56 protein-coding genes and 1 tRNA gene (1 of these 57 cut by a window edge) are annotated in these 55,516 nt (G+C 69.0%); 30 read left to right on the top strand and 27 right to left on the bottom strand.

The window, feature by feature from the left end; genetic code table 11:
* Positions 1-466 carry the 3' portion of a response regulator gene (locus tag ABVF28_RS11295; RefSeq protein ID WP_371030563.1) on the top strand. 218 nt of this gene lie to the left of the window's left edge, so 466 of the gene's 684 nt are visible here — the last part of the coding sequence; its start codon lies beyond the left edge, outside the window; its stop codon occupies positions 464-466.
* Between the two features lie 83 nt (positions 467-549).
* On the opposite strand, the gene ABVF28_RS11290 is transcribed toward ABVF28_RS11295, so the two are convergent.
* On the bottom strand, positions 550-1,149 hold the full coding sequence (locus ABVF28_RS11290) for a DNA modification methylase (RefSeq protein WP_371030523.1): 600 nt from the start codon (positions 1,147-1,149) through the stop codon (positions 550-552).
* A 177-nt stretch (positions 1,150-1,326) separates the two neighbouring features.
* Between ABVF28_RS11290 and ABVF28_RS11285 the strand changes: the two genes are divergently transcribed.
* The 3 genes from ABVF28_RS11285 to rlmB all read left to right on the top strand — a co-directional run bounded on the left by ABVF28_RS11285 (position 1,327) and on the right by rlmB (position 4,343).
* Positions 1,327-1,809 carry a CarD family transcriptional regulator gene (locus ABVF28_RS11285; protein ID WP_068479837.1) on the top strand — a complete coding sequence of 161 codons (483 nt, stop codon included), beginning with the start codon at positions 1,327-1,329 and terminating at the stop codon, positions 1,807-1,809.
* A 117-nt stretch (positions 1,810-1,926) separates the two neighbouring features.
* Positions 1,927-3,351: a cysteine--tRNA ligase gene (gene cysS / locus ABVF28_RS11280; RefSeq protein ID WP_371030522.1), complete on the top strand. Its 1,425-nt coding sequence runs from the start codon at positions 1,927-1,929 to the stop codon at positions 3,349-3,351.
* A complete protein-coding gene (rlmB, locus tag ABVF28_RS11275) occupies positions 3,348-4,343 on the top strand; it encodes a 23S rRNA (guanosine(2251)-2'-O)-methyltransferase RlmB (protein ID WP_104312482.1) in 996 nt (331 codons plus the stop codon). Before cysS ends, rlmB begins: the two co-directional genes overlap by 4 nt.
* Positions 4,344-4,428: 85 nt before the next feature.
* Here the strand turns inward: rlmB and ABVF28_RS11270 are convergent, their stop codons facing one another.
* The 5 genes from ABVF28_RS11270 to msrB form a co-directional block, all read right to left on the bottom strand.
* A complete protein-coding gene (locus tag ABVF28_RS11270) occupies positions 4,429-5,847 on the bottom strand; it encodes a hypothetical protein (RefSeq protein WP_371030521.1) in 1,419 nt (472 codons plus the stop codon).
* Entirely contained in the window at positions 5,837-6,670 is an 834-nt protein-coding gene (locus ABVF28_RS11265) for a TIGR03943 family protein (protein WP_371030520.1), read from the bottom strand. The genes ABVF28_RS11270 and ABVF28_RS11265 overlap by 11 nt, the downstream gene beginning before the upstream one ends.
* Positions 6,663-7,718, bottom strand: a complete 1,056-nt coding sequence (locus ABVF28_RS11260; protein WP_104312479.1) for a permease — start codon at positions 7,716-7,718, stop codon at positions 6,663-6,665. The genes ABVF28_RS11265 and ABVF28_RS11260 overlap by 8 nt, the downstream gene beginning before the upstream one ends.
* A gap of 72 nt (positions 7,719-7,790) precedes the next feature.
* A tRNA-Thr gene (locus ABVF28_RS11255) sits at positions 7,791-7,866 on the bottom strand.
* A gap of 83 nt (positions 7,867-7,949) precedes the next feature.
* The gene (gene msrB, locus ABVF28_RS11250) at positions 7,950-8,366 is read right to left on the bottom strand and encodes a peptide-methionine (R)-S-oxide reductase MsrB (RefSeq protein ID WP_371030519.1); all 417 of its coding nucleotides are present in this window, start codon (positions 8,364-8,366) and stop codon (positions 7,950-7,952) included.
* A 106-nt stretch (positions 8,367-8,472) separates the two neighbouring features.
* Here msrB and ABVF28_RS11245 point away from each other — a divergent pair, with 106 nt between their 5' ends.
* The 4 genes from ABVF28_RS11245 to groL all read left to right on the top strand — a co-directional run bounded on the left by ABVF28_RS11245 (position 8,473) and on the right by groL (position 11,638).
* The gene (locus ABVF28_RS11245; RefSeq protein ID WP_104253823.1) at positions 8,473-8,766 is read left to right on the top strand and encodes a DUF3263 domain-containing protein; all 294 of its coding nucleotides are present in this window, start codon (positions 8,473-8,475) and stop codon (positions 8,764-8,766) included.
* A 4-nt stretch (positions 8,767-8,770) separates the two neighbouring features.
* On the top strand, positions 8,771-9,322 hold the full coding sequence (locus tag ABVF28_RS11240; protein ID WP_371030518.1) for a LytR C-terminal domain-containing protein: 552 nt from the start codon (positions 8,771-8,773) through the stop codon (positions 9,320-9,322).
* A gap of 261 nt (positions 9,323-9,583) precedes the next feature.
* Positions 9,584-9,799 carry a cold-shock protein gene (locus ABVF28_RS11235; RefSeq protein WP_068479823.1) on the top strand — a complete coding sequence of 72 codons (216 nt, stop codon included), beginning with the start codon at positions 9,584-9,586 and terminating at the stop codon, positions 9,797-9,799.
* Positions 9,800-10,018: 219 nt separating this feature from the next.
* Positions 10,019-11,638 carry a chaperonin GroEL gene (groL, locus tag ABVF28_RS11230; RefSeq protein ID WP_104253821.1) on the top strand — a complete coding sequence of 540 codons (1,620 nt, stop codon included), beginning with the start codon at positions 10,019-10,021 and terminating at the stop codon, positions 11,636-11,638.
* An 87-nt stretch (positions 11,639-11,725) separates the two neighbouring features.
* Here the strand turns inward: groL and ABVF28_RS11225 are convergent, their stop codons facing one another.
* From ABVF28_RS11225 to ABVF28_RS11215, 3 genes are all read right to left on the bottom strand, one after another.
* On the bottom strand, positions 11,726-12,016 hold the full coding sequence (locus ABVF28_RS11225; RefSeq protein ID WP_104312476.1) for a WXG100 family type VII secretion target: 291 nt from the start codon (positions 12,014-12,016) through the stop codon (positions 11,726-11,728).
* Positions 12,017-12,098: 82 nt separating this feature from the next.
* Entirely contained in the window at positions 12,099-13,832 is a 1,734-nt protein-coding gene (locus ABVF28_RS11220) for a cell wall metabolism sensor histidine kinase WalK (RefSeq protein ID WP_104312475.1), read from the bottom strand.
* Between the two features lie 38 nt (positions 13,833-13,870).
* Complete coding sequence (locus ABVF28_RS11215; protein ID WP_068479813.1) at positions 13,871-14,569, bottom strand: response regulator transcription factor; 699 nt, start codon at positions 14,567-14,569, stop codon at positions 13,871-13,873.
* A gap of 130 nt (positions 14,570-14,699) precedes the next feature.
* Here ABVF28_RS11215 and ABVF28_RS11210 point away from each other — a divergent pair, with 130 nt between their 5' ends.
* Entirely contained in the window at positions 14,700-15,515 is an 816-nt protein-coding gene (locus tag ABVF28_RS11210) for a methyltransferase domain-containing protein (RefSeq protein WP_371030517.1), read from the top strand.
* Positions 15,516-15,534: 19 nt separating this feature from the next.
* Here ABVF28_RS11210 and ABVF28_RS11205 read toward each other — a convergent pair whose 3' ends face one another.
* The 3 genes from ABVF28_RS11205 to ABVF28_RS11195 form a co-directional block, all read right to left on the bottom strand.
* Entirely contained in the window at positions 15,535-17,181 is a 1,647-nt protein-coding gene (locus ABVF28_RS11205) for a DNA repair helicase XPB (protein WP_371030516.1), read from the bottom strand.
* Between the two features lie 72 nt (positions 17,182-17,253).
* Positions 17,254-18,912, bottom strand: a complete 1,659-nt coding sequence (locus ABVF28_RS11200) for a helicase-associated domain-containing protein (protein ID WP_371030515.1) — start codon at positions 18,910-18,912, stop codon at positions 17,254-17,256.
* A 26-nt stretch (positions 18,913-18,938) separates the two neighbouring features.
* Positions 18,939-19,208 (bottom strand): hypothetical protein, encoded by a 270-nt coding sequence (locus ABVF28_RS11195; RefSeq protein ID WP_104253815.1) that lies wholly within the window; start codon positions 19,206-19,208, stop codon positions 18,939-18,941.
* Between the two features lie 142 nt (positions 19,209-19,350).
* Between ABVF28_RS11195 and ABVF28_RS11190 the strand changes: the two genes are divergently transcribed.
* Both ABVF28_RS11190 and ABVF28_RS11185 read left to right on the top strand, forming a co-directional pair.
* Positions 19,351-19,734 (top strand): cold-shock protein, encoded by a 384-nt coding sequence (locus ABVF28_RS11190; RefSeq protein WP_104253894.1) that lies wholly within the window; start codon positions 19,351-19,353, stop codon positions 19,732-19,734.
* On the top strand, positions 19,734-20,942 hold the full coding sequence (locus ABVF28_RS11185) for a DUF3027 domain-containing protein (RefSeq protein ID WP_371030514.1): 1,209 nt from the start codon (positions 19,734-19,736) through the stop codon (positions 20,940-20,942). The genes ABVF28_RS11190 and ABVF28_RS11185 overlap by 1 nt, the downstream gene beginning before the upstream one ends.
* Before the next feature lie 103 nt (positions 20,943-21,045).
* On the opposite strand, the gene serC is transcribed toward ABVF28_RS11185, so the two are convergent.
* Positions 21,046-22,161, bottom strand: a complete 1,116-nt coding sequence (gene serC, locus ABVF28_RS11180; RefSeq protein ID WP_179556327.1) for a phosphoserine transaminase — start codon at positions 22,159-22,161, stop codon at positions 21,046-21,048.
* Positions 22,162-22,237: 76 nt separating this feature from the next.
* On the opposite strand from serC, the gene ABVF28_RS11175 reads away from it, so the two are divergent.
* The 5 genes from ABVF28_RS11175 to ABVF28_RS11155 all read left to right on the top strand — a co-directional run bounded on the left by ABVF28_RS11175 (position 22,238) and on the right by ABVF28_RS11155 (position 27,752).
* On the top strand, positions 22,238-22,975 hold the full coding sequence (locus ABVF28_RS11175) for a metal-dependent transcriptional regulator (protein WP_179556328.1): 738 nt from the start codon (positions 22,238-22,240) through the stop codon (positions 22,973-22,975).
* A 276-nt stretch (positions 22,976-23,251) separates the two neighbouring features.
* The gene (locus ABVF28_RS11170) at positions 23,252-24,346 is read left to right on the top strand and encodes a C40 family peptidase (protein WP_211890087.1); all 1,095 of its coding nucleotides are present in this window, start codon (positions 23,252-23,254) and stop codon (positions 24,344-24,346) included.
* 181 nt (positions 24,347-24,527) lie between these two features.
* The gene (locus ABVF28_RS11165) at positions 24,528-25,703 is read left to right on the top strand and encodes an NlpC/P60 family protein (RefSeq protein WP_371030513.1); all 1,176 of its coding nucleotides are present in this window, start codon (positions 24,528-24,530) and stop codon (positions 25,701-25,703) included.
* Positions 25,704-25,896: 193 nt separating this feature from the next.
* Positions 25,897-26,922: a C40 family peptidase gene (locus ABVF28_RS11160; protein WP_371030512.1), complete on the top strand. Its 1,026-nt coding sequence runs from the start codon at positions 25,897-25,899 to the stop codon at positions 26,920-26,922.
* Between the two features lie 335 nt (positions 26,923-27,257).
* A complete protein-coding gene (locus tag ABVF28_RS11155) occupies positions 27,258-27,752 on the top strand; it encodes an HNH endonuclease (RefSeq protein WP_104253808.1) in 495 nt (164 codons plus the stop codon).
* Between the two features lie 11 nt (positions 27,753-27,763).
* Here the strand turns inward: ABVF28_RS11155 and ABVF28_RS11150 are convergent, their stop codons facing one another.
* Positions 27,764-28,216: an SRPBCC family protein gene (locus ABVF28_RS11150; protein ID WP_371030511.1), complete on the bottom strand. Its 453-nt coding sequence runs from the start codon at positions 28,214-28,216 to the stop codon at positions 27,764-27,766.
* A 33-nt stretch (positions 28,217-28,249) separates the two neighbouring features.
* On the opposite strand from ABVF28_RS11150, the gene ABVF28_RS11145 reads away from it, so the two are divergent.
* Entirely contained in the window at positions 28,250-30,043 is a 1,794-nt protein-coding gene (locus ABVF28_RS11145; RefSeq protein ID WP_371030510.1) for a helicase HerA-like domain-containing protein, read from the top strand.
* Positions 30,044-30,207: 164 nt separating this feature from the next.
* Here the strand turns inward: ABVF28_RS11145 and ABVF28_RS11140 are convergent, their stop codons facing one another.
* From ABVF28_RS11140 to aztB, 5 genes are all read right to left on the bottom strand, one after another.
* Positions 30,208-30,876, bottom strand: a complete 669-nt coding sequence (locus ABVF28_RS11140) for an AIM24 family protein (protein ID WP_104312463.1) — start codon at positions 30,874-30,876, stop codon at positions 30,208-30,210.
* A gap of 186 nt (positions 30,877-31,062) precedes the next feature.
* On the bottom strand, positions 31,063-32,250 hold the full coding sequence (gene aztD / locus ABVF28_RS11135) for a zinc metallochaperone AztD (RefSeq protein WP_371030509.1): 1,188 nt from the start codon (positions 32,248-32,250) through the stop codon (positions 31,063-31,065).
* 65 nt (positions 32,251-32,315) lie between these two features.
* The gene (aztC, locus tag ABVF28_RS11130; protein WP_179556335.1) at positions 32,316-33,257 is read right to left on the bottom strand and encodes a zinc ABC transporter substrate-binding protein AztC; all 942 of its coding nucleotides are present in this window, start codon (positions 33,255-33,257) and stop codon (positions 32,316-32,318) included.
* Between the two features lie 2 nt (positions 33,258-33,259).
* A complete protein-coding gene (locus ABVF28_RS11125) occupies positions 33,260-34,576 on the bottom strand; it encodes a hypothetical protein (protein ID WP_371030508.1) in 1,317 nt (438 codons plus the stop codon).
* On the bottom strand, positions 34,558-35,445 hold the full coding sequence (gene aztB / locus ABVF28_RS11120; protein WP_371030507.1) for a zinc ABC transporter permease AztB: 888 nt from the start codon (positions 35,443-35,445) through the stop codon (positions 34,558-34,560). The genes ABVF28_RS11125 and aztB overlap by 19 nt, the downstream gene beginning before the upstream one ends.
* Positions 35,446-35,499: 54 nt before the next feature.
* On the opposite strand from aztB, the gene ABVF28_RS11115 reads away from it, so the two are divergent.
* The 3 genes from ABVF28_RS11115 (at position 35,500) to ABVF28_RS11105 (ending at position 37,343) form a co-directional block, all read left to right on the top strand.
* On the top strand, positions 35,500-36,219 hold the full coding sequence (locus tag ABVF28_RS11115) for a metal ABC transporter ATP-binding protein (RefSeq protein ID WP_371030506.1): 720 nt from the start codon (positions 35,500-35,502) through the stop codon (positions 36,217-36,219).
* 78 nt (positions 36,220-36,297) lie between these two features.
* On the top strand, positions 36,298-36,882 hold the full coding sequence (locus ABVF28_RS11110) for an HdeD family acid-resistance protein (protein WP_371030505.1): 585 nt from the start codon (positions 36,298-36,300) through the stop codon (positions 36,880-36,882).
* Between the two features lie 5 nt (positions 36,883-36,887).
* On the top strand, positions 36,888-37,343 hold the full coding sequence (locus tag ABVF28_RS11105) for a hypothetical protein (protein WP_179556340.1): 456 nt from the start codon (positions 36,888-36,890) through the stop codon (positions 37,341-37,343).
* A 162-nt stretch (positions 37,344-37,505) separates the two neighbouring features.
* Here ABVF28_RS11105 and ABVF28_RS11100 read toward each other — a convergent pair whose 3' ends face one another.
* On the bottom strand, positions 37,506-38,222 hold the full coding sequence (locus ABVF28_RS11100) for a low temperature requirement protein A (protein ID WP_371030504.1): 717 nt from the start codon (positions 38,220-38,222) through the stop codon (positions 37,506-37,508).
* Complete coding sequence (locus tag ABVF28_RS11095) at positions 38,219-38,620, bottom strand: low temperature requirement protein A (RefSeq protein ID WP_371030503.1); 402 nt, start codon at positions 38,618-38,620, stop codon at positions 38,219-38,221. The genes ABVF28_RS11100 and ABVF28_RS11095 overlap by 4 nt, the downstream gene beginning before the upstream one ends.
* 159 nt (positions 38,621-38,779) lie before the next feature.
* Here ABVF28_RS11095 and ABVF28_RS11090 point away from each other — a divergent pair, with 159 nt between their 5' ends.
* The 6 genes from ABVF28_RS11090 (at position 38,780) to ABVF28_RS11065 (ending at position 45,602) form a co-directional block, all read left to right on the top strand.
* Complete coding sequence (locus ABVF28_RS11090) at positions 38,780-39,370, top strand: GNAT family N-acetyltransferase (RefSeq protein WP_371030502.1); 591 nt, start codon at positions 38,780-38,782, stop codon at positions 39,368-39,370.
* Positions 39,371-39,510: 140 nt separating this feature from the next.
* Entirely contained in the window at positions 39,511-40,650 is a 1,140-nt protein-coding gene (locus tag ABVF28_RS11085; protein WP_371030501.1) for a peroxidase-related enzyme, read from the top strand.
* A gap of 59 nt (positions 40,651-40,709) precedes the next feature.
* Positions 40,710-41,783, top strand: coding sequence for an ABC transporter substrate-binding protein (locus ABVF28_RS11080; protein WP_211890101.1), 1,074 nt, complete (start codon positions 40,710-40,712; stop codon positions 41,781-41,783).
* Positions 41,783-42,883, top strand: coding sequence for a FecCD family ABC transporter permease (locus ABVF28_RS11075; protein ID WP_371030500.1), 1,101 nt, complete (start codon positions 41,783-41,785; stop codon positions 42,881-42,883). The genes ABVF28_RS11080 and ABVF28_RS11075 overlap by 1 nt, the downstream gene beginning before the upstream one ends.
* The gene (locus ABVF28_RS11070; RefSeq protein ID WP_104253794.1) at positions 42,880-43,665 is read left to right on the top strand and encodes an ABC transporter ATP-binding protein; all 786 of its coding nucleotides are present in this window, start codon (positions 42,880-42,882) and stop codon (positions 43,663-43,665) included. Before ABVF28_RS11075 ends, ABVF28_RS11070 begins: the two co-directional genes overlap by 4 nt.
* Positions 43,665-45,602 (top strand): FAD/NAD(P)-binding protein, encoded by a 1,938-nt coding sequence (locus ABVF28_RS11065; RefSeq protein WP_371030499.1) that lies wholly within the window; start codon positions 43,665-43,667, stop codon positions 45,600-45,602. Before ABVF28_RS11070 ends, ABVF28_RS11065 begins: the two co-directional genes overlap by 1 nt.
* A gap of 21 nt (positions 45,603-45,623) precedes the next feature.
* Here ABVF28_RS11065 and ABVF28_RS11060 read toward each other — a convergent pair whose 3' ends face one another.
* Together ABVF28_RS11060 and ABVF28_RS11055 are read right to left on the bottom strand one after the other, a co-directional pair.
* A complete protein-coding gene (locus ABVF28_RS11060) occupies positions 45,624-46,856 on the bottom strand; it encodes an MFS transporter (protein WP_371030498.1) in 1,233 nt (410 codons plus the stop codon).
* Positions 46,849-47,292, bottom strand: coding sequence for an ArsR/SmtB family transcription factor (locus ABVF28_RS11055; RefSeq protein WP_371030497.1), 444 nt, complete (start codon positions 47,290-47,292; stop codon positions 46,849-46,851). The genes ABVF28_RS11060 and ABVF28_RS11055 overlap by 8 nt, the downstream gene beginning before the upstream one ends.
* A 118-nt stretch (positions 47,293-47,410) precedes the next feature.
* On the opposite strand from ABVF28_RS11055, the gene ABVF28_RS11050 reads away from it, so the two are divergent.
* The 3 genes from ABVF28_RS11050 to ABVF28_RS11040 all read left to right on the top strand — a co-directional run bounded on the left by ABVF28_RS11050 (position 47,411) and on the right by ABVF28_RS11040 (position 52,028).
* Entirely contained in the window at positions 47,411-48,736 is a 1,326-nt protein-coding gene (locus tag ABVF28_RS11050) for a GNAT family N-acetyltransferase (RefSeq protein WP_371030496.1), read from the top strand.
* 75 nt (positions 48,737-48,811) lie between these two features.
* The gene (locus ABVF28_RS11045; RefSeq protein ID WP_371030495.1) at positions 48,812-50,185 is read left to right on the top strand and encodes a hypothetical protein; all 1,374 of its coding nucleotides are present in this window, start codon (positions 48,812-48,814) and stop codon (positions 50,183-50,185) included.
* Between the two features lie 259 nt (positions 50,186-50,444).
* Positions 50,445-52,028, top strand: a complete 1,584-nt coding sequence (locus ABVF28_RS11040; RefSeq protein WP_371030494.1) for a choice-of-anchor G family protein — start codon at positions 50,445-50,447, stop codon at positions 52,026-52,028.
* 119 nt (positions 52,029-52,147) lie between these two features.
* Here the strand turns inward: ABVF28_RS11040 and ABVF28_RS11035 are convergent, their stop codons facing one another.
* A complete protein-coding gene (locus ABVF28_RS11035) occupies positions 52,148-52,291 on the bottom strand; it encodes a hypothetical protein (protein WP_167516459.1) in 144 nt (47 codons plus the stop codon).
* A 53-nt stretch (positions 52,292-52,344) separates the two neighbouring features.
* Positions 52,345-52,704, bottom strand: a complete 360-nt coding sequence (locus tag ABVF28_RS11030) for an MmcQ/YjbR family DNA-binding protein (RefSeq protein WP_371030493.1) — start codon at positions 52,702-52,704, stop codon at positions 52,345-52,347.
* Between the two features lie 111 nt (positions 52,705-52,815).
* Between ABVF28_RS11030 and ABVF28_RS11025 the strand changes: the two genes are divergently transcribed.
* On the top strand, positions 52,816-53,847 hold the full coding sequence (locus ABVF28_RS11025; RefSeq protein WP_371030492.1) for an NADPH:quinone reductase: 1,032 nt from the start codon (positions 52,816-52,818) through the stop codon (positions 53,845-53,847).
* A 36-nt stretch (positions 53,848-53,883) separates the two neighbouring features.
* Here ABVF28_RS11025 and ABVF28_RS11020 read toward each other — a convergent pair whose 3' ends face one another.
* Together ABVF28_RS11020 and ABVF28_RS11015 are read right to left on the bottom strand one after the other, a co-directional pair.
* Entirely contained in the window at positions 53,884-54,717 is an 834-nt protein-coding gene (locus ABVF28_RS11020) for an SDR family NAD(P)-dependent oxidoreductase (protein ID WP_371030491.1), read from the bottom strand.
* A gap of 60 nt (positions 54,718-54,777) precedes the next feature.
* A complete protein-coding gene (locus ABVF28_RS11015) occupies positions 54,778-55,320 on the bottom strand; it encodes a DinB family protein (protein WP_371030490.1) in 543 nt (180 codons plus the stop codon).
* Between the last annotated feature and the right edge of the window lie 196 nt (positions 55,321-55,516).

The raw sequence follows: 55,516 nt of genomic DNA, 5'->3' as shown, positions 1-55,516 counted from the left end.
GCCGATCATCATGCTCACGGCCAAGGACAGCGAGGTCGACATCGTCGTGGGGCTCGAGCTCGGCGCCGACGACTACGTCACGAAGCCGTACTCGACGCGGGAGCTGCTGGCGCGTGTGCGTGCCGTGCTCCGCCGCAACGAGCAGGAGGAGGAAGGCGAGGACGACAGCATCATCGAGGTCGGCGAGGTGCGCATGGACCTCGATCGTCACACGCTCGAGGTCTCCGGCAAGGTGACGCCGATGCCGCTCAAGGAGTACGAGCTCCTCGAGTACCTCATGCGCAACTCGGGACGCGTGCTCACCCGCGGCCAGCTCATCGACCGCGTCTGGGGGCCCGACTACTACGGCGACACGAAGACGCTCGACGTGCACATCAAGCGCATCCGCAGCCGCATCGAGGACAAGCCGTCGACACCGGTCAGGCTCGTCACCGTTCGTGGCCTGGGCTACCGCTACGAGGGCTGAGCTCGCTCCTGGCCCATGCCAGGTGAACGCAAGAAGGGCGCATCCGGGTGGATGCGCCCTTCTCGGCGGTCTGCGGGTGGCGACTAGGCCGTGCCGCCCTCTTCCGGCTCCTCGGTGGGGGCCGGGGTCGGGGCGATGCTCGGCGGTGCGGCCGGCGGCTCGGTCTGAGCGGGCCCAGGCACGAGCGTCGAGTACTCCGGAAGCGTGCCGTCGAGGACGGGAACGCTCACGGCCTGCACCGACTGCTCGCCGTCGAGTGTCGCGGTGAACGTCACCTCGTGGGTCGAGCCCGGGGCGAAGTCCATGCCTTCGAGGAGCACGCTGGCGCCCTCGCCGAAGCCGACCTGGGTCACGCCTGCGGCGGCGTCGACGGGGACGGTCACGACGACGTCCTGCTCGACACCGTTGATCAGTCCCTTGTAGGTGATGTCGAGCGAACCGGCGCTGCCTGTGTGGTTGACGACCGCGAAGATGAGGTTGGCACGGTCGGTCACGTCGGTGCCCGTCAGCGTGTCGGTGATGAGGATCGCGTTGCGAACCTCGAGCTCGCCGACGTTGGCGTTCGTGCCGTCACTCGCCGAGTACTGGGTCGTCGTGCGCTGGGGGGAGATGTAGTTGCAGCCGGCAAGCCCAACCGCGACTACGGCGGCAAGGGTGACGGACGCGACGGCGCGGATCTTCACGTCTGGAGCCTCCAGGTTCGGATCGTGCGGCTGTCGCCGCACGAATTCACAGGATGCAGCAAGCCTATCTGATCTAGCTGCAGCTCCCGGACGACGCGGCGGCGGACTCTACCACTTCCACCCTCGGATGGGCCCTTTTGACATGGTACTCTTAGGTGCCGAAAGGGGCTTGTATTTATGCAGTTTGAGGTCGGGGAGACAGTCGTCTATCCCCATCACGGCGCGGCCACCATCTCAGAGGTGAAGATCCGAGTCATCAAGGGTGAAGAGAAGACGTTCCTCAAGTTGAACGTTGCACAGGGAGACCTCGTCATCGAGGTCCCTGCTGACAACGTCGACCTGGTCGGAGTGCGCGATGTCATCGGACAGGACGGTCTCGACCGTGTGTTCGAGGTTCTGCGAGCCCCCATCACCGAGGAACCGACGAACTGGTCCCGCAGGTACAAGTCGAACCTTGAGAAGCTCGCCTCTGGCGACGTCATCAAGGTCTCCGAGGTCGTCCGCGACCTCTGGCGCCGCGACCAGGACCGGGGTCTCTCCGCTGGGGAGAAGCGGATGCTCGCGAAGGCCAGACAGATCCTCGTCTCGGAACTCGCTCTCGCGGAGAAGACCGACGAGGAGAAGGCCGGAGACGTGCTCGACAAGGTCCTCGCGTCCTAGTCGGCTGACATCGGCGGTCTCTCTCGGGACTGTCGTTCGGCGCACGTCACACGCTTCATCGTCGGGGCCGCAGGGACGTTCACTCGTCCGTGCGGCCCCGACGCGTATGCTGGTGCAGTGAATCAGCGCATCTACGACACGCAGACGCAAGCACTCGGCGACTTCACGCCGCTCGTGCCAGGCAAGGTCTCGCTGTACGTCTGCGGGCCGACGGTGCAGTCCGCGCCGCACGCTGGTCACCTGCGTTCTGCGCTGGTCTACGACCAGTTCCGTGCATGGTTCGAGGCGACCGGGTCGCGCGTGACGCTGGTTCGCAATGTCACGGACATCGACGACAAGACCCTCGCCGGCGCGACGGCGGACGAGCCGTGGTGGGCGCTCGCGTACCGAGTCGAACGCGAGTTCAACGCGGCGTACTCGGCTCTCGGCATCCGCCCGCCCACGTACGAGCCCCGCGCGACGGGCTCCATCCCGGAGATGCAGCAGCTGATCTCGCTGCTCATCGAGCGCGGCCACGCCTATGCAGCGGCCGACGAGAGCGGCGACGTGTGGTTCGACACCGGCAGCTGGCCGAGCTACGGCGAGCTCACCCACCAGCGTCCTGAGGACATGGCGGAGGGGGAGGCCCCCAGCCGAGGGAAGCGGAGCGCCGCCGATTTCGCCCTCTGGAAGGGACAGAAGCCGGGCGAGCCGGACTCGGCGGCCTGGTCTTCGCCGTGGGGTTCGGGGCGACCGGGCTGGCACATCGAATGCTCGGCCATGTCGACGAAGTACCTCGGGCCGACCTTCGACATCCATGGCGGCGGACGAGATCTCCGCTTCCCGCACCACGAGAACGAGCTGGCGCAGTCCCGCGCGGCGGGCCTCGAGTTCGCTCGCACATGGGTGCACAACGGGCTCGTTTCGGTTGCCGGGCAGAAGATGTCGAAGTCGATCGGCAACACCGTCTCGGCCGCCGATCTCCTCGCCGCCGCGCGTCCGATCGTCGTCCGCTACTTCCTCGGATCCGCCCACTACCGCTCGACGATCGAGATCGGTGAGAACTCGCTCGACGAGGCGGCGGCATCCTTCGCGCGCGTCGAGGCGTTCCTGGAGCGTGCCGAGCGGGCAGGTCTGCTCGCATCCGTCGTCGAGGACGCGCCGCCGAGCCTCGCCAACCTGCCCGAGGCGTTCGTCGCGGCGATGAACGACGACTTCGCAGTCCCTCAAGCCGTCGCCGCGCTGCACGAGGCCATCACCGCCGGCAACCAGGCATTCGACACCGGCGCCCCCGACGCGGCGGCGCGCGCCGGCCGTGAGGTCACCGCGATGCTCGACATCCTCGGCATCAACCCACGCGCTGAGCAGTGGAGCGGGGGAGTGGATGCGACGGGCGAGACGGCCCTCGCCGCCCTCGTCGATGCGCTGCTCGTCGAGCGCACGCAAGCCCGCGGTGCGAAGGACTTCGCCCGCGCAGATCAGATTCGAGACACGCTGGCAGCAGCCGGCGTGCAGATTGAAGACTCGCCGAACGGCAGCTTCTGGACGTTGGAGAAGGCATGAGCACGAACTCGCGCGGAAATCGCAGCAAGAAGGGCCCCACGAAGGGCACCGGCGGCAATGGCCGCAAGTCCCTCGAAGGTCGAGGCAACACGCCTCGTGCCGAGGACCGCTCCTGGCACGTCGCCGGCAAGCGCAAGGCGGCGAAGGAACGCCTCGAGGCTGCTCGTGGCGGCTCCAAGCCGCGTCCGGCGCAGCGTGAGGGCGGGGCGCCCCGCCGCGCCCGCACCGACGACAGCACGGAACTCGTCACCGGCCGCAACTCGGTCGTCGAGGCGCTCCGCGCCGGCATCCCGGCGACGACGCTCTACGTCGCCGCCCGGGGCGAGATGGACGAGCGCGTCAAGGAGATCTTCAAGATCGCCACCGAGCGCAAGATCCCGATCCTCGAGGTCATGCGCCCCGAGCTCGATCGCATGGCGGGCCGCGACGCGGTGCACCAGGGCGTCATCATCAAGGTGCCGGCCTACACGTACGCGGACCCCATGGAGGAGCTCGACCGCGCCATCCAGCGCCGTCGCAACCCGCTCTTCGTCGCGCTCGACGGCATCACCGACCCCCGCAACCTCGGTGCCATCGTGCGCTCGGTGGCCGCGTTCGGTGGCGACGGCATCATCGTGCCGCAACGTCGCTCGGTCGGTATGACCGCCTCGGCGTGGAAGACCTCGGCAGGTGCCGCTTCGCGTCTCCCCGTCTCCATGGCCTCGAACCTGACGGCCACCATCAAGGCGTACAAGAAGGCAGGCGTGTTCGTCATCGGCCTCGACGGCGACGGCGACGTGTCGCTGCCCTCGCTAGAGCTTGCGACCTCACCGCTGCTCATCGTCGTAGGCAGCGAGGGCAAGGGCCTCTCGCGCCTCGTCACCGAGCACTGCGACGCGATCGTCTCGATCCCGATCGACGGGGCCACCGAGTCACTCAACGCCGGAATCGCCACGAGCATCACGATGTACGAGGTCTCGAAGCTCCGCGCGGAGAAGCGCGCGGCCAAGTAACCAGGGCGTTCGACGCTGAAGGGCCTCACCCCCGCGGGTGAGGCCCTTCGTCATGCCAGCACAGATGGATGACCGCTGGTAGCCGTCAGCGGCACCACGAGGTCAGGAAGCCGGTGAGCCGACGCAGTTCCGCGCCGCTCGCGATGTCGATGACGGTGGTCGTCGACTGCTTCATGCCAGGGAGCACCGCGTAGCCGTCCGGTCCCTGCGCGCCGAGCCCCGTCTCGACGGCGAGGTACTGGCCGTTGGGGGAGACGCAGATGTCGCGCAGCCATTCGCCGCTCTCGCCCGGGTCGAACAGCGTCCGCTGCCCAGCCGTGTCGGCGAGCTCGACCGTGACGTCGGCGAGCCCGGCAGCCGCATCCGCAACGGCTGAGATCTGCGTCCCATCTGGACTGAGCACGCTCGTCTGCGTGAGGTACTGCGTCTCGCTGAGCGAGATCGGGGCGGGGGTCAGTGCTCCGGCGGTGCCCGAGCTGAGATCGAACAGCGTGTAGCCGCCGACACCGGACGTGACTGCGGTTGCCGTGCCCGGCACGAAGCCGTGGAAGTGCTGCGCCTGGCCGATCGGCTCGGCGGGTGTGCCCGCCAGGACGTTGACGAGGTAGAGCTGCTCGTCGAGGGTCTGCGCGATGAGGGCACCGGTTCGAGGGGCGAACGCCCACGCGGAGACCATGAGCGGGGTCCCGTCTGGTCCCGCGACCTGCTTCGGCCGGAACGAGGTGTCGCTCGTGTCGAAGACGAACAGCGACCGAACGAGCTCCGTCTGCCCGTCGGCGTGCATCCCGTCGATGACGAACCCGATGAGCCCACTCTCCGCATCCGCGGCGAGACTCGAGAAGTTGCCCGTCGCATCCACGTTCAGGGGTACGGCCGGCCCGGGCTCGGCGCGGGGTGCGACGCCCACGGTCCCGAGGCCCGCGGTGTCCTGCTCGACGACGGCGACGAACGCGTCGGTCAGCGCGTACTCCTGGATGCGGGGCGCGGTGAAGAGGATGCGCGGCTCTCCGCCGCCGGAGACGTTCGTCTCCACGACACGGTCCTCGAGGCTCCCGCCGGTGGAGATGGCGCCGCGGACCAGCGTCGACACCTCGAGCTGGGGTGTCGTGAACTGCGTCTCGAGCGTCGAAGCGACCCCCGTCGAGGAGCTGACCGCGTCTGCGACGGTGAGCGTGTAGTCCGTGTCGTAGGCGAGCAGCTGCTCGAAGGTGAGCGTGATGGTGCCGTTCTCCTGCGAGAGGCTGTAAGCGGCGGCCGGCTCGAGGACGACCTGTGCGGGGTTGATCTCCTGCAGCCGCTGGTTGGGTGTCAGTACGAGGCGCGTGCCCTGCTGCTCGACCGTGCCGATCGCGTTGACCGCCGTCGAGGCGACGCGCGGCCCCTGCAGGATGTTGCCGACGGCGAGACCCGCCGCGAGCAGGGCGAGCACGACGACCGCGAGGATGAACGTCTTCCGGAAGCCTCGTCCCGTGCGGGCGTCAGGCGAGCTGAGATCAGTAGACATATGGGTCGCTCGGCTGGTCGATGGCGGCGACGGTCGTGGGCATGAGCGCCACCCGTTCCGCGCTGGACGCGCTCGGGTTCGTGACGAACGCGCCGTCCACCTCGACCCAGGTGTCGACGGGGTAGTTCGCCTGCCAGCCGGGCTGGTGCACGGCGACGCCGACAGGCGCGGCGTCGATCGCGCAGCAGTTCACGACGAAGCGGGCGAGGATGAACGCATCCGGCGCGTCCGGATCGACGGTCACGAAGCCGACGAGCTTGGCGCGCTCGCCCAGGACCTGCTGCTCGCCGTCGCCCTGCCGGAGCATTGCCGCCCAGTCCTTGACCGTGAAGCTGCTGGTGTCGCGGCCGCGCAGCGTCTCGCCTTCGTCGATCGGAGAGTCCACGGTCTGCGCGTTGGCGTTCAGCGAGCGGTTCTCGACGGCCGCCGAGCTCAGGGTCACGGGCGGCGCGATGATGAGCGCGACGAACGCCGTCACGACGACGACCAGCGTGACCGTCGTCGAGGTGATGACAGCGATCCGCTGGCGGGCGCCGAGGCGCGGACGTCGATTGTTGCGCCGGGCGCTCGACGTGCCGAGCGCATCCGATTCATGCGAGTGGTCGTGGTCGTGCTCGTGGTCGTGCTCGTCACGGGAGGGCGTGGCCGCGATCGCGGCGATCGCCAGGATCCCGCCGATGACCGCCATGATCGAGGTGAAGACGAAGTAGCGCGGGTGGATGTACAGCGAGAGGCCGCCGGTCATCGAGAGCCATACCGTCGCGACGACGGTGATGAGGGTGAGGGCGACGCCGCGCCACCTGGAGAGCAGTCGTTCAAGCAATGAGGTTCACTCCGAGTCCGAGGGTGAAGGCCGACAGCGCGACGATGAGGGTGATGCGGGCGAGGACCGCGCTCGTGTAGGTCGTGCGCATGAGGGCGAGCATCTTGACGTCTATCATGGGGCCCATCACGAGGAAGGCGACGATGCCGCCAGGCATGAAGGTGCCGACGAACGAGAGCGCGAAGAAGGCGTCGACGTTCGCGCAGATCGAGATGACGAAGCCGAGGGTCATGAGCACGAGCACGGAGAGCACCGGATGCTCTCCGAGGGTGGTGAGCAGGTCGCGCGAGACGCCGACTTGGATGGCCCCGGCGATGGCCGATCCGACGAAGAGCGCGGGCAGCATCGTCGAGGTCTCCGCACCGAACATCGACGCGCTCGCGCGGAACCGCTCGCGCACGCTCGAGCCCGTCTCGTGGCCGTGTTTCGCCTCCAGCTCGCACGTCGCGGCGAAACTCGGTGTGAGCAGGTCCTGTGGCTTCGGGTGGCGGCTGAAGAGGAACCCGATGACGTTCGCGATGACGAAGCCCCCGATGATGCGGGCGGCGAGGATGCCGTGGTCCCAGCCGAACGCCTGGTACGTCGTGACGATCGTGATGGGGTTCAGGATGGGGGCCGCCAGCAGGAACGTGATCGACTCGGCGGGCGTGAAGCCGCGCAGCACGAGGCCGCGTGCGAGCGGAACGTTGCCGCACTCGCAGACGGGCAGCGCGATGCCGAACAGTGAGATGACGGCACGCCGAAGCCACGGCGTCTGCGGCAGGATGCGCATGAGGAAGCCCGGCGGAAGCCAGTGCTGCACGACGATCGAGAGCAGGATGCCGAGGATGATGAACGGCATCGACTCGATGACGACGCTCAGCGAGAGCGTGACGAAGTCGGTGATCGGCCCGAGTGCCGGCTGGTCGTCGAGCGACGCCGTGAGCGTGCGGATCGCGATGAGCGTGAGCACGAGGCCCGCCCCGATCGTCAGCCCGAGAACTCCGCGGTTGGCGGCCGTGCGCTGCTGCGGGAGCTTGGTGCGCTGCGCGGTCGTGTGCTCGTGCATCCAGCCGAGTATAGTTCGGGCCGCTTTCACGAAGTGGGGACGTGTCAGGGCTGTGCGCCGGAAGACGCATCGTGGAGCCGACTGCGAGGTTCGAACTCGCGACATCCGCTTTACAAGAGCGGTGCTCTACCAGCTGAGCTAAGTCGGCCTGCTGCAATCGCAGCGGCACCATCATAGTCATGCGGTGCACGTCCCCGCGCACCGCATGGCTGTTGATGGATGCCCGTGCGCTTACTCGGAGGAGGTCTCTTCCTCGGGTGTGAAGGAGAGCGACAGCGAGTTCATGCAGTAGCGGTCGCCCGTTGGCGTGCCGAAGCCGTCAGGGAAGACGTGCCCGAGGTGGGAGCCGCAGTTGGCGCAGCGCACCTCGGTGCGCACCATCCCGAGCGAGCGGTCCTCGAGCAGCTCGACCGCGTCCGGCCGCACGGACTCGTAGAAGCTCGGCCAGCCGCATCCGGAGTCGAACTTCGTTCCGGCCTTGAACAGCTCTGAGCCGCAGGCGCGGCAGGTGTAGAGGCCTGCGCGACCCTCCTCGAGGAGCTCTCCCGTGTAGGCCCGCTCCGTGCCTGCCTCGCGCAGCACGTGGTACTCCTGCGGCGTGAGCTCCGCGCGCCACTCGGAATCGGGCTTGTTGACGGCGTAGGACACCGTGCCTCCTGGAAAATCGACGAGACCGCTGGGAGCGGCCGGGGAGGATCGAGCATACGCGCGTTGCGTGAGTCCAGTCGGTGAACCCTGCTCGTACACTTCGTGCATGGCACGGGACGTGGAGCTCAGCGACCTCGAGCGCGCGCTGCTGGATTTCGAAGACGGGAATCCGCGGCAGAATGCGGCGAAGGCGGCAGCGATCAGGGATCGCTTCGGCTGGTCGACGACGCAGTACTACCGAAATCTCGCTACGCTCATCGAGACACCAGCTGCGCTTGTCCATCAGCCGATGCTCGTCGGCCGCCTGCGGCGTGCGCGCGAGCGGCGAGCGGACGAGCGCCAGTTGCGGCGCGAGCAGCGAATGTCCAGCGCCTCTCCCACCTCAGGACGGATTCGGTAGACACGTGAATTACCCCAAGGATCGCTTCGACGACATCCCACCAGGGCTTGACCGCCGCGGAGCGCATCGCGCGCCCCGCACGCGCCTCGCCAAGCTCGCCTCGTGGCTCTGGGGTCTGCTCGCCGTCGTCGTGATCGTCGCCGTTGCCGCCGTCGCGATGCAGGTCATCAACGGCGCCGTCTCCTTCAGCCCGACCGCGGAGACAGAGACGAGTGAGACTCCGACGGCGGAGGCGCCGGTCGAGGAGGCTCCGGCCGAGGTCGTGCCGCAGCTCGACCCGAACGTCTCAGTGCGCGTTCTCAACGGAACCGAGCTGGCGGGCGTCGCGGGCGGCACCACCACGGAGCTCGCAGCCGCGGGCTGGAACGTCACCGAGACGGCGGATGCTCCGACGTCCGACTACGAGACGACGACCGTCTCCTACAACGACGCCTCCCAGGAGGCTGCGGCGCTCGCCCTCGTCCAGTCGCTCGGTGGGGGAACCGCCGTCCTCGACCCGAACGTCGCCGCAGCAGGCACGATCGTGGTCGTCGTCGGCCTCGACCTCGCCGGGTAGCCATTCGCGGGTGCACGGTGGCTCGACACGGAGGATGATCCAGGGATTCTCCGGGGAATGCGGCTCATGTGTTCCGTGCGTGTGAACATCTGGAGACAAAACGTCGCCAGGTGACGTGATCCCGGTTTTGGGCTTCCTCGCTCAACAGGTCGCCACCTAGTATCTTGCTCGAGTCCTGGGCACCATCGTTCGTCCCCCTCGCACGCATGCAGGGCTCCGCGGGTTGGCGCCTGCGAGTACTACTGAGCAATGGAGACAAACATGGCGAATGGAACCGTGAAGTGGTTCAACGCTGACAAGGGCTACGGCTTCATCACTGTGGATGCGCTCGACGGCGCTGCTGCACAGGATGTGTTCGTGCACTACAAGGCCATCGAGATGCAGGGCTATCGAGTCCTCGAAGAGGGCCAGAAGGTCGAGTTCGAGATCGGTGCGGGCGATAAGGGCCCGCAGGCGGAGTCCGTGCGCGCGCTCTGACCGCACGCTGGGAACGGCGTCGGCCCTCATGGGTCGGCGCCGTTCCGTGTTCAAGCGGACATCGGCGTCTCTTCAGGCCCGGCTCGTTCGCCCGCAGCGAGAAGGCGTGGGGTGGCTTGCACTCGACAGGGTCGAGTGCCAATATGGATTTGCACTCGCCTCGTTCGAGTGCCAACCACGAACCTCACGAACCACGTCCGGAAAGGACGCAGTACACATATGTCGAAGATCATCGCTTTTGACGAAGAGGCCCGTCGCGGGCTTGAGCGTGGACTGAACACGCTCGCCGACGCGGTCAAGGTCACGCTCGGCCCACGTGGCCGCAATGTCGTGCTCGAGAAGAAGTGGGGCGCGCCCACGATCACGAACGACGGCGTCTCCATCGCCAAGGAGATCGAGCTCGAGGACCCGTTCGAGAAGATCGGCGCCGAGCTCGTCAAGGAGGTCGCGAAGAAGACCGACGACGTCGCCGGTGACGGAACCACCACGGCTACCGTCCTCGCTCAGGCACTCGTCCGCGAGGGCCTCCGCAACGTCGCAGCTGGCGCCGACCCGATCTCGCTCAAGCGCGGCATCGAGAAGGCCGTCGAGGCTGTCGTCGCCGAGCTCCTCTCCTCCGCCAAGGAGGTCGAGACTAAGGAGCAGATCGCTGCCACCGCGTCCATCTCGGCCGCAGACGCTCAGATCGGCGAGATCATCGCCGAGGCCATCGACAAGGTCGGCAAGGAAGGCGTCGTCACCGTCGAGGAGTCGAACACCTTCGGCACGACGCTCGAGCTCACCGAGGGCATGCGCTTCGACAAGGGCTACCTCTCGCAGTACTTCGTCACCGACCCCGAGCGCCAGGAAGCCGTCTTCGAAGACGCGTACATCCTGATCGTCAACGGCAAGATCTCCAACATCAAGGACCTCCTGCCTGTCGTCGACAAGGTCATCCAGGCCGGCAAGCAGCTCCTCATCATCGCCGAGGACGTCGAGGGCGAAGCTCTCGCGACGCTCATCGTCAACAAGGTCCGCGGCATCTTCAAGTCGGTCGCCGTCAAGGCTCCCGGCTTCGGAGACCGCCGCAAGGCTCAGCTGCAGGACATCGCCATCCTCACCGGTGGTCAGGTCATCAGCGAAGAGGTCGGCCTCAAGCTCGAGAACACGACGCTCGACCTCCTCGGAACCGCCCGCAAGGTCGTCGTCACCAAGGACGAGACCACGATCGTCGAGGGCGCTGGCTCGCCCGAGCAGATCGCCGGCCGCGTTGCGCAGATCCGCGCCGAGATCGAGAACAGCGACAGCGACTACGACCGCGAGAAGCTCCAGGAGCGCCTCGCGAAGCTCGCCGGTGGCGTCGCCGTCATCAAGGCCGGAGCCGCGACCGAGGTCGAGCTCAAGGAGCGCAAGCACCGCATCGAGGACGCCGTCCGCAACGCGAAGGCTGCCGTCGAAGAGGGCATCGTCGCCGGTGGTGGCGTTGCGCTCATCCAGGCTGGCGCTCGCGTGCTCGGCTCGCTCGACCTCCAGGGCGACGAGGCGACCGGCGTGAACATCGTCAAGGTCGGCATCCTCGCACCGCTCAAGCAGATCGCAACGAACGCTGGCCTCGAGCCCGGCGTCGTGGCCGAGAAGGTCGCCGGACTCGAAGACGGCTGGGGCCTCAACGCCGCAACCGGCGAGTACGTCAACCTCATCGAGGCCGGCGTGCTCGACCCAGTGAAGGTCACGCGCTCCGCGCTGCTCAACGCAGCGTCGATCGCTGGTCTCTTCCTCACGACCGAGGTCGTAGTCGCCGACAAGCCCGAGAAGGCTGGCGCACCGGCGATGGACCCGGGCGCTGGAATGGACTTCTAAGCACCACACGCAAGTAGACAAGCGGGCGGCTCCCCAGGGAGCCGCCCGCTTCGTCGTGCCGTCGCCGGGTGAGCGGGACCAGGTCGGTCAGACGCTGAAGAGCCGCCTCACGTCACCCTCGACGGTGCCGTAGCTCGCGCTTGCGCTGCCGAGGGCACCGTTGATGGTGGAGATGCTCGACTCAACCTGCGCCTGCGTGGCTCGCCACTGCTGCACGAGTCCCTGGAAGGCGGTGGCGGCCTCGCCGGTCCACGAGCCCTCCAGGGCGGTCAGGTTGCCGAGCAGAGCGGCCACCTCCGCCTGGACGCGGCCGATGGATGCCTGCGTGTTGGTCACCGTGAGTTGCAGCTGCTCGCTGTCGACCATGTAGACGGCCATGGATGTTCCCCCTTCGTCGGCCGCCGAGCGGTTCCGGCGGCTCTTCGCGAGAAGGCTACGGGGGAGGAGGGCGGTGCCGGCCTCAGGAGTTCGGGGCTGTGGACGAGGCGCTGTCCACAGGCGCGGACATGAGGAGTGGGAACTTGAGGCGGAAGGTGGCCCCGCCGCCCGGCGTCTCGAACACGTCGACCTCGCCGTCGTGCGCCTTCATGATCGCGGAGACGATCGAGAGGCCGAGTCCCGAGCCGCCGGTCTCGCGGGCTCGCGAGGTGTCCGCGCGCCAGAATCGCTCGAAGATCTTCTGCCTGATCTGCGGTGGGATACCTTCGCCGTGGTCGATGATGTCGACGATCGCGAGCTGATTCGGCAGGTCCACGGTGACACCGACTTCCAGCGGCGAGCCCTCAGGTGTGTACCGCATGGCGTTGCCGAGCAGGTTCGAGATCGCCTGGCGAACCTTGTCCTCGTTCGCGTGCACCATGGCGGGCACGTCGCCGTAGTCGTCGTCGACTTCCGGGGCTTCACCCGTGCTCGGCTCGACGCCGCGGCGGCGGATGGGGAAGCCGCGGAGGGCGGGCCGTGGCAGAGGCCGCCTGCGCCAGATGGCGCGCCTCGCGGCGGCGGCTTCCGGGGCAGCGGCGTCACCGGCGGGCACCACGTCCGCCTCGATCGGCGCTGGCAACTCGCCCGTGGTTGCCGTTCCGGGGACGTCAGCCTCATCTCGCGGCTCCTGGATGATCCGCACGGGGAGCGCTCGGACGACGCGGTCCTTCGAGGTCGCGTGCGCGTCCATGGCAGCATCTTCTGCGATGGGCTCGAGGTCGATGACATCCTTTACGAGCTCGCGGGTCTCGTCGAGTCTCGCGAGCTGCAGGAGGTCCTCGACGAGGCCGCCCATGCGGAGGGCCTCCTTCTCGATGCGTTCCATGGCCTGCCCGACCTTCTCCGGGTCGTTGAGGGCGCCCATGCGGTAGAGCTCGGCGTAGCCGCGCACCGTGACCAGCGGCGTTCGCAGCTCGTGGCTCGCGTCGCCGACGAAGCGGCGCATCTGGGCGATGGTGCGGGTGCGCTCGTCAAAGGCGTGGTCGATGCGCACCAGCATCGTGTTGAGCGAGCGCGAGAGGCGCCCGACCTCGGTGTTCGGCGTGCCAGCAGGCAGCCGCTGCGAGTAGTCGCCGGAGGCGAACTGCATGGCCGTCGCCTCGACCTGGCGCAGCGGCAGCAGGGTCGCGGAGACGAGGACTCGTGTCAGCGCTGCGCCGAAGATGACGACGGTCAGCCCGAACCCGAAGAAGATGGCGAGGAAGTTGACCATGGTCGCATTGACGCTCGTGAGCGGAGCGGCGATGAGCAGCGTGCCACGGACCTGGTCGGCGGCGTACTCGCCTTCTGGCACGGTGATCGTTCGCCACGTCGCGCCGAGCGGGTCCTCGATGTCGAAGAGGCTCTGGCTTCCCCGGTTCGCGGCGTCGGAGGGCACTTCCGGCGCGATGGCCTGCGGGCGCTGCCACTGCCCCCAATTGTCGACGACGACATTGCCCTCGGCGTCGAGCACTGCGACGTACAGCGTCGAGGGCGCGATGCGGATCGCATCGTAGGTGATCAGCCGGGACGAGGGGTCGGCGGCGAGGAACTGGGTCGGATCGCTCGCGTAGACGCTCAGCTGCGAGTCGGTCTGCGACACGAGTGTCGGTCGCAGCAGCAACGTCGTGCCGATGCCGGCGACGACGATGCCGAACGTCAACAGGGTGATGTTGACGATCGTCAGCTTGTTGCGGAGCGAGAGCCGATCCCAGCGCCAGGCTTTGAACGGCACCGCCTAGTTCCCCTCGTGACCGAGCCTGGCCACCTCTGTCAGGCCTTGGCCCCGGAGACCTTCAGCATGTAGCCGAAGCCGCGCTTGGTCTGGATGAGGGGCTCCTCGGTGAACTGGTCGAGCTTGCGACGCAGGTAGGAGATGTACGACTCGACGATTCCGGCGTCGCCGTTGAAGTCGTACTCCCACACGTGGTCGAGGATCTGCGCCTTGGAGAGCACGCGGTTCGGGTTGAGCATGAGGTAGCGCAGTAGCTTGAACTCGGTGGGGGAGAGCTCGATGGGCTCGTCTCCGATGAAAACCTCGTGGGTGTCCTGGTCCATGGTGAGCTCGCCTGTGCGGATGACCGCTTCTTCTTCGGCCTGCATCGTGCGGCGGAGGATGGCCTTGATGCGGGCGACGATCTCGTCGAGGCTGAATGGCTTGGTGACGTAGTCGTCACCGCCTGCGTTGAGGCCCTCGATCTTGTCGTCGGTGTCATCCTTCGCCGTGAGGAAGAGGATGGGGCTCGTGTACCCGGATGCGCGGAGGCGCTTGGTGACACCGAAGCCGTTCATATCGGGGAGCATGACATCGAGGACGATGAGGTCGGGCTCCTCCTCGATGACGGCGGAGATCGCGGCGGCGCCGTTGCCGACGGCACGCACCATGAACCCTGCGAAACGCAGGCTGGTCGACAGGAGTTCGCGGATGTTTGGCTCGTCGTCAACGACGAGAATCTTGGGGCCATCAGTCATGCACTAAGTATCTTGACGCCGTCTGAGTGAAGTCTGACGGCGCGCGGTGTCGCGGCTATGCGGGTGCGCTAATCTGCTGGACCGCGTTCTGTCGGATGCTCGGACGAAGGCGCTGCGCTACTGTGCCGACATGGATGACTCCGCAGCACCGAGGTACACCCACGGCCATCACTCGAGCGTGCTCCGATCCCATGGTCGACGCACGGCGGAGAACTCCGCCGCCTACCTGCTTCCCGAGCTCGAAGCGGGGATGCGCGTGCTCGACGTCGGTTGCGGGCCCGGTTCGATAACGCTCGACCTCGCAGGCCGGGTCGGGAGCACCGGGCAGGTCACGGGCATCGAGGTCGTCGACGAGCCACTCGGCGTTGCGCGTGCCGCGGCCGCCGATCGCGGGGACACTCGCACGAGGTTCCTCCTCGGTGACGTCTACGCGCTCGACTTCGCTGACGGCGAGTTCGACGTGGTGCACGCGCATCAGGTGCTCCAGCATCTGGCCGACCCGGTCGCCGCGCTGAGGGAGATGCGCCGTGTGACGAAACCTGGCGGGCTCATCGCGGTGAGGGACGTCGACTACGGGACCTGCGTCTGGGCTCCCCAGCTCCCGGCCCTCGACCACTGGCTCGCGGTCTACGACCGTGTCGCGCGTTCGAACGATGGTGAGCCGAACGCCGGACGCTTCCTGCGGCGCTGGGCGCGGGCCGCCGGCCTCGAGAACACGCGCCTCACGGCGAGCGCCTGGATCTTCGCGACGGCCGACGAACGCGAGTGGTGGGGATCCACGTGGGCGGAGCGCGCTACGCGGTCGCGCTTCGCGGAGGACGCGCGCGAGAGGGGCATCGCCTCGGCGGGTGATCTCCAGCAGATCGCCGACGCCTGGTCCGCGTGGGCCGAGGACGACGACGCGGAGTTCGTGATGACCCACGTGGAGCTGCTCGCCCGCGTGTGATCGGTTCGGTCGGTTGCTGCTAGGCGGGTGCGAGGATCGCGTCGGCGTCCAGGATCTCGTAGGAGTAGCCCTGCTCGGCGAGGAAGCGCTGCCGGTTCTGCGCGAAGTCCTGGTCGACCGTCTCGCGCGAGACGAGCGTGTAGAACGACGCGGTCACGCCGCTCGAGCTCGGACGCAGCAGGCGACCGAGGCGCTGGGCCTCCTCTTGCCTCGACCCGTACGAGCCGGAGATCTGCACGGCGACGGACGCGTCGGGGAGGTCGACCGAGAAGTTCGCCACCTTCGACACGACGAGCACCTTCTCGCGTCCCTCGCGGAACGCCTGGAACAGCTCCTCGCGTTCGGCGATGGGCGTCTGACCGGTGAGCTTCGGCACGCCCAGGTCCTCGGCGATGCTGTCGATCTGATCGAGGTACTGCGCGATGACGAGGATGTTCTCACCTTCGTGCTTGCGGATGAGGGCCTTCACGAGCTCGTGCTTTGCCGGTGCCGTGGCGGCGATGCGGTAGCGTTCGTCGTCGCTCGCCGCGGCGTACTCCATGCGGGTCTCGTACGGGAGGTCGACGCGCACCTCGTAGCACTTGGCCGGCGAGATGTAGCCCTGCGCCTCGATGTCCTTCCACGGGGCATCGAACCGCTTGGGCCCGATGAGGCTGAACACGTCGCCCTCGCGGCCGTCCTCGCGCACGAGCGTCGCGGTGAGGCCGAGCCGTCGGCGCGCCTGCAGCTCGGCCGTGAGCTTGAAGACGGGGGCCGGGAGGAGGTGCACCTCGTCGTAGACGATGAGGCCCCAGTCGAGGGCATCGAGCAGCGAGAGGTGCGTGTAGACACCCTTCCGGCGCGCTGTGAGGATCTGGTACGTGGCGATCGTGACGGGCTTGATCTCCTTGATCTCGCCCGAGTACTCGCCGATCTCTTCCTCCGTGAGCGTGGTTCGGCGCAGCAGCTCGTCGCGCCACTGCCTCGCGGAGACGGTGTTGGTCACGAGGATGAGGGTGCTTGTGGACGCCGTGGCCATCGCACCGGCACCCACCAGGGTCTTTCCTGCGCCGCAGGGGAGCACGACGACTCCAGAGCCGCCCTCGAAGAAGTGGTCGACGGCGGAGCGCTGGTAGTCGCGCAGCTGCCACTCGGACTCGTCGAGCGCGATGGCGTGCGGCGTGCCAGGGGTGTACCCGGCGAGGTCCTCGGCCGGCCAGCCGAGCTTCACGAGCTGCTGCTTGAGCTCGCCGCGTGCCCAGGCCTGGACACGGAATCCTGACTCGCTGGTCGGTCCTTCGAGGAGCGGCGCGACGTGCTTGGCCTTGGAGATCTGGAGGAGCACGGCGGGGTCGTCGCTGGAGACGATGAGCTCACCGTCATCGTCTCGGGAGATCACGAGCTTGCCGTAGCGCGCCACCGTCTCGCGGATCTCCGCGGAGACCGAGGCGGGCACCGGGAACTTCGCGAAGCGCTCGAGCACGTCGAGCATCTCGTCGGCCTCGTGCCCGGCGGCGCGTGCGTTCCAGAGCCCGAGGCGCGTGATGCGGTAGGTGTGGATGTGCTCGGGTGCGCGTTCCAGTTCGGCGAACACGGCCAGCGCGTGGCGGGCCGCTTCGGCGTCGGGATGCGCCACTTCGAGCAGGACAGTTCTGTCGCTCTGTACGATCAACGGTCCAAGTGCCATAACGGTCGATCATACTCGTCGGCATCGGTGCGCCTGAGTGCTTGTCGGTGAAGCGCTCCGAATGCGTGGGGGCTACTCGACGTCCGGCTGTTCGGAGAGCTGGACTTCGAGGATCGCGCGGATCGGCAGGGTTCGCTCGACGTCGGCCGCGAGGTCGCGCGCTCGCAGGCGTCCCGCCGCGACGCTCATCGGGACGAGTCGGAGGGTGGTCTCCTTGCCGCCGCCGAGGTCGACTCTCACCGTCACTTCGCTCTTCGCCCGCCTGGCGACCTCCAGCTGCCGCTGCACCCACGTCTGCGCGTCGTCACCGGCATCGAGCCGGGTCGCCTCGTCGTGCAACGCGTCGGCGAAGCGCAGCGCGGCGTCACTGGGACCGAGCTCCCGGGCGGGGGCCGTCTCCCTCGGTCGCAGGGGAACGAGCTGGCCCTCGGCGTTCTCGGCGCTGGCCGGATATCGAGCATCGAGGAGCATCAGCACGACCGTGTCTCGAGAGGCTGAGGAGACGAGCGCGCCTTCCCCCGACTGGCGCAGTCCGAGCGGAGCGACCGCGGCATCCACCCGGAGCGCGTCCATGAGGGCTGGGTCCTGGCTCGTGACGATGGTCCCCGGTCTCACGGGATGCTCGCGGACCCGGACCCGACCGTGCCGGTTCGAGGCCTCGCGGAGCAGGTACTCGACCGGTTGCGGGATGCCCGTGAGGGAGAGCCTCGCCAGCGTCGCCTCGATCTCGGCGATGGAGAGGCCCGTGCCGAGGGCGTGCGTGACGGACGCCTCGGAGAGGCGGTAGCTCGACGCGAGCCCGCGTCGCTCGAGGGACGCCACCGCCTGCAGCGCCTGCTCGTCGACGGGGGCGAGCGGGCCGGGCGCGATGATCGAGAGGTCGGGCTGCAGGTAGACGCCTGCCACCTCCTCAGGGAGCGCGGACGCGAGGAGCTCTGCCGCGGCCCGGAGGTCGTCGTGCGTGAGCAGGAGCCCGAGCTGGCTGAGTCGGCCCTCGACAGTCAGGCCTAGGAGCTCCGTCTGCGGGGTCGCGTGGCTCGCGCTGTCACGGAGCAGGCCGGCGCGGTTCGTCACGCTGAGCTCGGCCAGCCAGCACTCGGCCAGTCGGCGCCAGCGATCGAGCGGGGCGCTCAATCTGAATGCGCGCCCGGCGGCCGTCGGGCGCATGGCATCCGCGACCGGGCTGCAGAGGCCCAGGTCGAGCATCCACTCGAAGAGCGGCGAGAGCACGGTCTGCTCGGTGTGCAGCTCGGCGGCGATGCGCCGGACCGTCGTGGCGCCGAGTTGCAGGCCACCCCGACCGTCCCGGTAGGCGCGCGGGGCGAGGTCGAGCGAGGCGATCGCGTCCGCCGCGAGCTGCGCTGCGCCGTGGGCGCGCTCTGTGGCCTGGGGGAGCGGCGCGAGGTTCGCCCGCTCGACGGTCACGTCGTCGCCCGCCCCGGCGAGCTGTCGGGTGAGCGCGGCGGATGCGGCGGGCAGGAGCTCGGGAGCCTCCGGTGTGCCGACGGCGAGGCCGCGAAGCCGCGCCCTCTGCAGCGCCTCCACCGAGCCCGAAGCCAAGCGGGATGCATCCCGCCAGCCGAGCTTGCCCACGGCCGCGCCGATGTCGGCTTCATCTGCGAGGGCCTCGGCGATGTCCATGGCCCCGTTCGAGCCGCGCATCGACAACCTGCGCCAGCTTGCGAGGGCGGCGAGGTCGGTGCGATCGAGGCTGCGGAGGAGTTGGAGCACCCGCAGCGCGCTCGGGGAGGCGTCGATCAGTTCTCGGACCTGCCCCGCGAACGCCGGTTCGCGACGACGCGCCAGATGATGAGCGAGAGGATGAGGAGGAACGCGATCGGGAACCCGAGGTAGGTGACGAAGAGCAGCGTCGGCCAGATGGGATTGGTTGCGTCCACTTCGATGCCGAGAAGCGGCGTCGCGAGAAGCACCAGGAGCGCGATAAACGAGATCGCCGCGATGCCGAGGGACATGAATGCGAGGATGCGTTCGCCCTTCGCGATGGGGGCGCCGTTGGAAGAGGTCACCGAACCAGACTAATCGACATGCGCGCCACCGTAGACTGGTTCGGATCAGCCGCACGCCGCGGCCGACCAGGGGAGACGAAGTTCGCCGCCCCGCCTGTGAAAGTTCGATCTGGTGCTCTACGCGCCGAACAAGGAGATGGCCATGCCCACCGGCAAGGTGAAGTTCTACGACGAGGACAAGGGATTCGGTTTCATTGCGGCCGACGACGGTCAGGAGATCTTCCTGCACGCGACGGCGCTGCCAGCAGGGACCTCGTCGGTGCGCCCGGGAACGAAGCTCGAGTTCGGCATCGCCGACGGCCGACGCGGTGCGCAGGCGCTGTCGGTTCGCGTCCTCGAGGCGCCCCCGAGCGTCGCGCGCATCCAGCGCAAGTCGCCTGACGACATGGCGGTCATCATCGAGGACCTCGTGAAGCTGCTCGACACGGTCGGCGGCGCGATGCGTCGAGGCCGCTACCCAGAGAAGCCGCAGGGCGCGAAGATCGCAGCGATGCTCCGTCGCGTCGCGGACGACTTGGACGCCTGATGACGAACGAGGCCGTGCTTCCAGCCCCGCTCGGGGTCGCCCTCGACGCGGCTGAGCTCGAACCTTCGCGACGGCTCGCGTGGGCCGCGCTGCTGGACGTGACGCCGGCCTCGGAGCTCGGCGAGCTCGTCGCCGTCGTCCCGGAGACGGATGACGGGGTCTACACCCTGCAGTACACGACCCGCCGGCCTGGATACCCGGACTGGCGCTGGAACGTCTCGCTGGTTCGGCTCGTCGACCAGGCGGAGCCGACGGTGCTCGAGGTCGAGCTGCTGCCCGGAGACGGGGCTCTGCTCGCACCCTCGTGGGTGCCGTGGTCCGACCGACTCGCCGATTACGAGGCCGCCCAGCTGCTCGAGGCCGGCGAAGCCGCCGAGGTCGGCGACGAGCCGGCCGAGGCGACGGGTGTGGAGCCCTCTCCGAAGTCGAGCAAGCGCATCCGCCGCACTCGTACGCGTCGCCGCATCGGCGCCGATGGGACCGCCGAAGTCGAGCCGACAGGCGCTGAGTCGGGTGAGGACGAGGCCACCGCCGCTGAGCCGGGTCAGCTCGCTTCCGCCGAGGATATCGACGCGGGCGCAGCGGCTGAGAAGCCGAAGAAGAAGAAGCGCAAGAAGGACAAGTCCGCGAAGAAGGCGAAAGCGGAGGCTGGAGACGAGCTCGCGGCTGGCGGCTCTGAGCCTGGTGGCACGCCCGAGGACGCCTCCGGCGCTTTCGTCGACGAAGCACCGAGCGAGGGCAAGCCGAAGAAGTCGCGGCGCAAGCGTGTCGACCAGGCCAGTCCCGAGGCGATCGAGCTGACCGACGGCAAGCCGGACGAGGCATCCGACGAGACCGCCCCGCAGAAGCCCGAGCGTCGGAAGCGCAAGAAGGCCGTCAAGGCGGCAGACGCCGCGCCGGTCGTTGAAACGGGTGCGGCCGACTCGGCCGACGGGCCCGTCGCATCCGACCGGGTCGCTGCGGTGCACGCCGAGCCCGCGAAGGCCAAGGCTCGGGGCAAGCGCCGCCGCGTGGTGGTCGTGCCGAGAAGCGAGGACGAGCTTCCGGCGCAGGATCCCGTCGAATTCGGTGAGGCAGCCGACATCCGCGAGTTCGCCGACGACATGGACGACGTGTTCGATGGCGTCGATTTCGAGCCTGAGACCGCTCCCGACGACTCGCGGGCCGCGGACTCGACCGCTGCGGACACGGGTCGCACGGAGGACTAACGCGACGCGGGCACCTTCCGCGGAGAGGGAAGGGGCGTCACCAGCAGCTGCTGGTGACGCCCCTTCTTCGTGCGTCGCTTCTCGCTCAGCGCGAGAGATCGACTCAGCCCAGGTGCTCGATCACGTAGTCGATAGCACCGGTGAGACGTCGGACATCGTCGGGGTCGACGGAGGTGAAGGTCGCCACCCGCAGCTGATTGCGGCCGAGCTTGCGGTAGGGCTCCGTGTCGACGATGCCGTTGGCACGGAGAGCCGCAGCGATCGCGGCGGCGTCCACGTCGTCGTTGAAGTCGATCGTCGTGACGACCTGCGAGCGTTCCGCCGGGTTCGAGACGAACGGGGTCGCATACGCCGAGGCCTCGGCCCAGTCGTACATGATCCCGGAGGATGTGCGGGTCCGGCTGTCGGCCCAGGCGAGTCCGCCGTTGCCGTTGATCCAGTCGAGCTGGGCCTCGAGGAGCAGGAGCGTCGAGATCGCGGGGGTGTTGAGCGTCTGGTTCTTCCGCGAGTTCTCGACCACGTGGCTGAGCTTCAGGAAGTCGGGGATGTAGCGGTCTGAGGCCGCGATGCGCTCGATGCGCTCGAGAGCGGCGGGCGACGCGATCGCGATCCAGAGGCCACCGTCCGAACCGAAGTTCTTCTGCGGAGCGAAGTAGTAGACGTCCGTCTCGCTGATGTCGATGTCGACGCCGCCGGCAGCGCTCGTCGCGTCGATGACGGTCAGTGCGCCCTCGTCACCGTGCACGCGGCGGATGGGAGCCATCGCGCCCGTCGACGTCTCGTTGTGCGGCCAGGCATAGACGTCCACACCGGCAAGGGCCTCGGGGGCGGCGATCGTGCCGGGCTCGGCGGAGCGCACGTCAGGGGCTGTGAGCCACGGGGCGGCGGCGGCCTTGGCGAACTTCCCGCCGAACTCGCCGAACGTCAGGTTCTGGGCGCGGTCGGCGATCAGGCCGAAGGCAGCCGAGTCCCAGAAAGCGGTCGACCCGCCGTTGCCGAGGAGGACCTCGTAGCCGTCGGGAAGTCGGTAGAGCGACGAGAGCCCGGAGCGGACCCGGCCGACCAGGTCCTTCACCGGCGCTTGGCGGTGCGAGGTGCCGAGAATGCTCGTGGCCCCGGCGACGAGGTGGTCGATCTGTGCGGGCCGTACAACCGACGGGCCGCAGCCGAATCGGCCGTCGAGCGGAATGAACTCAGTCGGGATGCGAATGTCAGGCATGCTGCAAGCCTATGCGCGCGAGTGGCCTCGCTCGCCGCTAGGCTTGGCGGACCAATGCAACGGGAGGTGGCGGGGCGTGACCAATCTGGTGGACACCACGGAGATGTATCTCCGCACCATTCTCGACCTCGAGGAAGAGGGCATCACCCCGCTTCGCGCTCGGATCTCCGAGCGGCTCGGCCACTCGGGGCCGACGGTGTCGCAGACGATCGCCCGCATGGAGCGCGACGGACTCGTCTCCGTCGCGAGCGACCGCAGGCTCGTGCTCACCATCGACGGTCGCGCGAAAGCCACCCGAGTGCTTCGGAAGCACCGCATCGCCGAGGGGCTGCTCGCGAACGTGATCGGCCTGGACCTCGCGCAGGTGCATGAAGAGGCCTGCCGCTGGGAGCACGTCATGAGCGACGAGGCCGAGCAACGCATCTTCGAGATGCTCGGGCGCCCGAGCGAGTCGCCGTACGGCACGCCGATTCCCGGGCTCGACGAGTTCGGCGCCGAGCCCGCTGAGGAGTTCCTGTCCGGCGTCGTGAGCGTCTCGACGCTGCTCGAGGTCGCGGCGAGCGGTGCGACGTCGACCGAGCCGGTCCTCGCGAAGGTGCGTCGCCTCGGCGAGCCGGTCCAGTCCGACCTGCAGACGCTCACGCTGCTCCGCGAGGCCGGGGTCCTTCCTGGCACCCAGGTCACGCTGCAGCGTCGCGGTGCGTGGATCGGTCTCCTGCCCGCGTCGGGCGGCATCGGTGTGGAGGTCTCGCTGGAAACCGCAGAGCACGTCTACGTGGATGCGATCCTGAGCCCCGAAGGTGCGCTAGGCTGAGATCTGGTCACGGCCAGCTGAAGATCTCCTCCGCGTTCTGCGGACCTCGAAGCGCCTGACTTCCGCTCTATTCCGGGACTCGTTACCTCGGCGTTAGCGTTCTGACACCGAAGCGTGACAATTCACAGGTTTTCCACTAGTGTTGTCCGAGTCATGAGCTATGCAATCTGCATAGCTGGCAGGCCGAGGCGCCGCATCCCGCTCCTCGACCTAGCTTCCCCTGGTAACAGGCAAGAGCGGGATCGGCTCCCAGGAGTCAGGCGCTGGAGGAACGACTTGGAAAACTTTTCGAACGCCACGGCACCGCTGACGCGACGCCAGGCTCGTGAGATCGAGCGCCGCACGGGCCAGCGCCCGGTGGCGACCGTCGGTGTCGCGGGTGTGTCCGCGCCGGTGATCGAGGCTTCGGTCGCAGAGATCACCTCAGCGCCCTCTGCATCTGTGCACGACACCGCTCACATCGAGCGCAACGAACTCGGTGCGCTCGTCTCCGTGCTTCCCACGACCACGGCACTGCCCCAGGTCGCTGGCGATGAGGCCGTCGAGACGAAGCTCGCCGAGGTCATCGAGATCCCCGAGGCATTTACGGGGCGCTCGCTGAGCATCCGCGCTGCCAAGCCTGCCGCAGTCGTCGCTCGCCAGCGTCGACGCACGGCAGGTGGCTTCGCCGCCGCTGCCACGGCAGCCGCGATTGCGACGGCTGGCGTCGTCGTTCCGGCCGCAGTGGCTGACGGCAACGGTGCCGACCAGGCCCAGGCCAACCTCGTCGCCGCTACGACCGTTGAGACGGATGCTCCGGCGGCCGAGCCCAGCGCGACAGCCGAGGCCACCGAGGAAGCGACTGCCGAGCAGGTCTCAGTTGACCTCGTCGCGGCCCCCGAGGTCGCGGTCGACCGCACCGAGTCGAGCGTCGTGACGTTCTCGAGCGACCAGGTCGCCGAAGTCGTCGCAACTCCTGAGCCCTCGGCAACGGCAGACACCCGCGCCTCGACCGGTGGCACGACGTCCACCGGCGGAAGCACCTCCGGCCAGGCCACTTCGGCTTCGACCGGTGGACTCAGCGTCGACTCGTCGAGCGTCTCTTCCGCTGCCATGAGCTACGTCGGCACGCTCTTCGGGTCGTGTGACCTGCTGACGCAGGCTGCGTATGCAGCAGTCGGCATCTCGCTCCCGCGTGGCGTCTCCGCGCAGGCAGCGATGGGCACACCGACCACGAACCCGCAGCCCGGCGACCTCGTCGTCTGGCCCGGCGAGCACATCGGCATCTACGCGGGCAACGGAATGGTCATCGACGATCCGGGCGACGGCTCGCGGTCGGTCATGTACCGCTCGATCTCGTGGGGCAGCCCCTACTACGTGACGCTCCGCTAAGCAGCGATTCACCTCGACAAGCGCGTCCAGCTTCGGCTGGGCGCGCTTCGTCGTTATGGCTCCGTGATTCCGCGTGCATCGATTTGTGACCTGGCCGTGACAATTCTGTGACCTTTGTGTAGGCTCGTACGCGTCGAGGATGCCGGTTCCAACGGTGTTCGAAAACACCCGAGGAGAAGTCTTGAGCACATCGAGCACCCCGCGCACGGACAGCACCAAGGTGCTGACCCGCCGCGAAGCCCGCGCGATCGAGCGGCAGACCGGAGTTCGGCCAGCCGCGGCTCCCGCGGCAGTCACCGGGGTCTCTGCCCCGGTCATCGACGCGTCCATCGCCGAGCTCTCGGCGACGGAGACCTCGCGCCCTGACGCCACAGCAGCATCCGTGCACGACACGGCTCGCATCGAGCGCAACGAGCACGGCTCGCTCGTCTCTGTCCTTCCCGTTGCGCCCGCGGTCGACCGCGCCGCCTTCCAGGCAGCCGAGCAGGCCGACGATGCGCCCTCGGCCGACGTGACCCCCATCTCGGAAGCCTTCACGGGCCGAGCCGTGAGCATCCGTGCGGCCAAGCCGGCCGCGCTCGTAGCCCGCGGTCGCCGCCGCACTGCCGCGAGCTTCGCCGCCGCCGCGACGGTTGCCGCCGCCGCCACGGCAGGCATCGTCGTCCCAGCGGCTGTCGCAGATGGCAAGAGCGAGGTGCAGTCACAGGCCAACCTGGTCGCAGCGACCGCACCGGACGCAACTGCCGCTCCCGCCGACGCCACCACGACTCCCGCCGCGGAACCTGCGCCCGCCGAGGAAGTCGCCCTCGTCGCGGCTCCCGAGGTCGCCGTCGACCGCACTGACTCGACCGTCGTCTCCATCTCGAGCGACGACCTGGCCGCGGTCGCCGAGACCCCGACCCCGACGCCGACTCCCGAGGAGACTCAGGAGCCAGAGGCAGAGTCGTCGACGTCGTCCAGCACATCGTCCGGCGGCGGCACCAGCAGCCAGACCTCGACGACCTCGTCGTCATCCTCGTCAGGTGCTTCCTCATCAGGATCGGGCAACGTCGACACGTCGAGCCTGATCGCCGCCGCGCACAGCTACGTCGGCTCGTACTTCCCCGCCTGCACCGATCTCACCAAGGCGGTCTACGCCACGCAGGGCATCTCGCTGTCTGGATCGGTCAGCAACCAGATCGCAGGCGCCCGCCAGACGTCCAGCCCCCAGCCCGGCGACCTCGTCGTGCAGCCAGGAGCGCACATCGGCATCTATGCCGGCGACGGAATGGTCATCGACTCACCCGGATACGGTGGCAAGGTCGTGCAGTACCGCTCGATCTGGTGGAGCAACCCCGTGTACTACACGTTCAACTAGGTTCGGCCAGTTCGGACTCGTGGCATCACGACGCCGCGCACAGCATCTGCTGTGCGCGGCGTCGTTCTTCGTGATATAAACGTGATGTTTTGGGATGGTTCTGTGATCTGAGCGTGACAATTCCGTTATAAACGGTTACGCTCGTCGGAGTCCAGGGCACCGGTTGGTGCTCAGCTCCACCCGAAGGAAATCCATGAGCACCACGCTGACTCGTCGCGAGGCACGCGCCATCGAACGCCAGACCGGTGTGCGCCCCGTCGCAGCTGCCACGAAGTCGCTGAGCGCATCGGCGTTCGCCTCCGTCGCCAACCATCAGTCCTCTGCATCCGCTCAGATCGAAGAGACGGGTCGCATCGAGCGCAACGCGATGACCTCGCTTCTCTCGGTCGTCCCTGCCGAGCACGCCGCGGCCACGTCCGCCGGAGCGGCCTCATCCGGACCCGCGGTTCCAGCATCGTTCGCGGGTGAGCGCGCCATGACGATCCGTGCCCCACGCCCCAAGCAGCTCGTCGCCCGGCGCCGCGTCGCCGGCGGCCTCGCCATCGCGGCGTCGCTCGCCGCCGTCACGACCGCAGGCGCCATCGTGCCGAGCACGATGGCAGCGCCGGCCGGCGAGGCAAGCCTCTCCAGTGCCGTGACAGCCCAGGACGGCACCTCCGACGACACCAACGCAGACGCGCAGAACGACCAGGCATCCGTCGAGGCGGCCATCGCCGATGCGGTCGCCGATGCGACTCCCGCCGTTCCTGCACCAGAGACCGTCACCGACCGCACCGAGACATCGGTCGTCAGCTTCAGTGCAGACCAGGTCGCCGCCGTGGCGACGCCCGAGCCAACGGCCGACGCGACAAGGGCGGACGCCAGCGGAGCGACCGGACAGAGTGCTGTCGGCGCCAGCGTCGTCGAGACCGCCTCGCAGTTCATCGGCGTCTCGCCGTACGTGTTCGGGGGAGCGACGCCAGACGGCTTCGACTGCTCCGGTCTCGTGAAGTACGTCTTCGGCCTCCACGGTGTGGATGTCGCGCACGGCGTGAGCGCGCAGGCGGCCGCCGGAACGCGTGTCTCCGACCCGCAGCCGGGCGACCTCGTCATCTTCCCGAACTTCCATGTCGGCATCTACGCCGGCAACGGACAGATGATCGACGCTCCGACCGAGGGTCGCATGGTCGAGCTCGGCGGCCTCGACGCCGGTGGCAGCTACTACTTCGTGCGCCTCTGACCCCTCGGTCCTCCTGATGCGGGAGGGGCAGCTTCCTGTCTCGGGCCTTTCCGGCCCGTGAACAAGCGAAGATGCCCCTCCCGCATTCTGCATGCGTGGTCTACGCTGATGCCAGATCGACGACACTCGGGAGCGTCAATGAGGGCACGCAGCAGCATCCACGCCACGGATGCGCGCGCGTGCTCAGCCCTCGACGTCTACCAGAGCGGTGAAGCCTGTCAGACCATGCGAATACAGGCCGACGAGTCTCGTCAGTCCATCTACCTACTCGATTCAAGGGTGCCGCCGATCCGGGCGGTGCCCTTTTTTCGTACGGATGCGAAAGCAGGTCCGCGATGCGAACTCTCGTCCTGAACGCAGGCTACGAACCACTCGGGGTGGTCTCCGACCGGCGGGCGCTCGTGCTGGTGCTCCACGGCAAGGCAAGCGTCATCGATGTGGATGAGGAGCACCCCGTGCTCGCGTCCAGCGGCGTCTGGGAGCGGCCTCGCGTCATCCTGCTCACCAGGTACGTGCGCGTGCCCATGGCGCGCATGCAGCCCGTCAGCCGGAAGGGAGTGCTGCGCCGGGACGCGAACCGGTGCGGCTACTGCGACGGGTTCGCGAACACGATCGACCACATCCTGCCCCGCTCGAGAGGAGGGCGCGACAGCTGGGAGAACCTCGTCGCGTGCTGCCTGCGCTGCAACAACGTCAAGGGCGACAAGACGCCGGGGGAGATGGGGTGGCGACTCCGCCTCACCCCACGGCCGCCGCGGGCCACCGGCTGGTCACCGCGCAGCGTCGAGCGTGAGCTGCCGGAGTGGGCCGCCTACCTGCCAGCCGCTTAGCGGTTCCGCTGTCAGACGGCGGCGAGCTGCTCGGCCCGTGATGCGAACGCGTCGGCACGTTCCTTGAGCTCGCGGTCGAATACGGGCTTCGTCGCAGCTCCGAGCGTCGAGGCGAAGACCGGGGAAGCGAGCTTGTACGTGTACTTCCAGGTCGCCTTCGTGCCGCCGTCGACGGCCTCGAACCGCCAGCCCTCACCGAACGAGGCGAGCCAGGCCGGGCCCTTGACCATCTCTGCGGCGCTCATGAGCGGCGCGTGCACAACACGCAGCTCGAGGATCATGCGCCGCCCGCTCGGGGTCTTCGTGAAGAAGTGCGCGCCAGGGTGGGGGGCGCTTGCGCCGCGGATGTACTGGCTGCGGACGACGCCAGGGTCCCAGCTGCGTGCCTCGCCGACGGTGTGCGCGAGCGTGAACGCCTCGTCGGGGGAGAGTGGCACGATCACGGACGCTTCCAGCTGAGGCATGGAACCAAGTCTAGGAGTGACTAGCCTGGTGCCATGACTGACGCCGATGCCCGTATCGAAGCCGCACGCAGAGCACTCGAGGAAGCCACGGCCGCCCTCGCTGCCGCCGAGGCAGAGGCTGAGGCCTCCGCGGCCGCCGAGTCCGAGCCCGTGCCCGAGCCCGTGCCCGAGTCCGAGCCCGAGCCCGAGCCCGCTCCCGCTCCCGCCACCGCGGCGAGCGTCTCCGGTCCGCTGGACGAGCAGCAGCTCGAGGCCGTGCGTGCCGGGTACGCGTTCGAGGCGGCTGCGCTCGAGATCGGCGCCATCGTGAACGGCGAGGCCGTGCCAGGGGTGCCGGTGCGCATCCCCCTTGCGATGACGAATCGCCACGGGCTCGTCGCTGGGGCAACGGGCACCGGCAAGACGAAGACCCTGCAGGTGCTCGCCGAGCAGCTCTCGGCGGCTGGGGTGCCCGTGTTCGCGGCCGACATCAAGGGAGACCTGTCCGGCATCGCCACCCCGGGTGAGCCGAACGACAAGCTGCTCGCGCGCACGCGGGGCATCGGCCAGGACTGGGTGCCCGCTGCCGCGCCGACCGAGGTGTTCTCGCTCGGCGGGCGGGGCATCGGCGTTCCCATCCGCGCGACCGTGTCGAGCTTCGGACCCCTCATGCTCTCCAAGGTGCTCGGCCTCAACAAGACGCAGGAGTCGAGCCTCGGCCTCGTCTTCCACTTCGCAGATGAGCACGGGCTCGCACTCGTGGACCTGTCGGACCTGCGCACGGTGCTCCAGTACCTCACGAGCGCAGAAGGCAAGGTCGAGCTCGAGGGGATCGGCGGCCTCTCGAAGCAGACCGCCGGCGTGATCCTGCGGGAGCTCGTGAACTTCTCCGAGCAGGGCGCTGACATCTTCTTCGGCGAGACCGAGATCGATACCCGTGAGTTCCTGCGTGTCACGGACGACGGGCGCGGGGTCGTCAGCCTGCTCGAGCTCCCCGGCGTGGCCAGCAACCCGGCGCTCTTCTCGACGTTCCTCATGTGGCTGCTCGCGGACCTGTTCAACGAGCTCCCCGAGGTCGGCGACCTCGACAAGCCGAAGCTCGTGTTCTTCTTCGACGAGGCGCACCTGCTCTTCTCCGGCGCCTCGAAGGCGTTCATCGAGCAGATCACGCAGACGGTTCGGCTCATCCGCTCCAAGGGCGTCGGCATCTTCTTCGTCACGCAGACGCCCAAGGACGTGCCGGACGACGTGCTCGCCCAGCTCGGCTCGCGCATCCAGCACCAGCTGCGGGCGCACACGCCAGACGACGCGACCGCCCTGCGGCAGACGGTGCGCACGTATCCCAAGAGTGGGTACGACCTCGAAGAGGTGCTCACGCAGCTCGCCACCGGCGAGGCGATCGTCACGGTCATGAACGAGAAGGGTGCGCCCTCACCGGTCGCCTGGACTCGGCTGCGCGCCCCGCAGGCATCCATGTCGCCGACCCCGGAAGAGGGCCTCCGGCAGCTCGTCGCCTCGTCGTCCCTGTACCCGCGGTATTCGCCGGTGCTCGATCCGCAGTCGGCGCATGAGGTGCTCACGGCGAAGATGAACGCCGCGGCAGAGCGGGAGCGCGCGGAAGGTGCGGCCGCCGAGGCCGAGAAGCAGGCCGCGAAGGATGCGAAGGAGCGGGAGCGCGCCGAGAGGGCCACGCGCTCGCGCACGCAGACCCGCACCACCACCAGGGCGAGGCAGGACACGGGCGGCGGCAATGTCGTGAGCGACCTCCTCGGCTCGCGCACCGGCCAGACGATCGTGCGCGAGGTCGTGCGCGGCGTGTTCGGCACGCTCTTCAAGAAGCGACGCTGACCGGCCGAGCGCGGACCGGCCGGGCATGACGGAGGCGGGTGGCGGATCTCCTCGATCCACCACCCGCCTCCGTCATGCTGCCGCGTCGTTCAGCTCAGTGCGCTTGAACCGACGTCGACGACGAACTCGGTGCCGCCCTTCAGCGCCGAACCTGCCCGGTCTCCTCAGGCGGTGGCGACGATCGGCACGCCCTCGCTCGGCTGCACGACGACGAACCCGGGCCCGTGGAATGCCAGCTGGAACGACTCGCCCGAGCCGCGGCCGATGAGCGAGCCCATCTTGAAGTCGTTCTTGATGGTCGGCTGCAGGTTCTGCGACCAGCAGATCGCCGCCTGCGGGTCGACGAAGGTGGGCTGCACGGAGCAGTCGAGGACCATGGGCGGGCCGTCGCTCGAGACGGCGACGGTGCCGTGTCCGCCGACCTCGAGGTTGAAGAGGCCGCCCGTCATCATGCCCGCGTTCGCGAGCATCTTGATGTCCCACTGCAGGTTCGCGTCGAAGGCGAGGAGGTTGGACGTGTTGATGGTGATGCCCTCGCCCTCGAGCGTGAGCGTGAAGACGTCCGCGCCCTGGCGGGCGAAGAAGACCTCACCCTGGCCGCCGACGCGCATGAGCGAGCCGCCCTCGCCCGAGACCATCTTCTTCATGAACTTGCCGAGGCCGCCGGAGCCCTCGTGCTTGAAGTCGAACTGGCCCTGGTAGGCGACCATGGCGCCCTTGGCCGCGAGGACCTCTGGGCCGAAGCCGACGCGCAGCATCTTCTTCGACTGCAGCACCCAACGCTCGGTGCTCTGGCTCTCCCGGTTCGCTTCCGCGAATAGCTCGCTGCGCATGCTCATTCTCCTTGTCGTCTGCTTCACTGAAGCACGATGCCTGCAATCGCGGGGCTGAGGGCCTCGCTGTTCGGAATCATATTGCCGTTCGCTTGCGGGGCGCATGGGGAGTGCTCCCCATGCGCCCCGGGTTTCGCTCAGGCTCGTGCGGTACTGCCGAGCCGCGGAATCCTGCGGGTGGCCGCTCTAGCTCAGCGCGATCTCGTTCGGCACACCGGGGAGCGTCTCCGAGGTGGTGATCTCCTCGGTCTCGAGGTCGACCGCGTGGATGCTGCTGGTCGCCGGGTCGGTGACGTACGCGATGCCGTCCTGCACCTTCAGCGCGGGGTGGGCATCCTGCCACTCGGCCGGCCCCTCCCACGCGTCGATGACCGGGATCGAGGTGATGAGCGAGCCGTCCGCCTCAGAGAAGAGGTGCAGCGAGCCATCGGAGCCGAGGATGATCGCCTCGTTGTCCGAGCCGCGACCGAGGTCGCGGAAGGTGTAGCCGACACCCTCGGGGAGCTCGTGCACCGAGATGGTGCCGGCCGCCGTGTCGACGAGACTGAAGGCCTGGAGGAGGTAGCCCTCGGCGTCCGGATCCGACTTGTAGTCGCCGAGCGCGATGGCCGATTCCTCGGTCGTGAACATGTTGCCGATTCGACCGAAGTCGTCCGGTGACGAGAGCTTGGTGATCTCGCCGTTCGCGTAGGCGAGCGCGCCGTTCTCGCACCCCACGATGACGACCTCATCCTTCACGGTGCCCTCGCCGTGCACGCCGGGGCACTCGGTCGAGCGGGCGACCTCGTTGCCGTCGGCGTCGGTCGCGACGATGCCGGTGCGGTCGCTGAGCGTGGTCACGAACGTGCCGTCGGAGAGCTCGATCGATACCCCGTGGTGGGCGGCGTCGCTCTCGACCGTCGTCGTCTCCGGCAGCGTCGTGTTGTCGGCGAGGAGCGCATCCGTGTCGAAGATGACGGAGTCACCGGTGCCGTCGAAGAACAGCACGGTCTTGCCGGCGTGCGGCACGGCGTGGCCGGCCTTGGAACCCTCGAACGTGAGGCCGGTGAGGGCCGGCTGCTGGGTGTCGAGCACCTGGAATCCGGTCTCGGTCGTCACCAGCACGTTCTGGCCGTCGCCGACGGGGTTGACGCGCGTGAATCCCTCGATGGGCACGTCGCCGACCACCTCGAGGGTCGCGGCGTCGAGAACGACGAGTCCGCCGTCGTAGGTGAGCGTGACCGTCTCCGATGCGGGTGCGGAGGCGGCCCCGGGGGTTGCCGCCGCTTCACCGGGGACGGCCGGGGTGGTCTGCGCGCAGCCGGTCAGGGCGAGGATGCCGAGGGCGGTGACGGCGATGGCGCCGCGCGTCTTCAATGGTGATGCGATGGTCATGGAGACCTTTCTGTGTGCGGACTTGCTTCTGGGATGGGGGATCGTGGTCGGGGCCGGTCGGAGCATCAGGGCGCGAGGCCTGAGGTGATGCGCTCCGTGTTGGCGCGCATCATCTCGAGGTAGCTCTCGGCACCGCCGCCCGCCGGGGTGAGCGATTCCGTGAACAGCGGCTCGACGCGCACGTCGATGCCAGCCTCGTTCGCGAGGGCGCGGGCGAGGTCGTCCGGGCTCGATGCGTCGGCGAAGATCGTGGAGACGCCGGCGGTCGTGATGTCCGCGCTGAGCTCGGCGAAGTCGGCGGCGCTCGGCGCGGCCAGCGTCGTCCCACCGGGGATGACGGTGCCCACGATGGTGAAGCCGAACCGGTCTGCCAGGTAGCCGAAGACGTGGTGGTTGGTGACGAGGCTCTTCGACGCGCTCGGGATGGTGTCGAACTGGGCCTGCATCCACGTGTCGAGCTCGTCGAGCTGACCGGAATAGTCGGCGACCGAGGCATCGAGCGCCGCCTGGTCGAGGCCGTCGACGTCCGTCGAGAGCTGGCGGCTCAGGGCGTCGACGACCGCCGACATCCTGGCCGGGTCGGTCCAGAAGTGAGGGTCGTCCATGCCTTCCGCGTCCCCTTCCGTGTAGGCGAGTGGCTCGAAGGCGTCGCTCGCGACGAAGTGGGGGATGCCCGCCGCGTCGACCTGCGTGAGGTGCTGCGCGACTCCCTCCTCCAGGCCGAGCCCGTTGGAGACGACGAGGTCGGCGTTCTCGATGGAGGCGGCCTCCTGCGCCGAGAGGCTGAAGGAGTGCGGGTCGGCGCCGGGTCTCATGAGGGTCGTGACGGTGGCCTGGTCGCCGACGAGCTCGGTGACGACGTCGCCGAGGATGTTCGTGGTCACGACGATCTCGGGCCGGTCGTCGGTTCCTGTCGCGCTGCAGGACGCGAGACTCGCTGTGATGGTCACGGCGGCGAATGCGGCGGCGATCGTCCGGAGGGTCGGGGGCTGGGTGCGGCTGGTCATGGTCAGTTCCCCGTCTCGAAGGCGAAGGCCGGGGCGGAGGAGAGGTCGAGGGTGCGGGCGATGCGGGCGCCGTCCTTGTAGTCGATCTCGTGCAGGTCGGTGGAGGCTGGAGTGCTCACGTAGGCGCGGCTCGTGTCGACGGAGAGGTGGACGCTCGCGGCGGAGTCCGGGGTGCCGATGAGCCCGGCCTGTGTGCCGGTCACCTCACCGGTCTCCCCGTCGATGACCAGCAGCGTGCCTTGGCGGTCGACAGCGACGATGCGGCTGCTGTCGTCGGCGACTGCCACGGCGGTGAGGATCGGGTCCGCAGTGGGGATGAAGCTCAGCTCCTGCGTTCTGGACGAGGCGAGCCAGATGCCTGCGTCTCCGGCCGGGCCTGCGACGGCGGGCCGGTGCGGGCGGTTCTCGAGCGACCTCGCCGGGCCGACGGGTGCAGCGCCCTGGGCTGTCGTGCTGCTGACCGCCGGATAGGCGACCTTGGTGAGGGCGGGGGCCGCGGACTCGGCGCCTGCCTCCGCGGCAGCTGCGAACACGAGGCCGTCGGAGCACGCGAAGGTCGCACCGAGGCTCGTCTGCTGGACGTCGCCCAGTCCCGGGCATTCGACGTCGACGCCCAGGTCCTGACCGTCGAGCGAATAGGCGCCCAGCGTCGGCGCTCCGCCTGGCGACTCGGCGCTGCTGGCGACGACCGCATCGCCGACCGGGGCTGCGGCCGCACCGTGGGCGGTGGACTCGACTCGGGCGAGCTCGACCACCTCGCCCTGTCCGAGTGCGTGACGATCGAGGATGACGGTGGTCCCGGAGTCCTCGAAGCTGAGGGCTGCGACGGCCTCGTCCGAGGAGACGCGGGCGGGTCCCGCCTCCGCGAGCTCCCCGGTGATGCCCGGAGCTGTGCGGTAGTAGTGCACGTGGTCGCCGTGCGGCACCGTCCACACACCCGTGTCGATCACCTGCGTGGTGCCGTCGCCGTCAGCTCCGGACCCCGTGAAGACGAATCGCCCATCGCTCGCCGCCCAGACGGGGTTGGCGACGGAGTCGAGCGTCGAGCTCTCGCCAGTCAGGAGGTTGAGCACGTTCACGGAGCCGTCCGCTCCGATGCTCGCGATGCTCGACTGGGCTTCCGTGAGCTCCTCGGCGCCGGCGACGAAGCCGTGCGGCTGCTCCTCGGGCGCAGCGCTTCCGGCGGGCGCCGCATCCTCGGGAACGGGGGAGGCGCACCCGGCGAGGGTGAGCATCCCGACCGCCGCCAGGGTGGTGACGAGGGGGTGTCGACGAACGGATGCGGGGGAGAGGGGGAGGGTTACGCGTGTGCGGGGCAAGACGTGACGCTTTCTGCTGGAGCGGTGGATGCGGAGGAGGTGCGGGCGTGCGCGCCGCGGAGCCGGGCCGGACGCACGAGCGCGGCGACGGCGACGGACAGCACGGCGGCGAGCGCGATGGCGGGGCCGGCGGCGATCGCGAGGTGCCAGGAGGCGTAGAGGCCGGCCACCACAGCGGCGACGCCGATGGCGCTGCCGAGCGCCATGATGCCGACGACGCTCTTGCGTGTGAGGGATGCGGCGGCAGGCGGAGCCAACAGGAGCGCCGTCACGAGCAGGGTGCCGATGGCCTGATACGACGCGATGACGGCGAGCGCGACGAGCGCGATGAGGGCGAGGCTCGCGCGCTCGGGGCGCAGGCCGAGGGTGAAGGCCTTGCGCTCGTCGAAGGCGAGTGCCGTGAACCCGCGGTGGAAGAAGGCGAGTCCGGCGACCGCGAGCACGAGGGATGCGCCGATGAGCCACAGCTCTGCCGGTCCGATGGCCAGCACGTCGCCGAACAGCATGGCCGTGACGTCGACTGCGAAGCTCCCGGATCTCGAGACGATCGCGATGCCGAGCGCGAGCATCCCGACGAAGAGGATGCCGATGGCGGTGTCGTTCGAGAGGCGGGTGCGCTTCGTCAGGGTGCGCACGCCGACAGCCATGACGGCGGCGGAGGCTGCGGCGCCGGTGACGGGCGGGAAGCCGAGAAGCACAGAGAGTGCGACGCCGGGCAGGATGCCGTGGGCCAGCGCCTCGCCGAGGAAGGCCATGCCGCGCAGCACGACCCAGGTGCCGACGCAGGCGCACAGGACGGCGGCGAGGGAGCCGCCGATGAGGGCTCTGGCGAAGAAGCTCGCTTCGAGGGGATCGGTGAGGAAGGGCACGAGGAAGGACCGTAGCATAATGAAAACGCTTCTCATTACCGATAGGGTTCGAGCATGGCCGCCCTCACCACACTCGCGAACGCAACTGTCCGCTACGACTCCCACGAGGCGCTCGCGGGCGTCTCGCTCGAGATCGCCCGCGCCGCGATCACGGTCGTCGTCGGACACAACGGCTCAGGCAAGAGCACGCTGCTCGGCGTGCTCGCCGGGACCACGCCGCTCACCTCCGGGTCACTCGAATGGCACGACTTCGACGCATCCCCTGGGCGGATCGCCTTCGTGCCGCAGCACGCCCGACTCCCAGAGGCCTTCCCGATGACCGTCGGGGCAGCGGTCGCGATGGGCAGGTGGGCCGAGCGAGCACGAACCGGCATCCGCCTGCGCCGTCGAGCGCACGCGGATGGGCGCCGGAGCTCCGACGCCCAGCACGTGCGCGAAGCCATCGAGCAACTCGGCCTCGGCCCGCTGCGCGGACGGCTCCTCGGCGAGCTCTCCGGCGGCCAACGGCAGCGCACGCTCATCGCGCAGGGCATCGCGCAGGACACCGAGCTGCTCCTCCTCGACGAGCCGACGGCAGGCGTCGACGCCGAATCGAACGAGCGCATCGCAACCTGCCTCGCCGCACTCGCGGCACGCGGCAGGACGATCGTCGTCGCGAGTCACGACGCCCACGAGATCTCGGCGGCAGACGCCGTCATCACCCTCAGGGACGGTCGGAGGATGGACGAAGAGCCCACGCCGTCGGTGGGCCTGCGACGCGCGCTTCGTCACTAGGATGACGGCAACCCCTCGCTCTCCGGACGAGGGGCGTCGACGCCGCGCGCGGCGCATCCCCCACTGAAGGAGTCCGCAGTGAGCCAGTCCACCCCCATCGTGCGTTTCAACCTCAACCCGACGCTCCTGAGCCCGAAGCAGGTGACGACGCTGCGCTGGATCTTCGGCATCGGCGGAGCAGTCGCACTCGCCCTCGGCATCGTCGCGTTGGCCTTCCCCGAGAAGGCGCTCACCGCCATCGCGTGGGTCTTCGGCATCTTCTTCGTGTTCACCGGAGTGCTGCGTCTCGTGCGCGCCATCGTCTCCAAGGGGCTCCCCACCGGGTGGCGCGTCTTCAACGCGGTGGTCGGCCTGCTGCTGATCGCCGGTGGAATCGTCGCGCTCGTGCAGCCCGCGGCGCTCATCGACGCGCTCGGCATCCTCATCGCCATCACCTGGATCATCGAGGGCATCGCATCGCTCGCGGATGCGTCCCCCGACCAGTCGCGCTGGTTCGCGATCATCTCGGGCGCGCTCAGCATCGTCGCAGGTCTGCTGATCCTGCTGTGGCCGGCTGGGATCGTCGTCGTGATGCTCTGGATCGTCGCGTTCATCCTCATCATCGGCGGCATCACGCAGCTCGTGATGGCATTCCGGTTCGGCAAGACGGCCCGGAAGGTGTGACGATCATGGCGATCAAGAGCTCGGATATCCGCCTCGCCGACGAGGCACCCACCTCGCGGCTTAGGACCGTCAAGCGCGTGCTCCTCGGCGGCTTCCTCGTCTTCGCGGGGGTCACGCACCTGACGGTCGCGCGCGATGAGTTCAAGGCACAGGTGCCGAAGTCGGTGACCAGGTACGCGCCCCTGACGACCGACCAGGTGGTGCTCGCATCCGGAGTCGCCGAGATCGCGCTTGGCCTGTCGCTGCTCTTCGCCCGTCGAGCCCAGCGGCCGACCGTCGGCTGGGTGGCCGCGGCGTTCTTCGCGGCCGTGTTCCCCGGCAACCTCGCGCAGTTCGTGCACCGCCGGGACGCGTTCGGGCTCGACACCGACAAGAAGCGCTTCCTTCGCCTCTTCTTCCAGCCCGTGCTCATCGCCTGGTCGCTGTACGCGACCGGAGCCTGGCGCCGCCGCGTCAGGTAGGAGGGCGGGCTCGCCCGAGCCGCCGCCAGTCTCGGCCCGGGCGCCAGCAGACTCGGGATGGGTTTCTCGCTTCCGGATGGTTTGTTTCCCATCCCGAAGCGAGAAACCCATCCAGAGACGCGCGCGAGGTGGGTGGAGACGCGGCGGCAGCCCGCGGCGGAGCTAGTGGGGCGCGGGCGCGTCCTGCTCGATGCGGTCGAGGTGCGCCGCGGCGTGGCGGTGCCCCACCGACTCGTAGCCGATCACGACGACGACGGGTGCGAGCATCCCGACGAGCAGGCTGACCGAGACGCTGGCGCCGTTGGCGGCCATGACGACACTGGCAGCGAGCACGGCGACGGATGCGAGCGCGAGCAGCGCGTGGAACGCGTTGATCGTGCGCAGCAGGTACGAGTAGAGCGTGAACACCGTGAGCAGGTAGATCAGCACGGGGATCGCGACGGCGAGCACCGCCGTGACGTCGCTCACGTGGTAGTGCTCGTCGAACGTGTACGCCACGATGTGCAGACCAGCTCCGGTCGCGGCGATCGACGCGAAGATGAAGAAGTGGCCGTAGCCCCACGGGAACGAGCGCTCGCGGTGGACGTGCAGCACCTCGGCCGCTGGCACCATGAAGTACACCCACCACATGCCGAAGATGAGCACCATGCCGACGACGACGAGCGGGCCAGCGATCTCGACGAGGAGCGCGACGAGTCCGCCCAGCAGCGCGAAGACGAGCGTGAGCGGGAGGATCGCGATGACGATCCAGAGGATCTGCGCGACGGAGACGAAGACCGCGTACGTCATGGCCGTCGTCCGGTACCGCGAGCCGCTCCGGGCCGCGCGGAGCCACTGGCAGACGAGCGCGACGCGCATGACCACGTAGCCTGCGATCATGACGCGGTTGTCGAGCACCTCACCGTGGTCGATGGACTCGACATGGCCGGGAGGCCGAGCGCGAGGATGACCACGCCCGCCATCTGCACCATCGTCAGCAGCCGGAAGAGCCAGTCGTCGGTGTCGAAGGCCGAGGCGAACCAGGAGAAGTTGATCCACGCCCACACCAGCGAGAATATCGCGAAGCCGAAGCCGATGATCGCGGGCACCGTGTGGCCTTCCGCGATGCCGTGGGCGAAGAGATTCCCGGCGGCGGCGAACGACGCGGCGAACGCGAGGTCGTAGAGCAGCTCGAGCGGCGTCGCGGCGCGTCCCTGCTCGTGAGTGTCGCGGCCGAGCATCCGCTGGAGCCCGTGGTTCAGCCGCCGCGGGGCAGGCTTGAGCGTTTCTGAGGTCATGAAGTCGTCCGGTCTGACGAAGTGAGCGAGCTCCGGAGGTCTCGCAGACCGACGCTGATGTTCCCCCACCGGCTCCGAAGCCTGTACATGTTACGTCGTCCTCCGCGTTCCCGCGCGTCGTCTCCGTGTGAGCACATGTGCAGATGCGACACTGCGGGGGTGGATGCACACCTCCGACCATGGGTGGCCGACGATGCCCCTGCCCTTGCGAACGCGATGCGGACGTCGCCGGACCTCGCAGCGCAATTCCCGGGAGGGGTGCCTTCGACGGAACTCGACTTCGTCTCGTACATGGCGCAGCACCTCGTCTCCGGCACGGCGAAGCACGACTTGGCGATCATCGTCGACGGCATCGCCGTCGGCAACGTGGGGCTCAGCAACATCGAGCACGTGCACCAGACGGGCTGGGCCTACTACTGGCTCGCGAAGGGTGCGCGGGGGAGGGGCCTCGCCACGCGGGGCCTCGCGACGATCGCCGACCTGGCGTTCACGGAACTCGGCCTCTTCCGCCTCGAGCTCGGGCATCGAACGGGCAACGCCGCGTCCTGCCGCGTCGCGAGCCGCGCTGGCTTCCGGCCGGAGGGCATCGAACGACAGAAGCTGCGCTACGGGAAGCAGCGCTTCGACGTGGAGACGCACGCGCGCCTGACGCTCGACCCGGTGCCGGACATCGAGCTCATCCCGCGCACGGCCTCCTTGGCCGGACCCCGGCAGCCGGATCTGACTCGCCCGGATCTCGGCACCGCCTGACCGAGCGCGAGCGATGCGGGACCGGTGTTCCGGTCGGGTGCCGTCGAGTTCATGCGGGGTAACGCAATTGCACGGGGCCCCGCCGGTGGTGGCAGTTTGGTATCCGATCTCCCCCGAACTCCACTGCTGAGGACCCCCCCGTGCGCATCTCCCCGACGGTTCCCGAGTCGATCGCCTCGCTGACGGCAGCCAAGCCCGAGGTCATCGAGCAGACGCTCGCCGCCTACTCGGCGCTCTACGAGGCACCACAGGCGCTCGAAGCCACGCTTCTGCACGGGTTCGCCCGCACGGTGGCCCGCTGGCAGGGCAATGCCCAGCTCGCGGAGTGGCACCTCGCGCAGGGCGCGGACGCACGCCTCGTCGGCGACGAGCTGCCCGCCGACCCGAAGCTCCGTGCGCTTGTCGAGCATGTCGACCTCATCACGGTGTCGCCGGCGCTCGCGACCCACGAGGACCAGCACGTGCTGCCGCTCACCGGCATCACCCCTGAAGAGATCGTGCTCCTGAGCCAGCTCGTCGCGTTCGAGAGCTACCTCGCGCGCATGCTCGACGGCGACGCTTTCCTCGCAGGCCGGTCGCCGGAGCGGGTGGATGCGCCTGCGCGCTCGACGGTCGCGGCCGGCCGCTCGAAGGACCTGAGCGGACGCACGATCTCCGGCCTGCAGAAGCCGACCGCGTACACCCAAGAGCAGCTCGAGTGGTCGCCGTGGATCGCCGCTCCCGCGGAGGACGAGCTCACTCCCGAGCAGGTCGACTCCTTCGCCGCGAAGGCCACCACCAACAGCGTCTACTTCAGGCTCCTGTCCCGCGTTCCCGCCGTGCTGAAGGCGCGCAGCGCGATCGACAACGCCGTCTTCGTGAGCAAGGACGGACTGCCGCGTGCCGAGCGCGAGCTCGCGGCGGCGGTCGCCAGCAAGGTCAACGACTGCATCTACTGCGCGTCCGTGCATTCGCGGAAGGCGACGTTCCAGTCGAAGCGTCACGACGACGTCCAGCGGGTCATCGACGCGAGCCTGCCGCGGGACGCGAACTGGCAGCCGACCTCGCTCGAGGCGCTGAGTGCGGAGCAGGATGCGCGCTGGTCCGCCATCATCCGCTTCGCGGCGAGCCTCTCGACGCTACGCCCGAGTGCGACGCCCAGCCAGATCGCGGAACTCCGCGATCTCGGCCTCGACGACGCCGAGCTGTTCGATCTCGTCGGGTCGACCGCGTTCTTCGCGTGGGCGAACCGCCTCATGCTCAGCCTCGGCGAGCCCAACTGGCCCGCGTCCGCCAGCTGAGCATCCCGGCCCGCTTCCTCGCACCTTCTTCTGCACCCCAGCCACCGAGAGGTTCCCCTATGCCCATCGCACGTCGACTTCCCGCCGCCATCGCGGCCCTCGTCGCCAGCACGCTGCTGCTCACAGGCTGCGGCACCGTCACCCCCGAGGGCGGGGCCGACGCCGAGACGATCACCGTCATCGACGACCAGGACCGCGAGGTCACCATCGACGGACCCGTCGAGCGCGCGGTCGTGCTCAACAGCTACGGCAACGAGTTCGTGCGTGCGATCGGCGCGGGCGACACGGTCGTCGGCGTCGACCGCGCCTCCATCAACCGCCTCCCGTACCTGCCGGTCGACGAGGCAGACGTCATCGCCGAGGGCCTCGACCAGATCAACTACGAGGCGGTCGCCGAACTCGACCCCGACGTCGTCATCATGCCCCGCAACGCCGTCTGGCGCGAGGCTGCAGAGCAGCTCGAGTCGTTCGGCATCCCCGTCGTCGTCGCGACCGCGTGGGACTACGCGGTCTTCGACGAGACGGTGAGCCTCCTCGGACAGGTCTTCCAGAAGGAAGAGGGCGCGCAGGCGGTCACCGACTTCTCGAGCGAGATCCTCGACGTCGTCGCGGAGCGCACCGAGGGCGTCGAGCCCGTGCCCGTGTACTGGGAGACGGTCGACCCGTACCTGACGGTGCTCCCCGGCTCCGGCTTCCACGCGATCATCGAGGCGGCCGGCGGCACCAACGTGTTCGAGAACGCCGCAGGCGGCGGTGACGAGCAGGAGGAGATCACGGTCGACCCCGCCGAGGTCGTCACCCGCAACCCCGCCGTCATCGTGCACGAGTTCGAACCAAGCGCCACGCCGACCGGCCAGGAGCGCTTCGACTCGCTCGGCGCGGAGATCACGGCCCGCCCGGGCTGGTCGAACGTCGACGCCATCAAGAACGGTGAGGTGTACCTCGCGAACGGATGGGCGACCAGCGCCGTCGCGAAGTCCATCGGCGCCCTCTACCTGGCGAAGTGGCTGCACCCGGAGGAGTTCTCCGACGTCAACCCCGACGAGTTCCTCGAGCGCTGGGTCGTCGACTTCCAGGACACCGACTTCCCCGGTGCCAGCGAGTACATCCAGCAGTACCAGGCGGGCGCGTAGTGACGGTCGCGACACCAGAGGCCGGCACGGGCTCGGCCGGCGAGCAGAACGCGGTCGCGTCGAGCGAGCGCAAGCGCGCCAACGTCAAACGGCTCGCGATCGTCGGCGGCCTGATCGTGAGCGCGCTCGCGATCATCGCCGCCGTCACGATCGGCACGGCGGGCGTCACGTTCGGGGACGTCTGGGCCGCGGTCGTGCTGTCGATCTTCGGCGGCACGCTCGAGAACGACTTCGCCCAGAAGTTCTCGATCGTGACGGAGCTGCGCCTGCCGCGTGTGCTGCTGGCCTTCGCCGCCGGCGCGGGACTCTCGCTGTCCGGCGTGCTCATGCAGGGGCTGCTGCGCAACCCGCTGGTCAGCCCCTTCACCCTCGGCGTCTCGCCCGCGGCCGCGTTCGGCGCAGCCCTCGCGATCACCATCGCGGGCGGCACGACCCTCCCGTCGTGGGCGATCATCGCGAGCGCGCTGGTCGTCTCCCTCGCCGTGTCTGCGCTCGTGCTCGGCCTCGCATCCGCCAAGGGAATGGCGATCGCCACCCTGCTGCTGCTCGGCATCGCCATCACGCAGCTCTTCGAGGCGCTCACCGCCGCCCTGCAGTTCACGGCCAACGAGAACACGCTGCAGGCGATCGTGCGATGGACATTCGGCTCGGTGAACGACGCGACCTGGGGGGACGTGCAGACGGTCGGGATCCTCGTGCTCGCGACGATCCCGTTCGTGCTGTGGTTCGCGAAGGACCTCAACGCCGTCGCCTTCGCCGGTGACGACGCCGCGAAGAGCCTCGGCGTGAACGTGCAGGCGCTTCGCGTCGGGCTCATCATCGTGGCGGTTGTCCTCGCCGCGGTCATCGTGAGCTTCTGCGGCGTCATCGGCTTCGTGGGCCTCGTCGGGCCGCACATCGCGCGCCTCATCATCGGCGCGGACCACCGTTACCTCATCCCGTTCTCGGTGGTCACCGGCGGCCTCCTTCTGCTCGTCGCCGACACGGTCGGGCGCACGATCCTCGCGCCCGCCGTCATCCCCGTCGGCATCGTCGTCGCCTTCATCGGCGCGCCCATCTTCATCCAGCTCATCCTCACGAGGAAGACGGCCCTCAAATGAGCCTGACGATCGACGGCATCGAGTTCGCCTACGGCAAGCACAAGGTGCTGAAGGGTGTGAGCCTCGAGGTGCAGGACGGCACGTTCTGCGCGCTCCTCGGCCCCAACGGCTCCGGCAAGTCGACGCTCACGAAGGTCATCGCCCGCGTGCACAAGCCCAGCGAGGGCACCGTCACGTTCGACGGCACGGATGTGCTGAGCCTCGGGAGGCGCGAGCACGCCCGGACGGTGGCCTACGTGCCGCAGTCCGGCGAGGCTCCGTTCGATCTGACCGTGCGGGAGGCGGTGCTCCTCGGCCGCACCCCGCACTACGGCATGGCCCCCGGTGCCGAGGACTGGCGCCACGTGCAGGACGCCATCACGCTGCTCAACCTCGACGAGCTCGTCGACCGCAACATGTCGGAGCTTTCCGGAGGGCAGGCGCAACGCGTGCTCGTGGCCAGGGCGCTCGCGCAGGACCCGAAGGTGCTGCTGCTCGACGAGCCGACGAGCGCCCTCGACCTGCGCTACCAGATCGAGACGCTGCAGATCGTGCGCCGCATCACACGCACGAAGGGCATCACGGCGCTCATCGCCATCCACGACCTCAACCACGCCGGCCGCTTCTGCGACCAGATCGTCATGCTCGACCAGGGCACGATCATCAAGAGCGGCACGCCAGCCGAGGCGCTGCAGGAGGACACGCTCAAGCAGGTCTACGGACTGCGCGTGACGGTCGAGGAGCGCGAAGGCTTCGTCGAGGTGCGCCCCGTCGTCGAGGACGACCTGGAGTACCGCATCTGATGTTCGACGCCGTCATCGTCGGGGGAGGGCCGCGCGCCGTCGCCACGGCGCTCCGGGTGGCGGCTCGCCGGCCCGCGACGCGCATCCACCTGGCCATCGTCGACGCGATCGACGTCGGCGCCGGGGCGACCTGGCGCATCGACCAGCCGGCCGAGTTCCTCAACAACACGACATCCGGTTCGACGACCATCCACGCCGACGAGTCGACCAGGATGTCCGGGCCCGTGGTGCCAGGCCCAGACCTCGTCGACTGGGCGGAGGCGATCGTGCAGCGCGGCGAGCACCCCACCCCGTGGGTCCTGGACGAAGCCCGAGCCGTCCGGCCCGGGAGCTTCCCTTCGAGACGCCTGCAGGGCATCTACTTCCGCGAGCAGCTGGAGGCCGCCGAAGCGAGCGGGGACGTCAGCGTCACTCGCATCGAGGGGACGGCCGTGGATGTGCGAGGCGACGGTGCCGAGACGCGCACCGTGGTCCTCTCCGACGGCACCGAGCTGACGGCGTCGGTCGTGGTGCTCGCCCAGGGCATGGTGCAGGCGCTGCCGAGCGAGGAGACGGAGCGGTTCGAGCGAGCCGCTCGCGAGCGGGGCCTCGTCTACATTGCACCGGGGATGCCGGCCGAGCAGGACTGGTCGGCCGTCCCCGAGGGCGAGCACGTCATCGTCCGCGGCCTCGGCGCGAACTTCTTCGATGTCGTCGCCGTGCTCACGGCGGGCCGCGGCGGCAGGTTCGAGCCCATCGCGGGCGACACGAGGGGCAGACTGCGGTACCTGCCCTCCGGCCGGGAGCCGATCCTACACGCCGGCTCGCGCCGAGGCGTGCCCTATCGCGCGAAGGCCGACGGTTGGGCGGAAGCGACGCCCTTCTCCGCCCGCACAGCTGACCGCGCCTGGTTCGACGCGCTCGCAGCGACGGAACCCGCGTCGCTCGACTTCCGCCGAGACGTGTGGCCCGGGATCGCCCGAGAGCTCGCCGTCGCGTACCTGACGGCACTCGCCGGGTGGGCCCCGGAAGCGATGCTGGTGCCGTTGGAGGCCGCCCTCGAGGAACTCGACGGTGCGCAGGACGTGGCCGCTCTCGACGCGGTGCTCACCGCATCGATCGACCAGGACCTGGACGATGGAGCGCACGCCTTCACGATCGACTCCCTCCGCCGGCCCACGCGAGGCGAGCAGGTCACGGCAGAGCAGTGGGCGCGGCAGGTCGCGCAGCTCGTCGAGGCGGAACTCGGCTCGATGTCATCCCCGGACACGCACCCGCGCGCCGCCGTCAACCGCGCGATGGGCGCACTCCGGGGCCAGGCCGGACGGCTCTCCGCCGCCGGCGTCCTCGAAGGGCGATCCGCGGTCCTGGACTTCGAGGGGTGGTTCAACGCCGACGGCCTGTTCCTCGCATCCGGCCCGCCCTCGGGGCGCACCCGCGAGGTCCTCTCGCTCATCGACGCCGGGATCCTCCGCCTCACCGGGCCGGAGACCGAGGTCTCCCTCGACGAGGCGGCGGGCGAGTTCGTCGCCCGCTCGGCGATCACCGGCGTCGTCGTCCGGACCCGCGCGCTCATCGAGCCCCGCATGTCCAAGGGCAAGGTGCCCGCCACGAACGACCCGCTGCTCCGAGCACTGCTCGACTCCGGTCGCGCCCGCGTGCACACGCGGCGCTCGCGGGACGGTGTCGACGTGGAGACGGACAGCATGGAGGCGACGGGGGCAGTACTGGACGATCGCGCGCCAGGCCTCAACCTCGTGCGCGGCGACGGCTCCGTGGACGAGCGTGTCGTCGTGCTCGGAATACCGGCGCTCAGCACGCAGCCTGGCAGCGCGATCGGGGCGACCCCGGGCAAGCCGTCGCCACTGCTTGCGGGCGCGGATGTCGCGGCCAGGCAGATCATCGCGGCCGCGCGGTCGAAGCCGCAGTCGCAGGATGAGGGACAGCTGCGGGCCTGAGACGGCGAGCGCGGCGCGGGCTCAGTCCCGGGCGGGCTCCAGGCGTCGATCGTGCGCGTCACGACCTGCCCAGGTCAGGGCGGCGACGACCGTCGCGGCAAGGCTGACCCCGCCGAGCACCACGGCGGTCGGCGCGAGCCCGAGCCCGGCGCCGAGGAAACCCGCCGCCGGATAGCAGAGGATGTAGCAGGCATGCGAGAGCGAGAACTGCGCCGCGAAGACGGCCGGCCGCTCATCGCTCGACGCCGCCCGGCGCAGGAGGCGAGACGACGGGGTCAACACGAGTGAGGTGGCCGCGCCGAGGAGCGCCCACACCGGGAGGGCGAGCATCCACCCCAGTTCGCTCGCGGTCGAGAGGGCGCCGGCCGCAGCGAGGAGGCTGACGGGGACCAGCGCGGCACCTGCGAGCATCACCCTGCGGTCGGAGACTCGCTCCAGCACGCGCGGCAGGCCGAGCGCGACGAGCATGGACCCCGCACCGGAACACGCGAGCAGCACGGCGAGGTCGGACTGCGGCCGCCCGAGCTGCGCCTGCACGAGCACGACGGAGTTGACGATGACCATCGCCGTCCCGGCGGCGACCGCCAGGTTCAGTGCCAGGAGCGCCCTGAGGTCGCGGGTGCGCCAGAAGACTCGGATGCCCGCGGTCAGTCGAGCGAGGAAGGGGCTTGGCGCGGCGAGCGCGACGCTCGGGAACCTGGTCGCGGCGACCAGGGTCGCCGAGACGAGAAAGCCGACGACGGTGCCGACGAACAGGGAGTTGTAGGTGACGACCGTCAGCAGGAGGGCTGCGAGGACGGGGCTTGCGAGCGCCTCGAGGTCGTAGGCGAGGCGGGAGAGTGAGAGCGCGCGTGTGTAGCGGCGCTCGTCCGGGAGCACGTCGGGGATCACGGCCTGGAACGTCGGCGTGAAGGTCGCCGACGCCGCCTGCAACACGAAGATCAGCAGGTAGACCTGCCAGACCTCGCCCACGAACGGCAGTCCGAGAGCGATGGCGGCGCGGATGAGGTCGGCCGAGATGAGGACTCGCTTCCTCGACCACCGGCTCGTCACCGCGGCCATGACCGGGGAGACCATGACGTAGGCGATCATCTTGATCGTGAGCGCCGTGCCGAGCACGATGCCGGCGTCGCCGCCTGCGAGGTCGAACGCGAGGAGGCCGAGCGCGACCGTGAGGAGGCCCGTCCCGACAAGGGCGACGACCTGCGCCCCGAAGAGGTGCCGGAACGCCCGGTTCTCGAGCAGCTCACGCATCAGAGTCTCCAGCGGTGACCGGTCCGCGCGCGTCGTCGTTCCGGTGATGCGGCGGGATAGCGTCGGCGCCACCGACTCCGGCGACGGAGTGCTCGGCCTGGAAGATGGCATCCGCGACGAGACGCCTGGCGTGCCCGTTGATGAGCCGGTAGAAGACGCGTGTCCCTTCTTGTCTGGTCGCGACGATCCTCGCGAGTCGCAGCTTCGCGAGGTGCTGCGAGACGCTCGCCGGCGTCTTCCCGACGGCTTCGGCGAGGTCGTTGACGGCGTGCTCGCCCGTGTTCAGGACCAGCACGATGCGCACGCGGGTGGCGTCGGCGAGCATCCCGAAGACCTCGGCCGCGAGTTCGACGGTGGGGCTGTCCAGCTCGACGAGCGGTGCGGTGTCGGCGGGACCGTGCGAGGCACCCGTCGATGTCTGCTTATCTGCATGCATACGCAGATAATGTCACGTGGCCTCCGCCTGGTCCAGTGCGGCACCGGTGCGCCGGCTCGAATCGCCGCTCCAGACCGCCTTCAGGACGTAGCTGACGGGCGGGACCTACGCTGGAGTCATGTCTGCAGTTGAAGATTTCACGCGCTTCCCGATCGACGAGACCTCGAAGGCGAAGCTCGCCGAGTCCGGCTTGCGCTACGAGACGCTGGACGCGAGCGACGCAGCTGGCTTCGCCGCCTGGGCGCGTGCGGACCTGCGCGGGTTCCTCGCTGCGGAGCCCAGCGAGAAGCACCTCGAGGGCATGCGGGCGTCGCTCGGCTACCGGCGCACGACTGGCGTCTGGGACGATTCCGCTCCCCAGGCGGATGAGCCCGTCGCGACCACGAGCTCGTGGCCGGCCGAGCTCACGCTGCCCGGGTGCACCCAGCTCCGCGTGTGGGCGATCAGCTCCGTCACTGTCTCGCAGGCGCGCCGCAGGCGGGGGATCGCCAGGAACCTGCTCGAAGGCGAGCTGCGCACGGCGGCTGCGCTCGGCATCCCGCTCGCGGCGCTCACCGTCTCCGAGTCGACGATCTACGGGCGCTTCGGATTCGGGCCCGCGACCTTCGCGGCGAATCTCAGCATCGACACCCGCCGTGTGCGATGGAGCGGCCCCGCGCCGAGTGGCCGCGTCGACTACGTCGGCCGCGAGCAGTGGGTGGAGCAGATCGCGGGCCTCTTCGACACCGCCCGGACGTCGACGGTCGGCGAGATCGAGGGGTGGGACGGCATGTGGCCGCGCCTCGCAGGAACGGTGCACGACGAGGAGGGTGAGGGCAAGAAGCTGCGAGCCATCACCTACACGTCGGAGTCCGGCGAGCTGCAGGGTGCGGCGCTCTTCAAGTACGAGGGCGGCGACCACGACTACGCGAGCCACACGCTGAGCGTCGAGTTCCTCCGCACGGTGAGCGATGACGCGTACGCGGCCCTCTGGCGCTTCTTCCTCGAGGCGGACCTCGTCTCCACCGTCAAGGCCGAGCATGTCGCCGTGGACGAGCCGGTCCGGTGGATGCTCGGCGACCAGCGGGCGGCGACCGTCACGACGACGGATCACCAGTGGCTGCGCATCCTCGATGTGAGGGCGGCGCTGGAGGCGCGAAGCTACGCGTCGCCGGGAGTGCTCGGCCTGGAGGTCGAGGATGCGCTCGGATTCGCGGACGGGTCTTTCCTTCTCACCGTCGCCTCGGACGGGGCCGGAAGCGTCGAGGCGGTCGAGCGCCTCCCGGAGGAGGTGCCCGCGGTGCGCCTGCGCGTGGATGTCCTCTCGTCGCTCCTGCTCGGTGGGGTCGCCCCTGCCGGGCTTCGCGCGGCGGGGGTGCTCAGCGAGCTCACGGACGGCGCGAGCGCTCAGGCCGCGCGCCTGCTGCGGGTCTCGCCGGAGCCCGCTCCTGGCATCTGGTACTGAGCCGCGCCGCGGGTCGCTCCGCCGGCGGTGAACATCGCCAGCTTCGCCCGGTGACGCGCAACTAGAATCTGCGGCATGGCATCTGGATTCTGGGGGCGCGCTCGCCGCGCGAAGCAAGCGCAGCAGGCCGAGATCGACGCTCACGACAAGGACCTGGCGATGAAGGCGGGTGTGGCGCTGGTCGACGCCGATGAGCGCATCCGCCTCATGAATGACGAGCTGTCGTTCGCCGAAGCGGAGCTCGGCTCAGGTGCCACGCAGGACCTCAAGGACACGCTCGTCAACGTGCGCACGTACATGGGCGAGGCGTTCCACCTCAATCAGCTCAACGTCGACGACATCCCGGACACACCAGAGGAGCTGCGCACCAGGAACGCGCGCATCGTGCAGATCTGCGAGTGGGCGATGGGCCTGCTCGAGGAGAAGTCGTCGGTGCTGGAAGAGGCTGTCGCGGTGGTTCGTCAGACCCCAGCCGTGCTGGAGGGCGTCAAGCGCGACTCGGAGCGTCTCCGGGCGCGCATCCCTGACGCGCAGGCGAGCATCGATCGGCTTGCGCTCCGGTACTCGGATGCCGCACTGCACCAGGTCGGCGACAACCCGGCGGAGGCGGCGCAGCTGCTCACCTTCGCCGAGCACAGCGCCGATGTGTCGCTGCGTCGACGCGAGGCGGGCCAGAACGAGCAGTCCCGGCTCGCGCTCGAGGCGGCGACGGAGGCCGTGCGGCGAGTGCACACGCTGCTCGACGCCGTCGAGAACTACGAGATCGAGGCGCTTCGTGCCGAGTCGACGCTCGCCGCGGTCATCGCCGATTCCCGCGGCGACCTCGTCGCGGCGCGAGACGTGCCGCGCAGTCGCGAGGTCGAGGAGGCAGCCGAGCGGCTCACCGATGCGCTCGCCTCGCTCCCTCCGGCGGGTGAGCGCACCGACCCGTTCGCGTCCCTGTCGCGCCTCCGGGCCGCGAACACGGCGCTGGACGAAGCGGTGGCGAAGGCGAGGGATCGAGCGGCGCGCCCCATCCCGTCGCAGGCGCAGGTCGCGACGGTGATCGATGACGCGGACCGGCAGATCGCCGTCGCGAACGACGTGATCTCGGGGCACCGAGGGTGGATCGGGTCCGCGCCGCGGACGCGCCTGGCGGAGGCCGAGCGCATCCGGAACGAGCTCGTCAGCTACCGCGGCGGTGAGGAGGAGCGTGAGCAGGCCCTGTCGCTTGCACGGCGGGCGGGTTCGCTCGCGAGCGAGGCGCTGCAGCTCGCGCAGCGCGACATCGACCAGTCGCGCCCGCAGCAGCAGCAGGGTTACGACGAGTGGGGCCAGCCGCGCGGTGGCGGATACCAGGGCGGGTACGGCGGTCGCGGGGGTCGACGTGGTGGCGACATGGGGGACGTCGTCGGGGGTGTGCTCGGAGGGCTCATGATCGGCGGGTTGCTCGACGGGATGTTCGACTAGGGCACTGTTTCACGTCCCTCACCGTTCGGTTGGTTGAGATGGGTGAATATCCGGGTGAATCACCCCCTGTGACGCGGATATGCGGATCAGAATCCAGGATGCTGTGGTATTGCGCTATGTTCTTGTCCTAGCGCGTGATTTCGGAGTCGAAGTACCCAGCGTCTCCGACGCACGTGGTCCCACTGCCATTCGTCCCCCAGCGAAAGAGTGCCGCCGAATGCCCAGCACATCCCAAGAATCATCTGCTTAGACCCCGCAGGTGCCGAACACCTTCTCGGCTGCTCCGGCACGCACCGGGACCGTCACGCGCCGCTCCATCGTCGCCGGTGCCGCATGGACGGCGCCGCTCGTCGTTGCCGCCGCATCCGCACCATTCGCGAGTGCATCGACTACCTGCGTTCCAGCGGGAACTCTTTTCAACTCTCAGGCGCGTGGCCTGCTGGTGAGCGGTACGCTCGGCGGCATCAACCTCAATAGTGCCCTGCAGCTGGCGAGCGCGACCGCGCTCGAGACCGCCGGCGGCCCCACAACGACCGTGGTCTCTAACCCCCTTTCCGTAACCGCGCTGAGCGCCATCCAGGTCAACCTCGGGGGAGTCGCAACTGCGCTCACCGATGTGCTGACGGGCCTCGCGGGAGTGAACAGTGGCGTAGTCGCCCAGTACGCATCGGCGAGCGAGACCGGTCTGTCGATCGGTGCCTCTGGAGCAGTCTCGAACACCGGTGCAATTGCCCTCAACACCGGTTCGACCGGCGTACCGCAGCTCGCGCAGCTCGACCTGCACACCATCCTCCAGAACGTCACCGGGTCGCCGGCGGCCGCGGCGCTCGTCTCGCAGGTCACCGCTCTCAACCTCTCCATCGGAGCCGCAGCTGGCCGCAACTTCGCGGACTCCACCTGCACTCCACCGCAGCAGCTCACGCGAGAGTACCTGCTCGCCTACCTGCGCCTCGCGCTTCAGTCGACGGTTGTCGACAACCTGCTCTCGAGTCTCACGACCAGCCTCGGCACGCTCACCATCTCCACGGATGACGTCTGGGACACCCTGGGCGATGTTGCGCTCCTTGGGCCGCTGCTTGCGGCCCTCGGCCGTGACGCGCTCAACGTGTCGGTCTCCGTCAACACCGCCGCACTGACAGCGACACCGATCCCGAACGTCGCCAACAGTGCTCTGCAGCTCAACCTGGGTACCGGCTCCGCAACCGTCGACCTCGCCGCCTTGCTCGGAGGCGCTTACACGGGTGAGATCTCGCCGTGGCTGAACAACCTCGCCCCCAACACGCGTCTCTTTGCTGACGCAGCGCTTCCGACCGGAGCCGTAACGGCGCTCCTCGACAGCTTCGTAGATGACCTGATCGCGCGTCTCGGCGACCTTGTCACCCTCAACATCACGGCAGGAAGCGTCACCGGCCTCGGTGCGACCGGACTCCGCATCAGCGGCACGCTGACGCAATTCCTGTCCGGCACCGCGACGACGACGCTCGTGCTTCTTGGTGCTCCTATCCCGCTCGGCGCGCTTCTGGGGCCGCTTCTCGGGAGCCTCGGTGGCCTCGTCACCGACGCGCTCGACACGCTTCTTCGGCCGAACGGCGTCCTCAATGCGGTTTTCAACCCGCTCAACGTTCTCCTCGACGGCCTCTTCACGGTACTCACCAATGTGTTGGTTCTGACTATCAACGGTCAGAACCAGGCGCCCGGTACTGTGCCGAGCGATCTGGCGGCTCTTCCCGCGAACAGACTCGACACTGCGGCGCTCCATGTCGGAGTCGTTGGTGCGCTCGACCTGCTCGATCTGTTTATCGCGCGTGGTAGTAGCGGTCCGAACACGCAGCGGGTTGTGTAGTCAAACGCCAAGTGCGTTATCCGCCCGTCACCGAGATTTCTCGGTGGCGGGCGGATTGCTGTCTCCGCGTGCGGATCGCTGCGTGTGCAATTTCGACGGCTGCGGCGTGCCAGTGCTGCCTACTTCGTCGAGCGGACCGAGAGCAGCTCGTACCCTTCGGGCACCATGGCCTCGATCTTCGACTTCGCTTCTTCGTAGGAGTCGGCTTCCGCCTCGATCGTCTCGCTCGCGACGGGACGGATGACTGCAATGACCTTGACCATCCGCTGATCATAAGGCTCTCGGTCGCCGCTGTCGGAGAAGGACGCGACCGCCCCTAGTCGGTGTCGGCGTCGGCGTCGGCGTCGGCGTCGCGGAGGATGCGCTTCGTCGCCCTCGCCCGCCAGGCCTCCTGCAGGACTTCGCCCAGTCTCGCCGCGGACACCGCCTTGAGCCGCACGAGCACGCTCGGGTGGCCGTCGTAATGCGGGGTGGTGAAGAACGCTTCCGGCTCGCCCTGCAGGAGCGCCTCGCGCTCACCCAGATCGGCGCGCCAGCACACCAGCACTCCGGGCTGATCGTGGAAGCGTGCGAACATCTTCTTCCCGACGTAGAACGCCGGAGTGCCGTAGGCGGTGCGCTCCTCGGTCTCGGGGAGCGCGAGCGCCAATCGCCGAACATCGTCGTCGCTGCTCATGACGCCATCGTGTCACTGCTTCTGCCAGGGAACCAGGCTGAGCGCGGTAATCGGCCGAGGAGGCTGGCCCAGCGGGGAATACCTCGCGCCTCGGCCGTGCTGGACCTTGGTATGAAGGCAATCGTCTACGCATCCACCGGTCCCTCCGACGTCCTCTCCCTGGTCGAGCGCGAAGTCGCGCAGCCGGGGCCAGGGGAGGTGCGCATCAGGGTCGTCGCCTCGGGCGTGAACCCGACGGACTGGAAGGCGCGCGAGGGAGGCGGAGCCGGAAGCGCACTCGGCTTCGACGAAGTCGTGCCGAACCAGGACGGTGCCGGGGTCGTGGATGCGCTGGGCGAGGGCGTGACGGGGCTGGCGGTCGGCGACCGCGTCTGGGTCTACCTCGCGGCGCACCAGCGCCCGACGGGAACCGCGCAGGAGTTCACGGTGCTGCCCGCCGATCGCGTCGTCGCCCTGCCCGAGGGCATCGGCTTCGATGTGGCTGCCAGCCTTGGCGTGCCGGCCATGACGGCGCACCGGGCACTGACCGTGCACGAGCACGGCCCCGCGCGTCTCTCGCCCGGGGCGCTCACCGGCCGCACGGTGCTCGTGCACGGTGGCGCCGGCGCGGTCGGGCACGCGGCGATCCAGCTCGCGGCGTGGGCCGGTGCGACGGTCATCACCTCGGTCAGCAGTGACGAGAAGGAGGCACTGGCTCGGGCTGCCGGGGCCCACCACGTGGTGCGCTACCCCGATTCCTCGCTTGCCGAGCGCATCCAGGAACTCGCGCCGGACGGCGTCAACCACATCGTGGAGGTCGCGCCGACGCAGAATGCGGCGCTCGACGTCGAGGTCATCGCGAATCACGGCAGCATCGCCTACTACGCGAACAACAACGGCGACGAGTTCACGGTGCCCATCATCGCGAGCTTCGCGAAGAACGTCCGCTGGCAGGGACTGCTGCTGTACACGGTGGGGCCGGATGCGCTGCACGCGGCCGCCGAGGACGTGACGGCGGCGCTCGTCGACGGTGCGCTGCCCGTGGGGGAGTCGGCAGGTCTGCCCATCACGTGGTTCCCGCTCGAGGAGACCCCGGAGGCCCACGACGCTGTCGAGGGTGGCGCGGTCGGCAAGGTGCTGATCCGCGTGGCTGACGAGGCCTGATCCCGACCCCGCGGTGCGGCCTCGTCCTCGCGGCCGTCAGCTCGGGAAGCGGGGGTCGCGGCGATACTCGTCGAGCCTCGCGTTCAAGGCGGCGTGCACCTGTGGTGGGGCGTCGTCGCCGATGAGCAGCCGCACCCTCGTGTCATCCGGGTCGGCGACGTGCGCGATGAGCTGCGCCGCGGCGTCCGCGGGCGAGGTGCCACTGGACTGCGGCTCGTCGGCGGCCGGCGCAGACGGCCACGGCACCTGCGGCGTCCCGAAGAGGCTTGTGCGCAGCTCGTCGTAGGCCGCCAGCGGCTCGCTGAATCGCATGCTGCCGCCGGCCCAGTCGGTGCGGAGCTCGCCGGGCTCGACGATCGTGACGCGCACGCCGAAGCCGGTCACCTCGGCGGCCATGGCCTCGCTGAAGCCCTCGAGGCCCCATTTCGCCGCGTTGTAGAGTCCGAGCGTCGGCATGGTGCCAACCGCGCCGACCGTCGAGACCTGCACGATGTGCCCCGATCCCTGCTCGCGCATCCCGGGCAGCACCGCCTGACTGAGCCAGAGCGGGCCGAGCAGGTCGGTGTCCAGGATGCCCCTCGCCTCCTGCTCGGAGACTTCCTCTGCCGTGCCGATGAGCCCGTAGCCGGCGTTGTTCACCAGCACGTCGATCGTGCCGAACCGGGCTGTCGCCTGGTCGACCGCGGCGACGGCGGCGGCTCGGTCGCGGACGTCGAGCGGCAGCACCAGCAGGTGTTCGTGCGCCGGAAGCGAGTGCTGGCCGCGGGCCGTGGCGACGACGTCGTGGCCGGCATCGAGTGCCGCGATGGTGAGGGCGCGTCCGAGTCCGCGGTTGGCGCCGGTGATCAGCCAGGTCTGCGATGAGGTCATGCCCGCAAGGGTAGGAGGCGATCCTCGCCGAGACGTGTGTGCAGCGGGGAGCCGGAGTCCCTACTCGCCGACGCTTCCGTCGACCGCTTGGCGCAGCAGGTCGGCGTGCCCGTTGTGTCGTGAGTACTCCTCGACCATGTGGATGAGGATCCACCGCAGCCGCGGGATGCGGCCGTCCGAGAAGCCGCTCGCCGCGGCGTACTCGAGGCCGCCGAGCTCGAAAGCGCGCTCTGCGGCGGCTCGTGACCGCGACACGGCCGCCTCCCACGCTGCGAGGAGCTCGGAGGGCTCGCTGTCTCGCGCGGTCTCCCACTCCCAGTCGGGCGTGGCTTTCCAATCGATCGAGGCCCATGGTTCACGCGGCTCCTCACCGAGGAGGACGACGCCGAACCAGTCGTCCTCGACGTACGTGAGGTGCTTGACGAGGCCCCCGAGGGTCATGGTGCTGGGCGACAGCGTCTTCGCAAGCTCACCCGCGCTGAGCCCTGACACCTTCCAGGCGAGTGTGGCCCGGTGGAAGTCGAGGAACCCGTTGAGCGTCGACCACTCATCCTCACCGAGCGGCGGCTCCGGGCGATTCTGCTCGTCGAAGATCGTCGTCATGGTCCGATCCTACGGACCCACTCGTGCCGGCGCGGAATTGCGGCCGCTGCGATGCACCGAAGAACTCGTGCCCCTGGAGGGACTCGAACCCTACGGGGCTCCGCGCCGCGTGCCCCGGAATAGCAGGCGAGACGGGGCCTCCGAGGCTAGGACGCAGCCCCAGTGCCCACATTCTGCCCACACTCTGCGGCGAGCT

This window comes from Pseudoclavibacter sp. JSM 162008, from assembly GCF_041366455.1.
Taxonomy (GTDB): domain Bacteria; phylum Actinomycetota; class Actinomycetes; order Actinomycetales; family Microbacteriaceae; genus Pseudoclavibacter.
Note: the sequence above shows the minus strand (reverse complement) of the source record. Positions and strands in the feature narration are given on the sequence as shown.

Excerpts from the sequence above, each read along its gene's own strand:
- ABVF28_RS11285 (WP_068479837.1), top strand. The coding sequence starts at position 1,327 with ATGCAGTTTGAGGTCGGGGAGACAGTCGTCTATCCCCATCACGGCGCG.
- rlmB (WP_104312482.1), top strand. The coding sequence starts at position 3,348 with ATGAGCACGAACTCGCGCGGAAATCGCAGCAAGAAGGGCCCCACGAAG.
- ABVF28_RS11270 (WP_371030521.1), bottom strand. The coding sequence starts at position 5,847 with ATGTCTACTGATCTCAGCTCGCCTGACGCCCGCACGGGACGAGGCTTC.
- ABVF28_RS11260 (WP_104312479.1), bottom strand. The coding sequence starts at position 7,718 with ATGCACGAGCACACGACCGCGCAGCGCACCAAGCTCCCGCAGCAGCGC.
- ABVF28_RS11245 (WP_104253823.1), top strand. The coding sequence starts at position 8,473 with ATGGCACGGGACGTGGAGCTCAGCGACCTCGAGCGCGCGCTGCTGGAT.
- ABVF28_RS11235 (WP_068479823.1), top strand. The coding sequence starts at position 9,584 with ATGGCGAATGGAACCGTGAAGTGGTTCAACGCTGACAAGGGCTACGGC.
- groL (WP_104253821.1), top strand. The coding sequence starts at position 10,019 with ATGTCGAAGATCATCGCTTTTGACGAAGAGGCCCGTCGCGGGCTTGAG.
- ABVF28_RS11225 (WP_104312476.1), bottom strand. The coding sequence starts at position 12,016 with ATGGCCGTCTACATGGTCGACAGCGAGCAGCTGCAACTCACGGTGACC.
- ABVF28_RS11215 (WP_068479813.1), bottom strand. The coding sequence starts at position 14,569 with ATGACTGATGGCCCCAAGATTCTCGTCGTTGACGACGAGCCAAACATC.
- ABVF28_RS11210 (WP_371030517.1), top strand. The coding sequence starts at position 14,700 with ATGGATGACTCCGCAGCACCGAGGTACACCCACGGCCATCACTCGAGC.
- ABVF28_RS11205 (WP_371030516.1), bottom strand. The coding sequence starts at position 17,181 with ATGGCACTTGGACCGTTGATCGTACAGAGCGACAGAACTGTCCTGCTC.
- ABVF28_RS11190 (WP_104253894.1), top strand. The coding sequence starts at position 19,351 with ATGCCCACCGGCAAGGTGAAGTTCTACGACGAGGACAAGGGATTCGGT.
- ABVF28_RS11185 (WP_371030514.1), top strand. The coding sequence starts at position 19,734 with ATGACGAACGAGGCCGTGCTTCCAGCCCCGCTCGGGGTCGCCCTCGAC.
- serC (WP_179556327.1), bottom strand. The coding sequence starts at position 22,161 with ATGCCTGACATTCGCATCCCGACTGAGTTCATTCCGCTCGACGGCCGA.
- ABVF28_RS11160 (WP_371030512.1), top strand. The coding sequence starts at position 25,897 with ATGAGCACCACGCTGACTCGTCGCGAGGCACGCGCCATCGAACGCCAG.
- ABVF28_RS11155 (WP_104253808.1), top strand. The coding sequence starts at position 27,258 with ATGCGAACTCTCGTCCTGAACGCAGGCTACGAACCACTCGGGGTGGTC.
- ABVF28_RS11150 (WP_371030511.1), bottom strand. The coding sequence starts at position 28,216 with ATGCCTCAGCTGGAAGCGTCCGTGATCGTGCCACTCTCCCCCGACGAG.
- ABVF28_RS11145 (WP_371030510.1), top strand. The coding sequence starts at position 28,250 with ATGACTGACGCCGATGCCCGTATCGAAGCCGCACGCAGAGCACTCGAG.
- ABVF28_RS11140 (WP_104312463.1), bottom strand. The coding sequence starts at position 30,876 with ATGCGCAGCGAGCTATTCGCGGAAGCGAACCGGGAGAGCCAGAGCACC.
- aztD (WP_371030509.1), bottom strand. The coding sequence starts at position 32,250 with ATGACCATCGCATCACCATTGAAGACGCGCGGCGCCATCGCCGTCACC.
- aztC (WP_179556335.1), bottom strand. The coding sequence starts at position 33,257 with ATGACCAGCCGCACCCAGCCCCCGACCCTCCGGACGATCGCCGCCGCA.
- ABVF28_RS11115 (WP_371030506.1), top strand. The coding sequence starts at position 35,500 with ATGGCCGCCCTCACCACACTCGCGAACGCAACTGTCCGCTACGACTCC.
- ABVF28_RS11105 (WP_179556340.1), top strand. The coding sequence starts at position 36,888 with ATGGCGATCAAGAGCTCGGATATCCGCCTCGCCGACGAGGCACCCACC.
- ABVF28_RS11100 (WP_371030504.1), bottom strand. The coding sequence starts at position 38,222 with ATGATCGCAGGCTACGTGGTCATGCGCGTCGCGCTCGTCTGCCAGTGG.
- ABVF28_RS11095 (WP_371030503.1), bottom strand. The coding sequence starts at position 38,620 with ATGACCTCAGAAACGCTCAAGCCTGCCCCGCGGCGGCTGAACCACGGG.
- ABVF28_RS11080 (WP_211890101.1), top strand. The coding sequence starts at position 40,710 with ATGCCCATCGCACGTCGACTTCCCGCCGCCATCGCGGCCCTCGTCGCC.
- ABVF28_RS11070 (WP_104253794.1), top strand. The coding sequence starts at position 42,880 with ATGAGCCTGACGATCGACGGCATCGAGTTCGCCTACGGCAAGCACAAG.
- ABVF28_RS11065 (WP_371030499.1), top strand. The coding sequence starts at position 43,665 with ATGTTCGACGCCGTCATCGTCGGGGGAGGGCCGCGCGCCGTCGCCACG.
- ABVF28_RS11060 (WP_371030498.1), bottom strand. The coding sequence starts at position 46,856 with ATGCGTGAGCTGCTCGAGAACCGGGCGTTCCGGCACCTCTTCGGGGCG.
- ABVF28_RS11055 (WP_371030497.1), bottom strand. The coding sequence starts at position 47,292 with ATGCATGCAGATAAGCAGACATCGACGGGTGCCTCGCACGGTCCCGCC.
- ABVF28_RS11050 (WP_371030496.1), top strand. The coding sequence starts at position 47,411 with ATGTCTGCAGTTGAAGATTTCACGCGCTTCCCGATCGACGAGACCTCG.
- ABVF28_RS11045 (WP_371030495.1), top strand. The coding sequence starts at position 48,812 with ATGGCATCTGGATTCTGGGGGCGCGCTCGCCGCGCGAAGCAAGCGCAG.
- ABVF28_RS11035 (WP_167516459.1), bottom strand. The coding sequence starts at position 52,291 with ATGGTCAAGGTCATTGCAGTCATCCGTCCCGTCGCGAGCGAGACGATC.
- ABVF28_RS11030 (WP_371030493.1), bottom strand. The coding sequence starts at position 52,704 with ATGAGCAGCGACGACGATGTTCGGCGATTGGCGCTCGCGCTCCCCGAG.
- ABVF28_RS11025 (WP_371030492.1), top strand. The coding sequence starts at position 52,816 with ATGAAGGCAATCGTCTACGCATCCACCGGTCCCTCCGACGTCCTCTCC.
- ABVF28_RS11020 (WP_371030491.1), bottom strand. The coding sequence starts at position 54,717 with ATGACCTCATCGCAGACCTGGCTGATCACCGGCGCCAACCGCGGACTC.
- ABVF28_RS11015 (WP_371030490.1), bottom strand. The coding sequence starts at position 55,320 with ATGACGACGATCTTCGACGAGCAGAATCGCCCGGAGCCGCCGCTCGGT.